This is a genomic window from Pseudomonas sp. BN415, assembly GCF_029871195.1.
In the GTDB taxonomy this organism is placed as follows: Bacteria; Pseudomonadota; Gammaproteobacteria; order Pseudomonadales; family Pseudomonadaceae; genus Metapseudomonas; species Metapseudomonas resinovorans.
Genome location: NZ_SSOK01000020.1, coordinates 106,289 through 147,199, shown reverse-complemented (window position 1 = coordinate 147,199; position 40,911 = coordinate 106,289). Strand labels below are relative to the sequence as shown.

The 40,911-nt window shown below is 62.9% G+C and carries 29 protein-coding genes and 1 pseudogene (1 of these 30 running past the window's edge); 20 read left to right on the top strand and 10 right to left on the bottom strand.

Features of this window, described 5'->3' with window-relative positions:
* The 5 genes from vgrG to E8F20_RS06295 form a co-directional block, all read left to right on the top strand.
* Window positions 1–1,255 (top strand): type VI secretion system tip protein VgrG (vgrG, locus tag E8F20_RS06315; protein ID WP_280282979.1); only part of this gene is annotated, 1,255 nt, incomplete at its 5' end.
* 59 nt (window positions 1,256–1,314) lie between these two features.
* Complete coding sequence (locus E8F20_RS06310; protein WP_280282977.1) at window positions 1,315–4,023, top strand: glycoside hydrolase family 19 protein; 2,709 nt, start codon at window positions 1,315–1,317, stop codon at window positions 4,021–4,023.
* A complete protein-coding gene (locus E8F20_RS06305; RefSeq protein ID WP_280282975.1) occupies window positions 4,020–4,793 on the top strand; it encodes a hypothetical protein in 774 nt (257 codons plus the stop codon). Before E8F20_RS06310 ends, E8F20_RS06305 begins: the two co-directional genes overlap by 4 nt.
* 49 nt (window positions 4,794–4,842) lie before the next feature.
* A complete protein-coding gene (locus E8F20_RS06300) occupies window positions 4,843–5,106 on the top strand; it encodes a PAAR domain-containing protein (RefSeq protein WP_280282974.1) in 264 nt (87 codons plus the stop codon).
* Window positions 5,107–5,198: 92 nt separating this feature from the next.
* Window positions 5,199–5,744 carry a hypothetical protein gene (locus E8F20_RS06295; RefSeq protein WP_280282986.1) on the top strand — a complete coding sequence of 182 codons (546 nt, stop codon included), beginning with the start codon at window positions 5,199–5,201 and terminating at the stop codon, window positions 5,742–5,744.
* On the opposite strand, the pseudogene E8F20_RS06290 reads toward E8F20_RS06295, so the two are convergent.
* Window positions 5,636–6,272: pseudogene (locus E8F20_RS06290) on the bottom strand (transposase); the annotation flags it as partial. The gene E8F20_RS06295 and the pseudogene E8F20_RS06290 sit on opposite strands and share 109 nt — an antisense overlap.
* A 601-nt stretch (window positions 6,273–6,873) precedes the next feature.
* Here E8F20_RS06290 and E8F20_RS06285 point away from each other — a divergent pair.
* Both E8F20_RS06285 and E8F20_RS06280 read left to right on the top strand, forming a co-directional pair.
* On the top strand, window positions 6,874–8,172 hold the full coding sequence (locus tag E8F20_RS06285) for a hypothetical protein (protein ID WP_280282972.1): 1,299 nt from the start codon (window positions 6,874–6,876) through the stop codon (window positions 8,170–8,172).
* 31 nt (window positions 8,173–8,203) lie between these two features.
* On the top strand, window positions 8,204–10,471 hold the full coding sequence (locus E8F20_RS06280) for an Ig-like domain-containing protein (RefSeq protein ID WP_280282971.1): 2,268 nt from the start codon (window positions 8,204–8,206) through the stop codon (window positions 10,469–10,471).
* Between the two features lie 123 nt (window positions 10,472–10,594).
* Here the strand turns inward: E8F20_RS06280 and E8F20_RS06275 are convergent, their stop codons facing one another.
* Window positions 10,595–11,539 carry a DUF1853 family protein gene (locus E8F20_RS06275; protein ID WP_280282969.1) on the bottom strand — a complete coding sequence of 315 codons (945 nt, stop codon included), beginning with the start codon at window positions 11,537–11,539 and terminating at the stop codon, window positions 10,595–10,597.
* A gap of 93 nt (window positions 11,540–11,632) precedes the next feature.
* Between E8F20_RS06275 and E8F20_RS06270 the strand changes: the two genes are divergently transcribed.
* The 10 genes from E8F20_RS06270 to E8F20_RS06225 all read left to right on the top strand — a co-directional run bounded on the left by E8F20_RS06270 (window position 11,633) and on the right by E8F20_RS06225 (window position 25,847).
* A complete protein-coding gene (locus E8F20_RS06270) occupies window positions 11,633–12,520 on the top strand; it encodes an NAD(+) kinase (protein ID WP_028631352.1) in 888 nt (295 codons plus the stop codon).
* Window positions 12,520–13,494, top strand: coding sequence for a metallophosphoesterase (locus tag E8F20_RS06265; RefSeq protein ID WP_280282967.1), 975 nt, complete (start codon window positions 12,520–12,522; stop codon window positions 13,492–13,494). The genes E8F20_RS06270 and E8F20_RS06265 overlap by 1 nt, the downstream gene beginning before the upstream one ends.
* Window positions 13,491–14,357, top strand: coding sequence for a rhomboid family intramembrane serine protease (locus E8F20_RS06260; protein WP_280282965.1), 867 nt, complete (start codon window positions 13,491–13,493; stop codon window positions 14,355–14,357). The genes E8F20_RS06265 and E8F20_RS06260 overlap by 4 nt, the downstream gene beginning before the upstream one ends.
* 36 nt (window positions 14,358–14,393) lie before the next feature.
* On the top strand, window positions 14,394–14,654 hold the full coding sequence (locus E8F20_RS06255; protein WP_120651726.1) for a DUF1315 family protein: 261 nt from the start codon (window positions 14,394–14,396) through the stop codon (window positions 14,652–14,654).
* The gene (locus E8F20_RS06250) at window positions 14,654–15,484 is read left to right on the top strand and encodes a DUF2797 domain-containing protein (RefSeq protein ID WP_280282962.1); all 831 of its coding nucleotides are present in this window, start codon (window positions 14,654–14,656) and stop codon (window positions 15,482–15,484) included. Before E8F20_RS06255 ends, E8F20_RS06250 begins: the two co-directional genes overlap by 1 nt.
* Window positions 15,485–15,589: 105 nt before the next feature.
* Complete coding sequence (gene pepN, locus E8F20_RS06245; RefSeq protein ID WP_280282960.1) at window positions 15,590–18,247, top strand: aminopeptidase N; 2,658 nt, start codon at window positions 15,590–15,592, stop codon at window positions 18,245–18,247.
* Between the two features lie 519 nt (window positions 18,248–18,766).
* Window positions 18,767–20,734, top strand: coding sequence for a DUF1302 domain-containing protein (locus tag E8F20_RS06240; protein ID WP_280282959.1), 1,968 nt, complete (start codon window positions 18,767–18,769; stop codon window positions 20,732–20,734).
* A gap of 62 nt (window positions 20,735–20,796) precedes the next feature.
* The gene (locus E8F20_RS06235; RefSeq protein ID WP_280282957.1) at window positions 20,797–22,164 is read left to right on the top strand and encodes a DUF1329 domain-containing protein; all 1,368 of its coding nucleotides are present in this window, start codon (window positions 20,797–20,799) and stop codon (window positions 22,162–22,164) included.
* Between the two features lie 199 nt (window positions 22,165–22,363).
* The gene (locus E8F20_RS06230; protein ID WP_280282955.1) at window positions 22,364–23,452 is read left to right on the top strand and encodes a YCF48-related protein; all 1,089 of its coding nucleotides are present in this window, start codon (window positions 22,364–22,366) and stop codon (window positions 23,450–23,452) included.
* A gap of 19 nt (window positions 23,453–23,471) precedes the next feature.
* The gene (locus E8F20_RS06225; protein WP_280282953.1) at window positions 23,472–25,847 is read left to right on the top strand and encodes an RND family transporter; all 2,376 of its coding nucleotides are present in this window, start codon (window positions 23,472–23,474) and stop codon (window positions 25,845–25,847) included.
* 275 nt (window positions 25,848–26,122) lie between these two features.
* Here the strand turns inward: E8F20_RS06225 and E8F20_RS06220 are convergent, their stop codons facing one another.
* The 6 genes from E8F20_RS06220 to E8F20_RS06195 form a co-directional block, all read right to left on the bottom strand.
* Window positions 26,123–27,772, bottom strand: coding sequence for a BatD family protein (locus E8F20_RS06220; RefSeq protein WP_280282951.1), 1,650 nt, complete (start codon window positions 27,770–27,772; stop codon window positions 26,123–26,125).
* Entirely contained in the window at window positions 27,772–29,493 is a 1,722-nt protein-coding gene (locus tag E8F20_RS06215) for a VWA domain-containing protein (RefSeq protein ID WP_280282949.1), read from the bottom strand. The genes E8F20_RS06220 and E8F20_RS06215 overlap by 1 nt, the downstream gene beginning before the upstream one ends.
* Complete coding sequence (locus E8F20_RS06210) at window positions 29,490–30,509, bottom strand: VWA domain-containing protein (protein WP_280282947.1); 1,020 nt, start codon at window positions 30,507–30,509, stop codon at window positions 29,490–29,492. Before E8F20_RS06210 ends, E8F20_RS06215 begins: the two co-directional genes overlap by 4 nt.
* Window positions 30,502–30,993, bottom strand: coding sequence for a DUF4381 domain-containing protein (locus E8F20_RS06205; RefSeq protein WP_028631365.1), 492 nt, complete (start codon window positions 30,991–30,993; stop codon window positions 30,502–30,504). Before E8F20_RS06205 ends, E8F20_RS06210 begins: the two co-directional genes overlap by 8 nt.
* Entirely contained in the window at window positions 30,990–31,868 is an 879-nt protein-coding gene (locus tag E8F20_RS06200) for a DUF58 domain-containing protein (protein ID WP_051246950.1), read from the bottom strand. Before E8F20_RS06200 ends, E8F20_RS06205 begins: the two co-directional genes overlap by 4 nt.
* A 122-nt stretch (window positions 31,869–31,990) precedes the next feature.
* Window positions 31,991–32,950 carry a MoxR family ATPase gene (locus E8F20_RS06195; protein WP_348529610.1) on the bottom strand — a complete coding sequence of 320 codons (960 nt, stop codon included), beginning with the start codon at window positions 32,948–32,950 and terminating at the stop codon, window positions 31,991–31,993.
* Window positions 32,951–33,350: 400 nt separating this feature from the next.
* Between E8F20_RS06195 and E8F20_RS06190 the strand changes: the two genes are divergently transcribed.
* Window positions 33,351–38,213 carry an NAD-glutamate dehydrogenase gene (locus E8F20_RS06190; protein ID WP_280282945.1) on the top strand — a complete coding sequence of 1,621 codons (4,863 nt, stop codon included), beginning with the start codon at window positions 33,351–33,353 and terminating at the stop codon, window positions 38,211–38,213.
* Between the two features lie 157 nt (window positions 38,214–38,370).
* On the opposite strand, the gene E8F20_RS06185 is transcribed toward E8F20_RS06190, so the two are convergent.
* A complete protein-coding gene (locus tag E8F20_RS06185; RefSeq protein WP_280282944.1) occupies window positions 38,371–39,243 on the bottom strand; it encodes a DUF6685 family protein in 873 nt (290 codons plus the stop codon).
* A 147-nt stretch (window positions 39,244–39,390) separates the two neighbouring features.
* Between E8F20_RS06185 and E8F20_RS06180 the strand changes: the two genes are divergently transcribed.
* Window positions 39,391–39,612 carry a DUF2835 domain-containing protein gene (locus tag E8F20_RS06180; RefSeq protein ID WP_280282942.1) on the top strand — a complete coding sequence of 74 codons (222 nt, stop codon included), beginning with the start codon at window positions 39,391–39,393 and terminating at the stop codon, window positions 39,610–39,612.
* Between the two features lie 58 nt (window positions 39,613–39,670).
* Window positions 39,671–40,696: a quinone-dependent dihydroorotate dehydrogenase gene (locus E8F20_RS06175; RefSeq protein ID WP_280282941.1), complete on the top strand. Its 1,026-nt coding sequence runs from the start codon at window positions 39,671–39,673 to the stop codon at window positions 40,694–40,696.
* Window positions 40,697–40,789: 93 nt separating this feature from the next.
* Here the strand turns inward: E8F20_RS06175 and E8F20_RS06170 are convergent, their stop codons facing one another.
* Window positions 40,790–40,911, bottom strand: partial view of a ribosome modulation factor gene (locus E8F20_RS06170; RefSeq protein WP_028631373.1) — the 3' portion only. It continues 94 nt past the right edge of the window; the window shows 122 of its 216 coding nt (coding positions 95–216); its start codon lies off the right edge, out of view; its stop codon occupies window positions 40,790–40,792.

Below are 40,911 nucleotides of genomic sequence, written 5' to 3'. Positions count from 1 at the left end.
CGCCGAGCACATCTGCTTCCGCCCGGCGCGACTGGCCAAACCGGTGATCGCCGGCACCATACCGGCGCGGGTCACCAGCCCGCAGGCGGGCGACCTCTACAGCCACATCGACCTGGAAGGCCGCTACAAGGTCAACTTCCTCTTCGACCAGGACACCTGGCCCGCGGGGCAAGAAAGCATGTGGCTGCGCCTGGCGCGGCCCTATGCCGGCGACACCTACGGGCTTCACCTGCCGCTGATCCAGGGCACCGAGGTCGGCATCGCCTTCGAGCACGGCGACCCCGACCGGGGCTTCATCGCCTTCGCCCTGCACGACAGCCAGCACCCGGACCTGGTGACCCTGAAGAACTACAAGCGCAACGTGCTGCGCACCCCGGCCAACAACAAACTGCGGCTGGACGACACCCGCGGCCAGGAACACATCAAGCTCAGCACCGAACACAGCGGCAAGAGCCAGCTCAACCTCGGTCACCTGGTGGACGGGCAGCGGCAGAAACGCGGTGAGGGCTTCGAGCTACGGACCGATGGCTGGGGCGCCATCCGCGCCGGCAAGGGGGTGTTCATCAGTGCCGACGAGCAGGCCCGTGCCCAGGGTCAGGTGCTGGCGATGAACGAAACCCTGGCGCGGTTGCGGGAAGCGGGGGAGCAACTGCGGGTGCTTTCCGACGATGCCCAGACCGCCACCGCCGACCCGGCGGACGTGCAGGCTCAACTGACCTTCATGCGCGAGCAACTCGAACAGCTGCGCGAAGCCGTGGTGCTGCTCAGCGCCCCCCAGGGCATCGCCCTCACCAGCGGCCGGCACCTGCAGCTAGCCGCCGAACGCAACCTCATCGCCAACGCCGGCAAGGATGCGGCCCTCAGCGTGGTCCGGCGCCTATTCATCGGGGTGGGCGAGGGCGTCAGCCTGTTCGTGCGCAAGCTGGGGCTGAAGCTCATCGCCAACCAGGGCGCGGTCAAGATCCAGGCGCAGAACGACCGCCTGGAGCTGATGGCCCGCCATGGCCTGGACATCGTCAGCACCGAGGACGAAATCCATATCACCGCCAAGCAGAAGATCGTCCTCAACGCCGGCGGCAGCTACATCAGCCTCGACGCTTGCGGCATCGAGTCCGGCACCCAGGGTGAGCACCTCATCAAGTCGGTGCACTTCGACTACCAGGGGCCGGCCACGCAATCCCCAACCTTGCCTGAACTGCCCCATCTCTCTGAATACCTGCGTCGCCACCAGCGCCTCACAGATTTCTCGGGCTAGGGCGAGGGTGCCAAGCAGTGGAAAGCGATGTCCCCAAAACACGGACAGGAGAGTGACCTTTGTTTTTACTCGACCTCTATGACGCGATGAAGGACGAATACCGGCGTTGGCGCGATGGGCCTCCCGTACCAACGTCGTCCCGACCTGAGATAACGCCGTCGACTGCCTCAGCGTCCCCATCGCTTCACGTATCAACTCCGGTGCAGGAGCCACAGCCGTCGAGCGACTTGCCGGCGGTGAAGAACTGGAGCCACCCGTTTGGCGATACGTCGTCCGTCTTCCAGCAACTGACCACACTGGCCAAAGCCCGGGGGGGCTACTTTCCGCTAGGCCGCAATGGCCTGTGGCATGGCGGAGTGCATTTCGACTCCGGCACGGCGGGTACGGCGGGCCCCCAGGGCCAGAGCTACGTACGTTGCCTGGCCGATGGGGAGGTGATTGCCTACCGCATTCCCGAGCAAACGCCCAAGACAAGGTTCTTCCCGGCTCCGGGCATCACGGTGGAAGCGCCCTTCGCCTCCGGTTTCGTGCTGGTCCGCCATCGCCTGGAGGCCCCGAAGATCGAAGGCGTCACCGACACGCCACCCAGCCTGATCTTCTACAGCCTGTACATGCACCTCGCTGATTGGGAGAGCTACCTGACTGATAGTGGCAAAGCGCGCCCTGAGTTCTGGCCTGAATCGAACCAGCGTCGGGTGATGATGACAAACACAGACCCCAGCCCTGTCCATCCTGGCGAGGTGGGCCTCAACCTTCGGCACGCGCCGGCACAGGGAAAGATCATTGGCTTTCTACCGAAAGGTGTCGCTGTCACCGTCAGTGGCGAAGGTGCTTACCGAAAGGTTGAAGGCATCAAGGGACCGGTGAAGTTGAAAAACCCGGATGGCACGTTACAGGGCTACGTCAGCTTTAGTGCATTGCTGGATCTGGGAGGCGGGCTCTATCGCGTCAATACGAACAGTGGCGGCCTGCGGGTACGTCCTACCCCGGATACGTCGCTCGAAAAGATCTTCGAATTGCCCAGAGGTACGCAGATCACCATCAGTGGTGAGGGCGAATTCCGCAAACTGGAAAGCGTTGTCCAGTACGTGCATCTCGCCTCGCTAGAAAGCGAGCGTGTACCCGAGTGTGGAAAGGTTGTGGTTCTGGACAGGCCATTCGCGATCAAGGCTGGCAGTTTGATCGGCCACCTCGGCCCCTACCAGGAGAGCAAAGAGGACGTACCCCAAGAGAAATTGCACCTGGAAGTGTTCGCCTGCGACAACGTGGAACGCTTCTTCAACGAATGTCGTGCCTGGGCGGATCGAATGCCCGAGAAGGACAAGACATGGCTGAAGTTGGAAAAGGGAACGCAGGTTGTCACTCACCAGCCAGGCTACAGCAGCACAACCCCACCGAGCCCTGCCCATCCCCATGTATCGAGCGGCGCGCGACTGTTGATCCCTCGCTCCCTGCTCAATGGCCTTTCAGCGGACAAGAAAATTGCAGTACCCGCAACGGACGCCACCAAGGCCAGGAACTGGTATCGGCTGGATGATCTATTGATCGATGCCGACGGCAACAATATCCCCGTGGGGTGGGTGTGCGACGAAGTTGGCGTGACGCCTTGGGTTAATCCATGGTCGTGGGATGGCTATAGCGTCATCTACAACAATGATCCCCCACAGAATGCACTTGCCCACTTTTTACGTGGCATGGGCAGTTACTTCGAAGACAAGGAACTGGAGCAGTGGAAGCCCTTCGCAGACGCATCGGATAAAGGGCCTGTGAGGCAGCGGCTCCTCGAGATCATCGATGCCAATGGCGACGGAACGATCACTGCACGCGAAGTTCGAGAAGCACTGAAAGTGCCCGCGTACGCCCAATCTATTTCTCAGTTAGTCATTCACTACGAAAGCGAATGGTTTTACCAGCAAAGAAAGTGGGATGCCCTGGATCAGGTTCTGGGGCATTCAGGCTCGACGCCTATATTGAATTGGGTGGCTGAGAAGGAGCGGATAAAGGAGTTGAGTTGGTGGGGGGATGTTGCAGGTGCTGGAGTGCTTCCAGCCTCGGGGAGTGTTTCGTGCATACAGCCGCTGACGTTTGGTATTTCTCTGGCTACTGCAAGCCGAATTACAGTTGAGTTTTTGGAGAGAGTCACAGGGAAAACCGGGGATTGGTTCACCGGGAAGGGCGGAAGTGCAAGTTTTGCTAAGGAGTTTCCTGGAAAATATCCGAATATTTATAAGTTCGATAAATATGGGTTTGTGGATATCCTAAACGAAACGCTTCACCGATACGGCATCGAAACTCCGTATCAGCAAGCGCACTTTATTTCTCAGTGCTTTCATGAGTGTGCGAATTTTGAGACAACTGTTGAGTTTGCATCTGGAGAAAGGTACAACCCTGGTGCTCATCCTGATGCAATTAAAAATGAAAATACAGATCCAGGCGATGGTCCTAAGTATAAAGGTAAAGGACTTATTCAATTGACGTGGAAGAAAAATTATAGATTGTATTCGTGTTTCAAGGGGGATGATTTTGTATCTAATCCAAATCTGATTGCAGAAGATATGCACCTTGCTATAGATGTTTCGTGCTGGTTTTGGAGAAAAAATGGTGCTGTTCATAAAAGATACGACGCCAAGGGGGATATAAATATATTGATAGAAAACGAACCGCGGAATGTCGGATTAATAACTTTGGCGGTTAATGGTGGGGATAATGGTCTTGCGGAGAGAAGAAAGATATTCGAAAAAATAGCAATGGTGTGGGGGTTTAGATGATGCGTTCTGGTCTTATTTTTTTTGCTCTGGTGTGTGCTTCAGAAGTAGCGGTTGCTAGTGATCAATTAAGTTTGAACGTAAAGTCTGAAAATCCATTGGTGCTGTCTGTCATAAAAGAGGGGAGTGAAAAGTCTGTGATTATTCCCTCTGATGTAGTTGTAGATTCAGGGGGGATATATTCTTCGGTTGCTCTTGATGATATAGATGGTAATGGCGTGGATGAGGTGATAATGACGATGCCGGCAGAGGGCGGAGTGAACTCCTGCTCCAAGGTTCTCAGGTACGACTCAGAGAAAAATACTGTAGTTGAAGTGAAGTTCTCTGGAGGGGGATTATGCAACTATCGGAAGGATGGAAAGTATTTGGTCAGTTCGTACAGGGATGCGGCAGTATGGGTGGAAGATGTTTATGTGTTTGAGGGTGGTTCATTTGATATTGTTTATAAGGATGAGTGTATTGGTTGTGGTTATATATTTAGGCGTGAGTTTAAGTCTCGTGAGGTGGTTGTAGAGTACCTTGTTTCTGATGGTGAGGTTTTAAATAAAAGGGAGCCTATTGTTTTTTCTGTTTTGTCGGGGCGTGCATACATTTTTTCTGAGCCATCCATTAGGGGTCGTTCCAAGAAATACCTGGTGCGGGGCGATAAGGTATTGGCTCTAGGTTTTTCAAATAACAACGGAGAGTCATGGGTAAAGATTCGTTTTAGCGGGAAGGTTGTAACCGAGGGCTGGTTGCTCTGCGCCGATATTGGACAGTGTGCGGCACTGTAGTTTTGTGTGCCTAGATATCTATTTACACATTTCAAGGTGTTGGTGAGCGATGAAAGGAATCATTCGAATTGGTGACAAAACCACTGGCGGCGGCACGGTTATCTCGGGCTCTGCTGTCATGAAGTTTCGCGGAATTGGCGCGGCGGGCGTTGGCGATGCTGTCAGTTGCCCGATTCCCAGCCATGGTCCGATGGTCGTCGCCGAGGGGCACTCGGTATTCAAGGATCACGGCGTGCACGTTGCCTTTCATGGCCACCGTTGCGCCTGCGGCTGCGTGCTTCTGACCTCGCTGCCCGAAGCGACTGCGAGCTGAGTATGCCGGTCCGGTTGGATAGGGTTCCTGCGGCCCTGGATGAGCCATCAGCACCTCGTGTTTGGTTGTGGGGTGTGTCCTTGGTGGGGCTTATGGCACTGGGAGTGGTGCTGGCGCTTTGGTTGGGGTCGGACGCGCTGATGCAGAGCTCGCAGCGCTTCTGGTGGTGGGCGCTAGGAGTACCCGCGCTCGTCTGGTTTGGTGCGCTTTTCTTGCGTGGGCTGCTTTATCTCGGCCAATTGAGTGTCGTGGAAGGCTGGAACGAAATGCGTGAAGCGGGCCTGACACAGATGATGCGGCGAGGGCGGCGCTCGCAGCAGGTATTGGCCGTCAGCTTGCAGACGGCCCTGCGCGCTCTGGAAGCCGATGGTCAGGCACAACGGGCATCTCTACTGGCCAAGGATGGCGGGGCTTTGCGCATGCAGGTGGGCTTTCGCGCTTGCCTGGGTGCCTTGCCGGCGCTGCAATGGGATACGTTGATCAGCGAAACCGGTGCTGGGTACCGTAACCGCTCCACGAACCCCGCCGTTCAATGTTCGGAGCTGATGCTTACTGTCGAGGTTGGTGTGCAGCTCCACGGCAGCAGGGCTTCGAAGTCTTCGATGCCAGTGGCCTGCGGCAGGCGTTCGAGGATGTAGCGCAGCCAGACATAGGGCACCTGCCCGTTGGCCTTAGCGGTTTCGATCAGGCTGTAAATCTACGCGCTGGCCGTGGCGTCCTCGGGTGTGTCGCTGAATAGCCAATTCTTGCGCCGATCACGAAGGGACGGATGGCGTTCTCGGCACGGTTGTTGTCGATGGGCAGATGCCCGCCTTCGACGTAGCGCACGAGGCGGCTCCAGTTGCTGGCCAGGTAGTTCACCGCCTTGCCCAGGGCATTTTGCGCGGTGACTTGCGGTTGGGTCTTGTCCAGCCAAGCCTTGATCTGTTCCAGGATCGGCAGGCTCGTTGCTGTCGTACGGCATGGCGTTCCAGGTCGCCGCTGTCCTGATGATCGCTCTCGATGCCGTCGAGTTTGTTGATCAGGTTCAGAGCCATGTCGGCACGTCCGATCTTGCCCTTGGGCTGCACCTCCTGCGCGTCGATGAATTTGCGCTGGACGCGGGCCCAGGAGGCTAGGCGCTCAATGCCATCCTGCGCGGCGACGGTGTTGGAGCCGGCATAGTCCACCGGGAAAACGGGCGCCCAGCATCTGCAAGTCGTCAGATCAAATGAAGGTGGGGTTTGTGGAGCGCTTACTGGCTACCTGGCCCGGTCCGGCGGCCGAATAGAGCGCAGCCGCTGATCCCTTCGTCGGCCTGGAAGGGGCGGTCATGACCCCAAGTCCGGGGGTATCGAAGTTCCCCGGCTCATGTATCCAGCGGCGACCCGAAGTTCACGAAAGTTGTTCTCGGCCTCTATATCCTTACTTCCCCGAAGTTCGAGCGGAAGTTCGCAGCGAGTATTCGCCACCCACTTCCGGGTCACCAAAGTCGGTTTAACTTTCCGACTATCGACTTGATACTGTTGCGCGCTCCTGGCCCCTCAACAACGCTGAGGACGCGGATGCATCGTTCCCCCCGAACGGGCCGCCTCCGTTGGTGCGGCGCTATCGTCCCAGGCGTTGTAGCGCACTCCGGCTCAGGGTCGGGTGCTGCAATTCAAGCTGTTGTCGCCGCGTTTCCCAGCTACTTCGTCCGCACTTGGGCAATTTCCCGAGGGGCTTCCTCGCGACGGCTGCCCAAGCATTTCTACCGCTGAAAACTCACCAGCATAGAAGGGCAATGTCATGCGCAAAACAGCCACAACAGTCGCAGTTTCACTGATCCTGGGCGTGGGTTTGCAGCCGGTCCGGGCAGCGCTCTACGCGGTGGACCAGGACGCCCCCACCCACGCCAACGGCTTCTTTGCCGCGTGGTACCAGGACACCCACGGTCGAGCACTGGACCTTTGCCTGTCCAAGGCGCAAAGCTCCCGGGCACCCGGCAACTACATGTGTACGCTGCTGCCCAGCCCCGGCGTATTCGATGACACACGGCCCATCAGTTTCCCCGGCAACTTCCCCGACGAAGCTTTCTGGTTCACCGGTGAAGCCAGCGTCACGGACGCCGCCAGCGGCATCGACCTGCTCTTCGTATCGGCGCTGGAAGCCGCGTTCAATGGTGAGTTGCCCGCCGAGAACGACCAGGTCAGCTTCGCTCGTATTCGCATCCGCGTGACGGTGCCCACCGCCGGGACCTACACCGTGACCCATCCGTATGGTGTGGATGTGTTCCAGGTCGATACGCCCGGTACCCGTGCCATCAACATGACCCGAGATATGGGTATCGGTGCGCCGGCGGACTTCCGGGGTGCCCTCGCGGGCGATGTCGGCCCCTTCCTGCGCAGCGTCAACGGGCCCTATCAGGAGTCCAACCCGGAGAGCGGCCTGGTGGAGAGCTTCGTCGGCGACCCCAACCTGACCGAGGAAGTTACCGGCAGCCCCTTCGGCACGAACTTCGTGCGCATCGAGGGGCCGAACGGACTGCGGGTTGAAACGCGACTGTTCTCGGTCTCCGGCAAACTTTCCAGCGTCCAGTTGCCCACGCCCCTCCAGGTGGCCCGCAGCACCTATTCCCGTGGCGAGAATGGCGCGGGACAGGCGCAGCAGGATGTCTTCGTCCTGGCGCCGCCGCCCGGGGCCAGCGCCAGCTTCACCGATGCCGGCGGCGCGCCTGCCGCTATGCAGGGTACCGTCCTGGGCGCCTGGTACGGCCAGTCCGGGCGGGACCCCGGCGGCGCCGGCAGTGTGAGCATCACCGCCGATAACTCCGCCGTGGTGCCGGGCAGCCTGCCCACCAGCAAGAGCAGCGCCCTGGTCGACGTGGTGCGCATCAGCCGCGCCGAGTACAGCCTGGCCAGCAACATGTTGACTGTGGAGGCCGAGTCCAGCGACCGCACTGGCCAACCCGGCCTTGAAGTGGACGGTGTAGGGGCACTGGTTGGAGGCCGTTTGCAGCAAGCGGTCACGCCCATTCCCCCGGCACGGGTCACGGTGGTCTCCGACAGCGGCGGCCGCGACGCCGAAGACGTGCGAATCCTTCCCTGAGCCCCAATCCCTGATTGCTTTGGAGACTGTCATGCACAAGTGGCCAGTAGTTCTTGCGATGGTTCTGGGGTTTGGCGCAATCAGCGCCCAGGCCCAGCTCGCTGCTGTCGACCCGGGACCCTACACCGCGGCAACCGGCGGCTTTCCCCTGTGGTACCAGGACCGGACGGAGTCGGATGCGGCGAAGCTGAAGCTGGAGCTGTGCCTGTCCAAGGCGCTGAGCTCCAGGGCGCCGGGCAGCTACATGTGTACCCTGCTGCCCAGCCCCGGCATCTTCGATGACACCAAGCCCATCGCCTTCCCCGGCAACTTCCCGGATGAAAGCTTCTGGATGCTCGCCGAAGCGGAAATCGAAGATCCGGGTAACGGCATCGAGCTGGAGGCCTATGTCGCCGGCATCGAGGCGGCCTTCGCCAGCGAGGTGCCGCGCCAGGGCGACCAGCAGAGCTTCGCGCGCATCCGCATCCGGGTGAATGCACCGGTGGCCGGTACTTACCGGGTCATACACCCCTATGGCGTGGACAGTTTCAATGTCACCGCGCCGGGTCGCCGGGCCATCAACATGACCCGCGACATCGGCATCGGCGCGCCGGGAGATTTCCGTGGCGCCATGGCCGGCAACGTCGGTCCCTTCCTGGTGAGCCGCAACGGCCCCTATCGGGAAACCGACCCGCAGACCGGCCTGGTGGAAACCTTCATCGGCGACCCCAACCTGACCGAGCAGGTCATCGGCAGTCCCTTCGGGACCAACTTCGTGCGGGTCGAAGGCCCCGGTGGCCGGGTTGCGCAGACCAACTTGTTCAGCTTGTCCGGCAAGGTCCTGAGCAGCCGCGCGGGTACTTCGCTGGAGGTTTCCCGGGCCAGCTACAGCCGCAGCGCCGGGCGTACCTGGATCTCCGTGTTCGGCAATTCCACTGCCGGCGCCAGCCTGTGCTTCCGCGAGTCCATCGATCTGGTGGGCGATCCCCCGTCGCCTTGCCAGTTCCAGATGACCGGAAGCGGCAGCGGCACGTTCTTCGGCCTTGACAGCAACCCGGCAAGCCTGCCGACACTGGTGGTGGTGACCGCCAGCGACAGTTCCGGCGTCACGGCTCCCACTACGCTCAGCCAACCGCTGACCGATCAGGTGGAAATCAGCTCGGTGCGCTACGTCGCCGCTGATCGCACCCTGACCATCGAGGCGCGCTCAAGCGATGAGGTGCAGGTGCCTGTGCTGGCCGCCGAAGGATTCGGGGCCTTGATCCGGGTTACCGGGAGCCAGCAGCGGCTGGTGGCCGGTGAAGTGGCGCAGCCGCCGGCCTATGTGACGGTGAAATCCGCGGCGGGTGGCGTCGATACCGAGCCTGTGCTGGTGGTCGGTACCCCCAGTGGGTCGGCTAACCAGTCGCCCGTGGCCGCGGCGGATACCGCCGGTACCGCATTCGGCGCGCCGGTGACCATCAATGTGCTGGCCAACGACAGCGATCCGGATGGCAACGTGCCGTTGTCCGTTGCCAACCTGACTCAGCCGGTATCCGGGAGCGGCAGCGTGGCCGCCAACGGCGCTTCGGTGACCTACACGCCGCCGGTGGGTCTCAGTGGCCCGCTGACCGCCACCTTCAGCTACCAGGCGCGGGACAGCCTGGGTGCGCTCTCGGCCCCGGCATCGGTGACCGTGACAGTATCCGGCAACCAGCCACCGACGGCGGGCAACGACTCGGCGAGCACCGCGGCGCCGAATCCGGTGACCGTCAATGTGCTGGCCAATGACAGCGACCCGGAAGGTGGTGCGCTGACCGTCGCCAGCCTGACCCAGCCACCGGCCGGACAAGGCAGCGTCGCCAGCAATGGCACCAGCGTCACCTACACGCCGCCGGGTACCCTGGCCAGCCCGCTGAACACCAGCTTCAGCTATCGCGCCCAGGACGCCCAGGGCAACTTGTCCGCGGTGGCGACGGTCAGCGTGGCGGTGGCGCCTGCGCAGGTACCGGCGGAAACCCTCGGCATCAGCTCGGCCACGGTGCGTGCCACCGGAGGTCTGGGCGGCCTGGTCTCGGGCATCCTGGGCATCCTGTCGCCGTCGGCGCGGCGTTATGACTGGGATATCAGCGGAACCAGTTCGCGGCCGGCCGGCAACAGCATCCGGGTGGAGGTGACCAGCAGCTCCGGTGTCACCCTGTTGGGTACTGTGACTCCGGCAGCCAACGGCACCTGGCGGGTGGTGGTGACCAACTCCAGCATTGCGCCAAGCAACAACCCCAGTGCCACGGCGCGCTCGGCCTTCGGGACCGTGCGGACCAGTCCGGTGGTCGTGCAGTAGGGGTATTGGACGAACGCCCGCAGGCTGGCAGGGCTGCGGGTGTTTTGTTTGTCGGGTTCTGCGGGATCGCCTGGTCATGGGCCGTGGGGGCCGACGCTTCGGCGTGGATGGCCTCCCAGCGGTCTACAGCGGCTCAAGTGGCCAGCGGTCGCTGACCACGAATGCGCGTTCCGCTTCCTTCCAGCGTCCATCCGCGTCCGGCGCCAGGCGTACCAGAAGGCGCGCCGGGCTGTCCGGCTGCAACTGCTGGCGCCATTGCCGGAAGTTTTCTTCTGTCCAAAGGTCACTGGGATCACAGGCGGCCGGGGCCAGCCAGGATTGCCTCGCTAGCGGCTGCCAGCTGCCGTCCCTGGTTTGTCCCAGGAAGTCCTCCAACTCGTTGTGGCGCAACCAGCGACCACGCAGGTGGGCAGGGTTGGCGCCGAGCGGTGCGGTGCAGTTGCCCGGCCAGGGATAGAACAAGTAGCCGCCGAGCCAGAGTTCGGCGCTGGCCGGCTGGGCATCCAGCTGGGCCAGGGCATGACGGCTTTCGGGGCTGGACGAGAGGGGGAGCTGGTGCAGGCTGAGGTGTTCCAGCTTGCGGTCGAGGCGGTCGTGGCTGCCCGGGCCGATCCACTCGGAGGATTTTCCGCCATCGCCATGGCGCGGGCCCAGATAGAGCTTGATTGCCAGCTCAAGGTGGTGAACGCCTTCCGCATCGCGCAATAGCAAGTCGAGCTCGCCCAGGGTCTGGCCGGCGATGCGGATTGGCAGGTTGGCCGCCAGCAGTTCCAAATCCGGCGCCTGGCCTAGAGCGAACTGCCAGAGGCGCTCGTAGTAGAGGCCGAGGCGACGGTTGGAGGCTTGCGCCAACCATTGATCCAGTGGCTCGGGGTGTTGATCCAGTCGACGCAGCCAGTCGGCCAGGTGCTCGGGCCGACTGGCCCATCTGCTGGCGCTGAGCGGATGGCGTTGGCGCCAGGGCGGCTGGCTGAGCAGCGGAGGCGAGAGCAGGACCCAGGCCAGATCGCGCACGCCGGGGTGGCGAAGCTGGCGGGGGAGCTCGGTCAGCGATTCGAAGGCTTGCATGCTGCGAGCATAGCCGACAGTGGTTTGCCGCTGTCCGTCTCTATCCCCCATACTTTCGCCATTCCTCACCCGCCAATGCCGCCCTGGAGCACCATGGAGCAATTCCGCAATATCGGCATAATCGGTCGCCTGGGCAGTTCCCATGTGCTCGACACCATTCGCCGGCTGAAAAAATTCCTGCTGGACCGTCACCTCCATGTGATTCTCGAAGACACCATCTCCGAAGTGCTGCCTGGCCATGGCCTGCAGACCTCGTCACGCAAGATCCTCGGTGAAGTTTGCGACCTGGTGATCGTGGTCGGCGGCGACGGCAGCATGCTCGGCGCCGCTCGCGCCCTGGCGCGGCACAACGTGCCGGTACTGGGGATCAACCGCGGCAGCCTGGGCTTCCTCACCGATATCCGTCCTGACGAGCTGGAAGTGAAGGTGGCCGAGGTGCTGGATGGTCGCTACAGCGTAGAGACGCGCTTCCTGCTGGAGGCCGAGGTGCGTCGCCATGGCGAGGCCATCGGTCAGGGGGACGCGCTGAATGACGTCGTGCTGCACCCTGGTAAATCGACGCGGATGATCGAGTTCGAACTGCATATCGATGGCCAGTTCGTCTGCAGCCAGAAGGCCGACGGACTGATCATCGCTACGCCCACTGGCTCCACGGCCTACGCACTGTCCGCCGGTGGTCCGATCATGCATCCCAAGCTCGACGCGATCGTGATCGTGCCCATGTATCCGCACACGTTGTCCAGCCGACCCATTGTGGTGGACAGCACCAGTGAGCTGAAGATCGTGGTCTCACCCAACCTGCAGATCTATCCGCTGGTGTCCTGCGATGGCCAGAACCACTTTACCTGCGCCCCTGGCGATACGATCACGGTGGCCAAGAAGCCGCAGAAACTGCGCCTGATCCACCCCCTGGACCACAACTACTACGAGGTCTGCCGGACCAAGCTGGGCTGGGGCAGCCGACTCGGCGGAGGCGACTGATGAGCCTCGATCCCGGCCGTGGCTACGACCTGATCGGCGACGTCCACGGCTGCGCCCATACCCTGGAGCGTCTGCTCGATCGCCTCGGCTATCGCAAGCACAATGGCACGTGGCAGCACCCGCAGCGCATGGCGCTGTTCCTCGGCGATATCATCGACCGTGGTCCGCGCATCCGCGAAGCGCTGCACCTGGTTCACACCATGGTGGAAGCCGGACAGGCCCTGTGCATCATGGGTAACCATGAGTACAACGCCCTTGGATGGAGCACTCCGGCGCCGCCTGGTAGCGGGCACCATTTCGTCCGTGAGCACACCCCGCGCCATGCGAGGTTGATCAAGGAAACCCTGGAGCAGTTCGAAGGCCATCCGGCCGACTGGAGGGACTTCCTCGGCTGGTTCTACGAGCTGCCGCTTTTCCTCGATGGCGGTCATTTCCGCATGGTCCACGCTTGCTGGGATGGTCACATGATCGCTGCACTGCGCGACATGCACCCGAACGGGCGGATCAACGAGGCTTTCATCAAGGCTGCGGTCGATCCGTCCAGCTTCGCCACGCGAGTGTTCGACAGGCTGCTGCGTGGCACCGATCTGCCGCTGCCCGGAGGCATGACCCTGACCGGCAGCGACGGCTTCACCCGTTCGGTGTTCCGTACCAAGTTCTGGGCTGAAGACCCGCAGACATACGGTGATGTGGTCTTTCAGCCTGACGCCTTGCCTGAACAGGTGGCCAGCGCGCCGCTGTCCCAGGCACACAAGTCGCGCTTGCTCAGCTATGGACCGCAGGAACCTGTCCTGTTCGTCGGCCACTACTGGCGGCGTGGCCGTCCGGCGCCGATTCGCGGCAACCTGGCCTGCCTGGACTACAGCGCAGTGATGTACGGCAAGCTGGTGGCCTACCGGCTTGACCAGGAAACCCGGCTGGACCCGGACAAGTTCGTCTGGGTCGACGTGGAGCGCCCTGAGGAGCCCCGATGAGTGCGGTTGAAGTATTGCGTTTACCCCTGACCGTGGATCTCTCCGGTTTCGTTGCCCTGTTGCAGCGCCTGGAAGTGCCCTATCGGGTCAGCGAGGAATCCGGCGAGCAGGTGCTTTGGGTGCCGGGGCCGCAATTGGCGGAGAAGGTACGCGGGCTCTATCAGCGTTTTCCTGATGGCGACCCGCATTTCCAGTTGCCGCATGAGGCACCGACCGAAGCACCGCGCCCTGGCATCCTCGCGCAGCTCAAGGCCAGTCCCATCACCAGCCTGGTGTTGCTGTTGACCCTGACGGTGGCAGCGCTCACCGGTCTGGGAGAGAATTTTTCCACCATCCGCTGGCTGAGCTTCCAGGACTTCCAGGTCCAGGGTGACTACATCTACTTCTCGTCCCTGGAAGAGGGGCTGGCAGCCGGGCAGTGGTGGCGCTTGGTGACGCCCATGCTGATCCACTTCGGCATCCTCCACCTTGCGATGAACGGTATGTGGTTTTGGGAGCTCGGGCGGCGCATCGAGGCGCGTCAGGGAGGGGCGGTGCTGCTGGTGCTGACCCTCGGCTTCAGCCTGGTGTCGGATTACGCCCAGTACTTCAGCAGTGGCCCCACCTTGTTCGGCGGACTTTCCGGCGTGCTCTACGGGCTGCTCGGCCACTGCTGGGTGTTCCAGCGCCTCGCGCCGTGTCCGGCTTACCGTCTGCCGCCCGGGGTGATGGCGATGATGCTGATCTGGCTGCTGGTGTGCCTGTCCGGGCTGATCACCGCCCTGGGTTTCGGCGCCATCGCCAACGGTGCCCATGTGGGTGGATTGCTGGTCGGTTGCGCCACTGGCCTCCTTGGAGGTGCCTTGGCGCGCCTGGGTCGTTAGAATGCGCGGCCTGTCCCATTTTCCTGCGAGCGGCCCATGTCGTCTTTTGCCCATCTGATCAGCAACATCACCCAGGATGTCTACGAGAGCCTCAAGCTGGCCGTGGAAATCGGCAAGTGGCCGGATGGCCGCAAGCTGACCCAGGAGCAGAAGGAGCTATCGCTGCAGGCGGTAATCGCCTGGGAGCTGAAGCACCTCCCAGAAGAAGAGCGCACCGGCTACATGGGGCCGCAGGAGTGCAGCTCCAAGTCCGATCCCATCCCTAACATCCTGTTCAAGTCGAACTCGGTCCACTGATGCTGGAACTAGGACGCGGTGCACTCAGCAAGATGTCGGTGCGCCTTGAAACGCCCGTGCAATATGGCTTTCGCCTCGGCGAAGCGGATATCGCGGCGAACCCGCTGATCGGCAAGCAGCTCCGCCTGGAGTTCCTTGGCGCCATCCACTGCACTCATTGCGGGCGCAAGACGAAGAAGAGCTTCAGCCAGGGCTATTGCTACCCCTGCTTTACCAAGCTGGCCCAGTGCGACAGTTGCATCGTCAGCCCGGAGAAGTGCCACTTCGACCAGGGCACCTGCCGCGAGCCGGAGTGGGGGGAGCGCTTCTGCATGACCGACCACGTGGTCTACCTGGCCAACTCCTCGGGCATCAAAGTAGGCATCACCCGGGCCAGCCAGGTGCCGACCCGCTGGATCGACCAGGGCGCCAGCCAGGCGCTGCCGATCATGCGGGTGGCCACCCGCCAGCAGTCCGGCTTCGTCGAAGACCTGCTGCGCAGCCGGGTGGCCGATCGCACCAACTGGCGTGCCATGCTCAAGGGTGAGGCGCCGGCGCTGGATCTGCCCAGCGTTCGCGACGAGCTGTTCGAGGACTGCGCCGAGGGTATCCGCGCGCTCCAGGACCGTTTTGGCCTGCAAGCTATCCAGCCGGTCAGCGATATCCAGACCATCGAGATCAGCTACCCGGTGGATGCCTATCCGACCAAGGTCGTCAGCTTCGATCTGGACAAGACGCCGGTGGTGGAGGGTACGCTGCGGGGGATCAAGGGCCAGTACCTGATCCTCGATACCGGCGTCATCAACCTGCGCAAGTACACGGCCTACCAGTTGGCCATCAGCGCGGCATAGGTTCTGGCAGAAGGTCGGTAGGGGAATAGTCCATACTCCGACCTTGACCCATTCATCATGCGCGGCCCAGGGTTTCGGGGCCGCCCCGCAAGCGAAGAGACGACCATGCGCACCGAGCAACCGAAAGTCATCTACCTCAAGGACTATCAGGCCCCGGAATACCTGATTGACGAGACCAACCTGACCTTCGAGCTGTACGAGGACCACACCCTGGTCCACGCCCAGCTGGTGATGCGCCGCAATCCGGCGCGCGGCGAGGGCCTGCCGCCTCTGGTGCTGGACGGCCAGCAACTGGAGCTGCTTTCGTTGTCCATGGATGACCGCGAACTGGGCGCCTCCGATTACCAGTTGGATGACAGCCACCTGACTCTTCAGCCGGTGTCGAAGGCCTTCACCCTCGACAGTACGGTGCGCATCCACCCGGAAACCAACACCGCGCTGGAAGGGCTGTACAAGTCCGGCAAGATGTTCTGCACACAGTGCGAGGCCGAAGGCTTCCGCAAGATCACCTACTACCTCGACCGCCCGGATGTGATGAGCACCTTCACCACCACCGTCAGCGCCGAGCAGCATCGCTACCCGGTCCTGCTGTCCAACGGCAACCCGGTGGCCAGCGGGGCGGAGGAGGGCGGTCGCCACTGGGCGACCTGGGAAGACCCCTTCAAGAAGCCGGCCTATCTGTTCGCCCTGGTGGCCGGCGACCTCTGGTGCGTGGAAGACAGTTTCACCACCATGACTCAGCGTGACGTCGCATTGCGTATCTATGTCGAGCCCGAGAACATCGACAAGGTCCAGCACGCCATGGACAGCCTGAAGAAGTCCATGCGCTGGGACGAAGAGGTCTACGGTCGTGAGTACGACCTGGACATCTTCATGATCGTTGCGGTGAACGACTTCAATATGGGCGCCATGGAGAACAAGGGGCTCAACATCTTCAACTCCAGCTGTGTGCTGGCCAAGGCCGAGACCGCCACCGACGCCGCGCACCAGCGGGTCGAGGCGGTGGTGGCCCACGAGTACTTCCACAACTGGTCGGGCAACCGCGTGACCTGCCGCGACTGGTTCCAGCTGTCCTTGAAAGAAGGCTTCACCGTGTTCCGGGATGCCGAGTTCTCCGCTGACATGAACTCGCGTACCGTCAAGCGAATCGAGGACGTGGCCTTCCTGCGCACCAACCAGTTCGCCGAGGATGCCGGCCCCATGGCCCACCCCGTGCGCCCCGACTCCTTCATCGAGATCTCCAACTTCTACACCCTGACCGTCTACGAGAAAGGCTCGGAAGTGGTTCGCATGATCCACACCCTGCTGGGGGCCGAGGGCTTCCGCAAAGGCACCGATCTCTATTTTGAGCGCCATGACGGCCAGGCGGTGACCTGCGACGACTTCATCAAGGCCATGGAGGACGCCAACGGCGTCGACCTCGGCCAGTTCAAGCGCTGGTACAGCCAGTCCGGAACTCCGCGCCTGCAGGTGGAAGAGGCCTACGATGCGGCAGCGAAGACCTACAGCCTGACCTTCCGTCAGAGCTGCCCGGCGACCCCGGGGCAGAAGGACAAGCAACCCTTCGTCATTCCGGTGGAGCTGGGTCTGCTGGACGGCCAGGGCCGCGAGTTGCCGCTGCGTCTGCAAGGCGAAGACGCCGCGCAAGGCGGCAGTCGCGTATTGGCCTTGAGCGAGGCGGAGCAGTGCTTCACCTTTGTCGATGTCGCCGAACGTCCGCTCCCTTCGCTGCTGCGTGGTTTTTCGGCACCGGTGAAGCTGAGTTTCCCCTACAGCCGCGATCAATTGATGTTCCTCATGCAGCACGATTCCGACGGTTTCAACCGCTGGGAAGCGGGTCAGCAACTGTCGGTGCAGGTGCTGCAGGAGCTGATCGCACAGCATCAGCGTGGCGAGAAGCTGGTGCTGGACTCGCGCCTGATCACCGCCTTCCGCACCCTGCTGGAGGACGAGTCTCTCGATCAGGCCATGGTTGCCGAGATGCTCTCGTTGCCGAGCGAGGCCTACCTTACCGAAATCAGTGAAGTCGCGGATGTGGATGCCATCCATGCCGCCCGCGAGTTCGCCCGTCAGTCCATCGGCGAAGCCCTGTTCCAGCCGCTGCTGGCCCGTTTCCAGACGAACCGCGCGCTTTCCCGCGAAACCGGTTATGTGGCCGAAGCGGCGCATATCGCCCGCCGCACCCTGCAGAACATCGCCCTGTCGTACCTGATGCAAAGTGGCAAGGCCGAAGTGCTGGAGGCCTGCCTGGAGCAGTTCAACGATAGCGACAACATGACCGAGCGCCTGTCGTCCCTGGCTGTGCTGGTCAATTCCGGCTTCGAGCAGGAAAAGGCCGACGCCCTGTCGCGTTTTGCCGACTACTTCAAGGATGACCCGCTGGTGATGGACCAGTGGTTCAGTGTGCAGGCGGGCTGCGGCCTCCCGGGCGGCCTGGAGCGCGTCCAGGCACTGATGGAGCATCCGGCCTTCACCTTGAAGAACCCGAACAAGGTACGCGCGCTGATCGGCGCCTTCGCCAACCAGAACCTGGTGAACTTCCACCGTGCCGATGGTGCTGGCTACCGTTTCCTCGCCGATCACGTGATCACGCTGAACGCGTTCAACCCCCAGATCGCCTCCCGCCAGTTGGCACCGCTGACGCGGTGGCGCAAGTACGACGCCAGTCGCCAGCAACTGATGAAGGTCGAGCTGGAGCGCATCCTCGCCTCTGGCGAGCTGTCCAGCGACGTCTTCGAAGTGGTCAGCAAGAGCCTCGCCTGACGCCCTCCAACAGCCCGTGAAAGCGGGCTGTCATCTCCCCGAAGTCTCCCCTTCAAGAAGTGTTACCGGTTAGTGCCGGTAACACTTTTTTGTTACCCAAAGAAATACATCAGGCCGTTGTTATGCGCGAACAGTCTTAAAAGCCCAAAAACGGCTTGACCGGACAGCTTTTGGTATGAGCGTACATGCCCTGCAAGTGTGATCTTGAGTGACAAATCGAGCCAGATCGTCAGACAAGATCGGACAGAAAAATTGAAATTGATCAATGGATGATCAGTCACTTGTTTGACTGAAAATTGTCGCGTGGCTTGTGGAGTTTTTCTGACACTCATTTATGACTTGGCACCATGGTTGCAGCGGCGCAGACGATTTGGCCCTGTTTCGGTGCGTCGGGAACGGGGTGCGCTCTGCGCTGGGGATTTCCTGCCGAAGAACAAAGGCTGCCAAGAGCGGCCGGACAAATAAGCCTGCCCGACGGGCTGCCAATAACAAAGTGATCAGTCCACGGAGTAAGACTCGATGGAGCTCAAGTCTCGTAAGCCCATGTTGCATTTCGCTCCGGCCAAGGCAGGTTTCGCCTTTGCCGGCATCCTGCCCCTTCTGGTAGCCGCCCAGGCCCAGGCGGTGGAGTTCAGCTTCGCCAACGACGAAATTTCCGGGTCCCTGGATACCACGGTCTCCTACGGCCAACTTTGGCGCGTACAGGGCCAGGACAAGACCAACAACGACATCAACACCAACGACGGTAACCGCAACTTCGATACCGGCCTGGTCTCCGAGGTTTACAAGATTACTTCCGACCTGGAAGCGACCTACAAGAATTACGGCATGTTCGTTCGTGGCACTGCGTTCTATGACACGCAGATCATGGACAAGCGCAATGACTACTACGACAACAACAACCCGGCGCAGCCGAGCCAGAACTTCCCGAAGGATGACAGCTTCACCTACGAAACCCGCCACAAGGCCGGCCGTGACGCGCAGATCCTCGACGCATACTTGTACGGCAACTGGGACGTGGCCGACATGCCGGTCACCGGCCGTATCGGCAAGCAGGTGTTCAACTGGGGTGAGGGCATCTTCTACCGCGGTGGCGTGAACACCACCAACCCGGTAGACGCCGCCAAGTTCCGCCTGCCGGGCTCCGAGCTTAAAGAAGTGCTGGTGCCGGTAGAGGCCCTGAGCTTCAACCTCGGCCTGACCGAAAACTTGTCGATGGAAACCTTCTATCAGTGGAACTGGAAGGAATCGGCCATCGATCCGGTGGGGACCTACTATTCCGAGACCGACTTGTTTGCCGATGGCGGCAATACTGCCTACACCACGGTCGGCGCACTGGCCAACCCGCTGTTCCAGACCCTTTATCCGCAACTGGCCGGGGCTAATTTCGGCGGCCTGCAGGGCACCAGCTACCTGGACTCCAATGGTGTTTTCAAGGTCGCCAATGTCGGCCAGGACATCAACGCCAAGAACGACGGCCAGTTCGGCGTGGCGTTCCGCTACATCGCTGAAGAGCTCAACTCCACTGAGTTCGGCTTTTACTTCGTGAACTACCACGCGAAGGAGCCGACCATTTATGCAGACCTCAATTCCAGTTATGCCGGCCTGGACATCGATCAGTTGGCCGGTCTCGGAGGCTTCGCGTCGTACAACGATCTGGTCGCAGCGGCGGCTGGCGGCAACGCGGCGGCCGGTCAGGTGCTTGGCCTGGTCAATGGTGCGGCGGCCGTGGACGTGGCTAACCAGGTCAACGCCCGCCGCGAGTATGTCGAAGACATCCGGATGTATGGCCTGAGCTTCAACACCACCTTGGGTGAAGCCTCGGTCTTCGGTGAGTTGGCCTACCGTCCGAACCTGCCGATTGGCGTCGCCACCACTAACGACCTGCTCGGTGACCTGCTCGGCCAGGCCGCCCCGCTGGCCAGTGGACAGACCGTCAACATCGGTGGCCGGCCGGTCCAGATCACCGACCAGATCCACAACTACGAGCGCGTGGAGGCCTTCAATACCTCCCTGGGCACCATCTACAACTTCGGTCCGTCGCTGTCCTTCGACTCCCTGTTCGGCGTTGCCGAACTGGCGTCCGAGCACCTGCGCGGCAGCAGTCTGCAGTACACCGCGTACAACGGCGATACCCGCTACTACTCCGGCCGTGGCAACAACTCCTACGTTTCCGGCGGCGAACGTGACGACCAGGTCAACAAGAACGCCTATGGCTACACCCTGCTGATGTCCGGTACCTGGAACGATGTCTACGCTGGCGTCAACGTTTCGCCCTATGTCGTCTACAAGGACGACTTCGAAGGCAACTCCTACCAGACCGGCAACTTCATCGAAGGTCGCAAGGCCTACACCGTCGGCGTCAAGGCGACCTACCTGAACAGCCTGGAAGCTGAACTCCAGTACACCGAGTTCTACGGTGGCGGCCAGAACAACTCGGTTCGTGACCGCGACAACATCGGCGTCAACGTCAAGTACTCCTTCTAAGTCCAACAAGAACTACGCGGGCGTCCATGGGCGCCCGTACAGACTCATCACGGAGAAACCCCATGCTGAAAAAGCTTTCGCTGATTAGCGCCACGGTTGCCTTGGCGCTGTCCGCCAGCAGTGCGCTGGCGTCGGTTTCGGCCCAGGATGTCGCCAAACTCGGCGCCAGCCTGACCCCCTTCGGCGCCGAGAAAGCCGGCAACGCCGCCGGCACCATCCCGGCCTGGACCGGTGGCATCACCCAGGCGCCAGCCGGCTACAAGTCCGGTCAGCACCATCCGGACCCGTTCCCGGAAGACAAGCCGCTGTTCACCATCACCAAGGCCAACCTGGACCAGTACAAGGCCAACCTGACGCCGGGTCAGATCGCTCTGTTCAACGCCTACCCGAGCAGCTTCCAGATGCCGGTCTACCAGACCCGCCGCTCCGGCTCCGCGCCGCAGTGGGTGTATGACAACGCCATCAAGAACGCCTCTGCCGCCAAGCTGCTGGACGGCGGCAACGGCTTTGCCGATGCCTACGGCAGCATTCCGTTTCCGATCCCGCAGAACGGCGTAGAAGCCCTGTGGAACCACATCACCCGCTACCGCGGCAGCTACATCGTGCGTCGCGCCTCGGAAGTGGCCGTGCAGCGCAATGGCGACTACTCCCTGGTGACCTCGCAGCAGGAAGCCCTGTTCAAGTACTACAACCCGAAAGGTTCGTACGCCGACCTGAACAACACTCTGTTCTACTACCTGTCCTTCACCAAGAGCCCGGCTCGTCTGGCCGGTGGCGCCACCCTGGTCCACGAGACCCTCGATCAGGTGCAGGAGCCGCGTCAGGCCTGGGGTTACAACGCCGGCCAGCGTCGCGTGCGCCGTGCGCCGAACCTCGCCTACGACACGCCGATCGCTGCCGCTGACGGCCTGCGTACCGCCGATGACACCGACATGTTCAACGGTGCTCCGGACCGCTACAACTGGAAGCTGGTGGGCAAGAAGGAAATCTACATTCCGTACAACAACTACAAGGTTTCCAGCCCTGAGGTTAAGTACAAGGACCTGCTGCAGCCGGGCCACCTGAACCCGGCCGTCACCCGTAACGAACTGCACCGCGTGTGGGTCGTGGAAGGCACCCTGAAGCAGGGCGCCCGCCACATCTACTCCAAGCGCACCCTGTACCTCGACGAGGACAGCTGGCAAGCCGCCGTCGTCGACCAGTACGACGGCCGTGGCGAACTCTGGCGCGTATCGGTGGCCTACCTGAAGAACTACTACGACCTGCCGACTACCTGGTCCGCGCTGGATGTGTTCCACGACCTTCAGGCCCGCCGCTACCACGTGCAGAACCTGGACAACGAAGAGCCGACCACCATCGACTTCACCCAGGCTGTGCCGGACGATGGCTACTTCAAGCCGTCCGCCCTGCGTCGCCGCGGTACTCGTTGATTCCGCGACACCCCCTGAAAAAGGCCGCTCTCCCGAGCGGCCTTTTTCGTTGGGACAGAATGATCATCGTGTTACAGAGCGCCACCGACGCTTAACAAAACATAACGTCCCGCCGATTGTGCAGGCTTTCCAAAGCTGGCTAGGATTAGGGCGCTGCCTCCCTGGGTAGTGCCACCTATAACAATAAGGGGAAAGGTGTATGAGTGAGCCCGTCATGCGGCGCACCCCGTCTGGCCTTGCCGTGGATAGTCTCGACAAGCCGACGTTCCGCTTCCACTCGCCGCTGGCCAAAGCGCTCTCGCTGTTCAGTGTGCTATCCGTTCTTGCTGTAGCCGCTGCGCCCATTACCGCATCCGCGCTGGCCGCTGATGCTCCCGTCCTCTCCATCGAATCGCCCAAGGCCGTGAGCAGCCTGCTGCTCGATGTCGCCCATGCCGGCAAGCGCCTGGTGGCTGTTGGCGACCGTGGACACATTCTCTATTCCGATGACAACGGCAAGTCCTGGGCCCAGGCCAAGGTGCCTACCCGCCAGATGCTCACCGCTGTCTATTTCGTCGATGACAAGAAAGGCTGGGCCGTTGGCCACGACTCGCAGATCCTCGTCAGCGAGGACGGCGGCGCGTCCTGGAGTCTGCAGTTCGAAGACCTGCAGCGCGAAGCACCGCTGCTGGACATCTGGTTCAAGGATGCCAATACCGGCTTTGCCGTGGGCGCCTACGGTGCCCTGCTGATCACCCAGGACGGCGGCAAGAACTGGGAAGATGTCAGCGACCGCCTCGACAACGAAGACCAGTACCACCTCAACGCCATTGCCGCCGTGAAAGACACCGGTCTGTTCGTGGTGGGCGAGGCGGGCAGCATGTTCCGTTCCGCCGACTGGGGTGAGACCTGGGAGCGCCTCGAAGGCCCGTACGAGGGTTCGCTGTTCGGCGTCCTCGGTACTGCCGAGCCGGGCGTGGTAATCGCCTATGGCCTGCGTGGCCATCTGTTCCGTTCCGCGGATTTCGGCAGCACCTGGGAAACCGTGCCACTGAAGACCAGCAACGGTGAACTGGAGTTCGGCCTGTCCGGCGGCGCGTTGCTGCCCGATGGCAGCCTGGTGGTGGTCGGACATGGCGGCAGCGTGCTGAAGAGCACCGACAATGGCCGTAGCTTCGCAGTGGTGAACCGCAGCGATCGCATGTCGCTGGCCAGTGTCATCGCCGACGAGAAAGGCAACCTGATCCTGGTGGGACAGGGCGGTGTGCGCGTAGCGTCCCCGACCGGCGCCGAGCTGGGCCAACTATAAGAAAAGGCGGAGAGTTTCGATGAGTACCCATCACCAGGACAAGGCGACCTTCCTGGAGCGCCTGATCTTCAACAACCGGCCGGCAGTGATCGTCATCTGCCTGCTGGTCAGCGTTTTCCTCTTCTGGCAGGCCATGCAGGTGCGGCCGTCCACCAGTTTCGAGAAGATGATTCCGCTGCATCATCCCTACATCCAGAAGATGCTTGAGCACCGCAATGACCTGGCCAACCTTGGCAACACCGTTCGTATCTCGGTGGAAGCGGTCAACGGCGACATCTTCTCCAAGGAGTACATGGAGACCCTGCGGCAGATCCACGACGAGGTGTTCTACATCTCTGGTGTGGATCGTTCCGGCCTGAAGTCCCTGTGGAGCCCGAGCGTTCGCTGGACCGAAGTGACCGAGGAAGGCTTTGCCGGCGGCGAGGTCATCCCGCAGACCTACGACGGTTCCCCGGAAAGTCTGGAAGAGCTACGCAACAACGTACTCAAGTCCGGCCAGATCGGCCGCCTGGTCGCCAACAACTTCAAGTCGAGCATCATCGATGTGCCGCTGCTGGAGTCCTATCCGGACCCGAACGACCAGGGCAAGCTGCTGAAGCTGGACTACCGCCAGTTCTCCCACGAACTGGAAGAGAAGATCCGCGACAAATATCAGGCCCAGAACCCCAATGTGAAGGTCCATGTCGTGGGCTTCGCGAAGAAGGTGGGTGACCTGATCGACGGCCTGATCATGGTGGTGATGTTCTTCGGCATCGCCTTCCTGATTACCCTGGTGCTGCTCTACTGGTTCACCTGGTGTATCCGCAGCACCATCGCCGTGCTCATCACCACGCTGGTGGCGGTGGTCTGGCAGTTGGGGCTGATGCACAGCGTGGGCTTCGGTCTCGACCCGTACTCGATGCTGGTGCCGTTCCTGATCTTCGCCATCGGTATTTCCCACGGCGTGCAGAAGATCAACGGTATCGCTCTGCAATCCAGCGACGCCGACAACGCCCTGACTGCTGCGCGGCGTACGTTCCGCCAGTTGTTCCTGCCGGGCATGATCGCCATCCTCGCTGACGCCGTGGGCTTCATCACCCTGCTGATCATCGATATCGGTGTGATTCGCGAGCTGGCCATCGGCGCCTCCATCGGTGTGGCGGTGATCGTGTTCACCAACCTGATCCTGCTGCCGGTCGCCATTTCCTATGTCGGCATCAGCAAGAAGGCCATCGAGCGCAGCAAGAAGGACGCGGTGCGTGATCATCCGTTCTGGCGCCTGCTGTCCAACTTCGCTCATCCGGTTGTTGCGCCGATCTCCGTGGTCATTGCCCTGATCGCCTTCGGTGGCGGCCTGTGGTACGGCCAGAACCTGAAGATCGGCGACCTCGACCAGGGCGCTCCGGAACTGCGTCCGGACTCGCGTTACAACCAGGACAACAACTTCATCATCAACAACTACTCCACCAGCTCCGATGTGCTGGTCGTCATGGTCAAGACCGGCCCCGAGGGCTGCTCCACCCATGAGGCCCTGGCGCCGGTGGACGAACTGATGTGGAAGATGGAGAACACGCCGGGCGTGCAATCGGCTATCTCCATGGTCACCGTCTCCAAGCAGGTGATCAAAGGGATGAACGAAGGCAACCTGAAGTGGGAGACCCTGTCGCGCAACCAGGACGTGCTGAACAACTCCATCAGCCGTGCCGAGGGCCTGTACAACTCCGACTGCTCCCTGGCGCCGGTGCTGGTGTTCCTCAACGACCACAAGGCCGAGACCCTGACTCGTGCAGTCACGGCGGTGGAAGAGTTCGCCAAGGAGCACAACAAGGATGGCCTGCAGTTCCTGCTGGCAGCCGGTAACGCCGGTATCGAAGCGGCCACCAACGAGGTGATCGCCGAGGCCGAACTGACCATCCTGATCCTGGTGTACATCTGCGTTGCCGTGATGTGCCTGATCACCTTCCGCTCCATCGCTGCCACCCTGTGCATCGTGCTGCCGCTGATCCTCACTTCGGTGCTGGGCAACGCGCTGATGGCCTGGCTGGGTATCGGCGTGAAGGTGGCCACCCTGCCGGTGATCGCCCTGGGCGTGGGTATCGGTGTCGACTACGGCATCTACATCTACAGTCGCCTGGAAAGCTTCCTGCGTGCTGGCCTGCCGCTCCAGGAGGCCTACTACGAGACCCTGAAGTCCACCGGCAAGGCTGTACTCTTCACCGGTCTCTGCCTGGCCATCGGTGTCGCCACCTGGATCTTCTCGGCCATCAAGTTCCAGGCCGACATGGGTCTGATGCTGACCTTCATGCTGCTCTGGAACATGTTCGGTGCCCTGTGGCTGCTGCCGGCCCTGGCGCGCTTCCTGATCAAGCCCGAGAAGCTGGCGGGCAAGGTCGGTGGATCGCTCCTCGCGCACTAAGCCTGATCAACTGAGTGAGAAACCGCGGCCCAGGCCGCGGTTTTTTTATGCGCGTGGATTGTTGTGGTTACCTGTAGATTGCGGCAGAACGCAGCTAAGCCCAGCGATCTTGGTCGAGCCCCTGCGTTGGGCCTCGCAGAGCTCGGACCAACCTACGGCAGGCCTGCGGGCTGGAGCACTCGTAGGCAGGAGCGAGCGTGCTCGCGAACGGCCTGGGCACGATCCTTCGCGAGCAAGCTCGCTCCTATAGAAAGAGAACGCGCCCTAATTGAAACTCAGCGTGGATACAACGGAGGCAACTGGCTCGGTTCGCCCGTGGCTTGCTGTTCCACCTGGGGGGCGGGGAGGGCGCGGATGGCCTTCCACAGGTCTTCGCCTTGCCAGTGCTGGCCGGCTTCGCTGTAGAGGGCACCATTGAGGCCGTCCATGGCGTCGGACAGCGGCACGAAGCGGGCAGCCATGTCGGCGAGCGTCTCAGGGTGCTGTCGAGCCCAGTTGTCCAAGGCCTGACGGGTAGCGTGGGGGTCGTTGGATTGGCAGGCGCGGCGCAGCTCATCCAGCAGGGTACGTGGACTCGGGCCGGCCTGAACCGTAGGCAGGATCGCAGGTTGGCGACGTGCCCGCCACCACAGGCCAAATCCCAGCAAGGTGGTACAGGCGAGCAGAGCGCACGCCGCTTGCCAGGGCCAGAGACGCGCGCGGTCGATTCGGCTGTCGTTCTGGGCGCCCGCGGTCGGCGCGGGAGCAGGCTCCAGCTCGGGATTGATGGCGACTTCCAGGGTGCGCGCAGCAATCTCGCTGCGCTCCACACGGTTGTCCCGGGTGTTCCACCAGGTCACGACAACCGCTGGCAGCTCAAGGCGACCACTGGCGGTGGGCACCAGGGCCTCGCGCTCCTCGCGGCTGCCGATGAGTCCGCGGTCATCGATCTTGTTGCTTCGCTGCGGCTGGTCCGGGTAGCGGCGCAAGCCTTCGGCCTGGGTCGCCGGGAGCGGCGGGATTTGGGCGCTGGAAAGACCTTCCACGTTCAACAGCAGGCTGCGGGTCAGTGAGTCGCCAGCCTGTACGCCTTTGGGGTCGGGGCTCCAGGATTCGGCCAGGGTCAGGTTGCGCGCCGGCAGCCAAGGGGCATCGGTCGGGTACTCGGAGGGCTTCGGCATTACGGTGAGCGGGATGCGCGGTGAGTTCACCCGGGTCAGCTTGCCGGGCCGCGGGCCAAAGGGCTGGTAGCCGGTCTCGCTGCCCGGGTCGACCAAGGTGGCGCTGAACACCTGCGGGGGAATGTTCAGCACGCCGCTTTTCTGCGGGAACACGGCATAGCGCACCTCGATCACGCCGTGGCGCACACCATTGATCTCTTTCTCGTAGGTGCGCGGGTCACCCAGTTGCTCGACGCGGGCGTCGTCCATCTGTAGCGGGCTGAGGCTGCTGTCGTCGTAGAGGGAAACCGAGTGGTAGATGCGCAGGGTGAGGATGGCCTGGGCCTGCACGTAGACTTCTTCCTGGTCGAGGCTGGCGTCGATGAAGACCGGGGCCAGGTTGCTGCCGGTGGGTTTCTCGCTTTTCTCGGCTTTTTGCACGTGCAGGGTGATGGGGGCGCTATGGACGTCACCGAGCTTCAGTGCCGGGATCGTGACAAAGCCGGTTTGTTTCGGCTGCAGGGTAATGATCCAGCGGGTGGCGTGGTCGTTCTTGCCGTTGAAGGTGCCGAGCTGGTTGATCTGCCGGGTACCGAGCACCTCGAATTCCGCGTTCAGCGGTGCCAGGTCAGGCTTGCCGAACAGGGTCGGATCCGAGGATTCGAGCGTCAGCTCTACGGTCTCGCCCTCACTGAGCCGCGTGCGGTCGACATTGGCGGTGAAGCCGGCGGCCAGTGCGGTCAGGGCCAGCAAACTGAGGAGGAGGGTGCATAGCAGGCGCGTCATCACTGTTCTTCCTGGCGCTGTTGCTGTTCATACCAGAACTTGCGGCGTAGCAGCTCGGCGGGGTCGTCCGGTATCTGTCGCAACCATTGTTCAAGTGCCTGGCGACTCTCGTCGCCCAGCGGTTCTGTGCTGGCCGTCTGGTCCTCTGCGGCCCTCTGGGAGCTGGCCTCTTCGGCCGTGCCTCCGGAGGTCGACCGCGTCTGGTCGCCCGGCTGGGCTTCGCCATTGCCTTGCTGCGCGGTGCGCTCGTCGGCGTTCTGTTCGCTGTTCTGTTGCTGCGTCGTGCGTTGATCGCCGTTCTGCCCGCCCTGCTGCTGTTCGTCGCTTTGCTGGCTCTGTTTGCCGGCGCTAGCCTCTGCTTCGCGTTGGCGCAGCAGTTCTTCGATCCGTGTCTTGTTCTTCAGTGCTGCGGCCAGGTCGGGCTGGCGTTGCAGGGCGGAGTCGTAGGCGTCAATCGCGGCGTCCAGTTCGCCAGCCTGGGCCAGCGCGTTGCCGCGGTTGTAGTGGTCCGTTGCGCTGTCGCCCTGGGCGAAGCGGGCCGCAGCCTCGGTGTAGTCACCGGCCTGGTAGAACGCCATGCCCTGCCAGCGCGGATCGGTGAAACGCTGCGCCGCATCCCTGGGCTGCCCGGCTTGCAATAGGCGTTGGCCTTGTTGGTCCGGGCGCAGCCACAGATCCTCGAACTCCATGGCCAGGCTGGGGCGCGGCAGCACCAGCAATAGCGGCAGGCAGAACAGCCAGCCACGGCGCCCGGCGCAGGCGGTGATCAGCAGCAAAGGCAGCAGCAGCCAGTGACCCTGGTCAGCCCAGGTGGCCAGGCGAGCGATTTCGCCGCTCTCGCGCAGGCTCGATGGACCGTCCAGCAGTCCCAGGCTGCGCAGGTCGCCTACATCCAGCCGGACGCTGGCATAGCGGCCACCCAGACTCGTGGCGAAGCGGCGAAGCTGGGTGCTGTCGAGCTTGGGCAGGAGGATGGCGCCCTGGTCATCCTTGAGGAAGCCGCCTTCCTCTTGGGCAATAGGCGCGCCTGCCGCCGTGCCGATACCGAGGATGGAGAGGCGCTCGGCATGTGAGCCGAGCGTCTTGCGGATGCCTGTCTGCTCCTGGTCGTCAAGGCCGCTGGTGAGCAGCAGCAGGCGCCCCTGGCCCTGGGCTCCCTGTTCCAGGAGCTTCAGGGACTTGGCGACTGCCAGGTCGGCGCGGTGCCCTTGTTGCGGCATGATCGAGGGCTTCAGCGAGTCAATCAGATTGAGGCTGGTCATCAGGTCGTCGGACAGCGGCACCAGGCTGTGGGCGCTGCCGGCGTAGACGACGATTGCCGTTTGCGCATCGCGTCGGGCCTCCAGCAGGTCGCGCAATTTGCGTTTGGCCTGCTCCAGGCGACTCGGAGAGATGTCGGTGGCGAGCATCGACGGCGTCAGTTCCAGCATCACGACCAGTGGGTCGGCGCGCTTCTGCGTGCTCTGTTCCATCTGCTGCCAACTCGGGCCGAGCAGGGCCAGCAGGCAGAGCAGCCAGGCCAGGCCAAGGGCCAGCCACGGTAGCCGGTTGTTGCGCTGGCTGCCGCCGCTGAGCAACCAGGGCTGGAAGGCGCGCGGCAGCAGTTGCTCCCATCGACCGCTGCGGCGCTCGCGGTGCCAGAGCTGCCAGAGCAGCCAGCCCAGCAGGGGAAGCAGCAGCAGCCAGGTGGGTCGCAGCCAGTGGGGCCAGAGCTCGATCATGTGCGCCTCCGCAGCCACTGCGGGCGTTGCTGCAGCGCGCGGGGCCAGAGGACACGACAGACCAGGACGATGCTCAGCAGCAGGGCGACGGCCAGGGGCCAACTGTAGAGGGCATACGCCAGGCGAGTCTGACTGGCGCGCTGGCTCACCGGCTCCAGGCGGTCGAGGTTTTCCTCGATGCCCTCCAGCTCCTTGCTGCTGCGTGCCCTGAAGTACTGGCCGCCGGTCTGCTCGGCGATGGCGGTCAGGGTAGGTTCGTCCAGGTCCATGCTGGGGTTGAGGCCGAGGATGCCAAGCACGTCGCTCTGTTGCGGGTCAGCGCCGATACCGATGGTGTAGATTTTCACCTGTTCCTGGGCGGCGAGGCGAGCAGCGGTCAGGGGGTCGATCTCGCCACCGGTATTCGCGCCATCGGTGATCAGCACCAGCACGCGGCTGTTGGCCGGACGCTGGCGAAGGCGTTTCACCGCCAGGCCGATGGCGTCGCCGATGGCCGTGTTCTTGCCGGCAATGCCGATCAGGGCCTCCTCCAGCCAGGTGCGCACGGTGTTGCGGTCAAAGGTGAGCGGGGCCTGGAGGTAGGCCTGGCTGCCGAACAGGATGAGGCCGATACGGTCGCCGCGGCGGCCGTCGATGAATTCGCCCATCAGATGCTTCACCAGGGTCAGGCGGCTGACGTCTTCCTCTTCCCAGCGCATGTCGGCGTAGTCCATGGAACCGGACACATCCACTGCCAGCAGCAGGTCGCGGCCGCTGGTGGGCATGGGTTGTGGCTCGCCGACCCATTCCGGGCGCGCGGCGGCGCAGAGCAGCAAGAGCCAGAGCAAGGCGAAGGGCGCCTGCTGGCGCCAGGCCGGCAGGTTGGCGCGGGCGCGTCGGCCTGCCAGGCCCTCGAGGTCGGCAAGGAAGCTCACCTTCAGCGCCGCGTCACCGCTGTCGGCGGGTGGCAACAGCAGGCGCAAGACCCAAGGCAGCGGGGCGAGGAGAAAGATCCATGGCCAGGTGAACTCAAACATGCTTGCGGATCCACGTCTCGACAGACTGGTAGAGGCCGGCGATGGCCTTGTCGTCCAGTTTGCACTGCGGACGGTAAGCGCCTTCTACCAGGATCATCCAGCGTGTCAGGCCCGCGGCCGGGCAGCGGTTGTCGAGATAGGCGAGCCAGGCTCGGCCGCTCAGGGTATGACTGTTGTCTCCGGCGTAGTGCATGCGGCATAGACGTTTGAGCAGGCCGTTGAGCTCTTGTAGCCAGGGACCGGCCGGCGCACCGTCGTAGGGCTTGGGCAGGCGCGCCAGCTCTTCCAGGGCGGTCTGGCGCATCGGGTCCAGTGGTTGTTCGCCTTCGACTGCATCCTGCTGCGCACGTCGACGCCACCCGCGCCAAAGCGCCCAGGCCAGCAACCCGAGCAAGGGCGGCAGGCACCACCAGCCAGGCGCGGGCGGCCACCAGGAAATGGCAGCCGGTGCGATCAGGGGCTCCAGCCCCTCCAGCGGAGTCATCGGCCGCCGCCCTTGCGCTGCAGGTGGTCACGCAATTGCTCAATCATGCCTTCCTGGGTCGTCATTGGCAGCAACAGGACGCCGAGTCGCTGGGCCAGGCGTTCCCAACGCGCAACCCGCGCCTCGCCCTGTTCGCGATAGGCCTGGCGCAGGTCGCTGGCGTGGGTATCCAGTTCCAGTTGCGCGCCCTGTTCGGCGAAGCGCAATAAGCCAGCGGCGGGCAGCGCATGGTCCAGGGGGTCGGAAACCGGCATGAGGATCAGGTCGGTGTGACGCGCGAGCAGGGCGATCTGTTGCTCGGCGGTATCGGACAGGGTTCGCTCGTCGCAGAGGATTACCACGAGGCTGCCAGGGCGAAGTACTTCTCGGGCGCGGCGCAGGGCCAGGCTGAAGCCCTCGCGTTGGGCGCTGCCGGGGCTGCCGAGGGCCTGGTTGGCGCGGGCCAGGCGGCTCAGTAGTTGCAGAAGGCTCTGCTTGCTGCGCCGTGGCTTGATTTCGTGATGTTCCTGGTCACTGAACACCAGTCCGCCGACCCTGTCGTTGTGGGCCAGGGCCGCCCAGCCGATGAGGCTCGCGGCTTGTGCGGCAAGCACCGACTTGAACACCTGCCCGGTGCCGAAGAACAGGCGCTGGCTCTGCTCGACCATGATGAACACCGGCCGCTCGCGCTCTTCGTGGAACAGCTTGGTGTGGGGTTCCTGGGTGCGTGCGGTGACGCGCCAGTCGATGGTGCGCACATCGTCGCCCGCCTGGTAGATACGCACCTGATCGAAGTCCACGCCGCGTCCACGCAACTTGGAATGGTGCAGTCCAATCAGCGGGCTGCGCCGGGCGGGGCTGGAGAACAGCTGCACTTCCCGGACCCGGTGGCGCATGTCGATCAGTTCGGCGAGCCCGACATGCACGCCTTCCGCGCTGGCCGCTGGCGGAGCGAAACCAGGCGTCGCCGGTCGGCGTTTCCGGATGCGGAACTTCCAGGCTGCAGCTTTCAGGCGCATCAGGCTACCGCTACCACATCCAGAATGCGCTGGATCACCCGGTCCTGGTCGATGCCGGCGGCTTCCGCCTCGAAGGAAAGGATCAGGCGATGGCGCAGCACATCGAAGAGCACCGCCTGGATATCTTCCGGGCTGACGAAGTCACGGCCGGCCATCCAGGCGTGGGCACGGGCGCAGCGGTCGAGGGCGATGGAACCACGTGGACTGGCGCCCCAGGCGAGCCATTCGGCCATCTCGCTGTCGAACTTGGCCGGGGTGCGGGTGGCCATGACCAGGTGCACCAGATACTCCTCTACCGCGTCGGCCATGTAGAGGCCGAGGATTTCCTTTCGCGCGGCGAAGATCGCCTGCTGGCTGACCTGATGTTCGGCACGGGTTTCGCCGTGCAGGGCCTCGCCACGGGCCTGCTGGAGAATCTTGCGTTCCACCGACGCATCCGGGAAACCGATGCGAACGTGCATCAGGAAACGGTCGAGCTGGGCCTCGGGCAGGGGATAGGTGCCCTCCTGCTCAATGGGGTTCTGGGTTGCCATCACCAGGAACAACGGCGGCAGGGCGTAGGTGGAGCGGCCGATGGATACCTGGCGCTCGGCCATGGCTTCCAGCAGTGCCGATTGCACCTTGGCCGGTGCGCGGTTGATTTCGTCCGCCAGGACGAGGTTGTGGAAGATGGGGCCCTGCTGGAAGACGAAACTGCCGTTCTCCGGGCGGTAGATCTCGGTGCCGGTGATATCTGCTGGCAGCAGGTCGGGAGTGAACTGGATGCGATGGAACTCCGCTTCCACGCCGTCCGCCAGGTCCTTGATGGCCTTGGTCTTGGCCAAGCCGGGCGCGCCTTCGACCAGCAAGTGGCCGTCTGCGAGCAGGGCAATCAACAGGCGGTCGATGAGCTTTTCCTGGCCGAGGATCTGGGTGGAAAGGTAGTTCCGAAGGGCGACTAGCGCATCACGGTGTTCCATTGATGGACTCGTTGAGCTGGAGAGAAGAGAGCTGTAAGCCCTCCGGGGATGATGCATAACTTTAATCCAGACCAGGGGAGACGGCCTAGAAGAGCCTGAACTCGAGCGTTGGTTCCGTGACCGGGGTGGGGTTTACAGGGTCCTTACACAGCGGCGTCGTGCGAGTGCCCGGGAAAGTGCGTTGGGAGACACTGCATGAACGAATATGTCGCAGCGCCGTAAGCGCGTGGCATTGCTCCCTCGTTAAGCTTTCGCGGCAATGGTGACCGCCGGGTCGCAGTTGTCACCCGGCGCTTGCCCGGAGCAGGGCCGCACTGCCCGGATCGACCTGTGGCCCTTCCTCCGCTTATTAAGCGTTCTACGCTTAACCCCAACAAAACGAGCCTAGCGGAGCACAACCATGGCGTTCTTCACGGCGGCCAGCAAAGCCGACTTCCAGCACCAACTGCAAGCGGCCCTGGCGCAGCACGTCAGCGAACAGGCATTGCCACAAGTTTCCCTGTTCGCCGAACAATTCTTCGGCATCATCGCGCTCGAGGAACTGACCCAGCGCCGCCTGTCCGACCTCGTCGGCTGCACCCTGTCGTCGTGGCGCCTGGTTGAGCGCTTCGATCCGGCCAACCCCGAAGTCCGCGTGTTCAACCCCGACTACGAGAAGCACGGCTGGCAGTCGACTCATACCGCCGTCGAAGTGCTGCACCCGGACATTCCCTTCCTGGTGGACTCGGTGCGCATGGAGCTGAACCGTCGCGGCTACAGCATCCATACCCTGCAGAACAACGTGATCAGCGTGCGCCGCAACGCCAAGGGCGAGCTCCTGGAAATCCTGCCCAAGGGCACCCAGGGCAAGGACGTGCACCAGGAATCGCTGATGTTCCTGGAGATCGACCGTTGCGCCAACAACGGCGCCATGAAGACTCTGGAGAAGGCCCTGCTGGAAGTGCTGGGCGAGGTCCGCGTGGCCGTGGCCGACTTCAAGCCGATGAAGGCCAAGGCCCAGGAACTGCTGGCCTGGCTGGACAAGGCCAAGCTCAAGGTGGACGGCGACGAACTCAAGGAAGTGAAGGTCTTCATGGAGTGGCTGCTGGACGACCACTTCACCTTCCTCGGCTATGAGGAATTCACCGTCGCCGACGACAAGAACGGCGGCCACCTGGTGTACGACGAGAAGTCCTTGCTGGGAGTTTCCCGCCTGCGCCGCGCCGGCCTTAAGAAGGACGACCTGCACGTCGAGGCCGAAGTGGTGGCCTACCTGCGCGAGGCCAACCTGCTGTCCTTCGCCAAGGCCGCCGAGCCGAGCCGTGTGCACCGCCCGGCCTACCCGGACTTCGTCTCCATTCGCGAGCTGGACGCCAAGGGCAAGGTGATCCGGGAGTGCCGCTTCATGGGCCTCTACACTTCCTCGGTCTACGCCGAAAGCGTGTGGCAGATCCCCTACATCCGTCGCAAGGTCGCGGAAATCCAGCGCCGTTCCGGCTTCGACGCCAAGGCCCACCTGGGCAAGGAACTGGCCCAGGTGCTGGAAGTGCTGCCGCGCGACGACCTGTTCCAGACCCCGGTGGACGACCTCTTCACGACCGCCATGTCCATCGTGCAAATGCAGGAACGCAACAAGATCCGCCTGTTCCTGCGCCGCGACCCCTACGGCCGCTTCGCCTACGCCCTGGCCTATGTGCCGCGTGACGTCTACTCCACCGAAACCCGCCTGAAGATCCAGCAGATCCTGATGGACCGCCTGCAGGCCAGCGACTGCGAGTTCTGGACCTTCTTCTCCGAGTCGGTGCTGGCGCGCGTGCAGTTCATCCTGCGCCTGGACCCGAAGAACAAGCTCAACGTCGATACCGCGCTGCTGGAGAAGGAAGTCATCCAGGCCTGCCGTTCCTGGAAGGACGACTACGCCAGCCTGATCAACGAAAGTTTCGGCGAAGGGCAGGGCACCCGCGTGCTCTCCGACTTCCCGAAAGGCTTCCCGGCCGGCTACCGCGAGCGCTTCGCCCCGCACTCGGCGGTGGTGGACATGCAGCACCTGTACAGCCTCTCCGACGAGCGCCCGCTGGTGATGAGCTTCTACCAGCCGCTAGCCCAGGGCGAGCAGCAGCTGCATTGCAAGCTGTACCACGCCGATAACCCGCTGGCGCTGTCCGACGTGCTGCCGATACTGGAGAACCTCGGCCTGCGCGTGCTCGGCGAGTTCCCCTACCGCCTGGTGCGTCAGGACGGCCGCCAGTACTGGATCCACGACTTCGCCTTCACCAGCGCCCTGGGCGACGAGGTCGACCTGCAACAGCTCAACGACACCCTGCAGGACGCCTTCGTGCATATCGTCGGCGGACATGCCGAGAACGACGCGTTCAACCGCCTGGTGCTGACCGCCGCGATGCCTTGGCGCGACGTCGCCCTGCTGCGTGCCTATGCCCGTTACCTGAAGCAGATCCGCCTGGGCTTTGACCTCTCGTATATCGCCAGCACCCTGCTGAACCACGTCAACATCGCCAAGGAGCTGGTGCGCCTGTTCAAGACCCGCTTCTATCTGGCGCGCAAGCTGGCAGCCGATGACCTGGAAGACAAACAGCAGAAACTGGAACACGCCATCCTCGGCGAGCTGGACAACGTCGCCGTGCTCAACGAAGACCGCATCCTGCGTCGCTACCTGGACCTGATCAAGGCGACCTTGCGCACCAACTTCTACCAGCCCGATTCGAGCGGCCAGAACAAGTCCTACTTCAGCTTCAAGCTGAGCCCGCGACTGATCCCCGATATCCCGCGCCCGGTGCCCAAGTTCGAAATCTTCGTCTACTGCCCACGCGTCGAGGGCGTGCACCTGCGCTTCGGCGACGTGGCCCGTGGCGGGCTGCGCTGGTCCGACCGCGAGGAAGACTTCCGTACCGAAGTGCTGGGCCTGGTGAAGGCGCAGCAGGTGAAGAACGCGGTGATCGTGCCCATGGGCGCCAAGGGTGGCTTCATCCCCCGTCGCCTGCCCGTGGGCGGCACCCGTGACGACATCCAGGCTGAAGCCATCGCCTGCTACCGCATCTTTATCTCGGGCCTGCTGGACGTCACCGACAACCTCAAGGAAGGCAAGGTGGTGCCGCCGGCCAACGTGGTACGCCACGACGCCGACGATCCCTACCTGGTGGTGGCGGCCGACAAGGGCACCGCAACCTTTTCCGACATTGCCAACGGCATCGCCCAGGACTACGGCTTCTGGCTGGGAGACGCCTTCGCCTCCGGTGGTTCGGCCGGCTACGACCACAAGGGCATGGGCATTACCGCCAAGGGGGGCTGGGTGTCGGTACAGCGTCACTTCCGCGAGCGTGGCATTGATGTGCAGAAGGATCACATCACTGTGATCGGCATCGGCGACATGGCTGGCGACGTGTTCGGTAACGGCATGCTGCTGTCGGATAAGTTGCAAGTGGTGGCCGCCTTCAACCACATGCATATCTTCATCGACCCGAATCCGGATGCGGCGTCCAGCTTCACCGAACGCAAGCGCATGTTCGATCTGCCGCGCTCCTCCTGGGCCGATTACGACACCAAGCTGATCTCCGAAGGCGGCGGCATCTTCCTGCGCGCCGCCAAAAGCATCGCCATCAGCCCGCAGATGCAGCAGCGCTTCGAGATCGAGGCCGACAAGCTGACCCCCACCGAGTTGCTCAATGCCCTGCTGAAAGCGCCGGTGGACCTGCTCTGGAACGGCGGTATCGGTACCTACGTCAAGGCCAGCAGCGAAAGCCACGCCGACGTGGGCGACAAGGCCAACGACGCCCTGCGCGTCGACGGTCGTGAACTGCGGGCCAAGGTAGTGGGCGAGGGTGGCAACCTCGGCATGACCCAACTGGGCCGCGTCGAGTACGGCCTCAACGGCGGCGCCAGCAACACCGACTTCATCGACAACGCCGGCGGCGTGGACTGCTCGGACCACGAGGTCAACATCAAGATCCTGCTCAACGAGATCGTTGCGGCCGGTGACATGACCGGCAAGCAGCGCAACAAGCTGCTGGCCGAGATGACCGACGACGTGGGCAACCTGGTACTGGGCAACAATTACAAGCAGACTCAGGCGCTGTCCCTGGCTCAGCGCCGTGCCCGCGAGAAGATCGGCGAGTACAAGCGCCTCGTCGCCGCCCTGGAAGCGGCCGGCAAGCTGGACCGCGGCCTGGAGTTCCTGCCCTCCGACGAAGAGTTGAACGAACGTATCGCCAATGGCCAGGGCCTGACCCGTCCGGAACTGTCGGTGCTGATCTCTTACAGCAAGATCGACCTCAAGGAGTCCCTGCTCAAATCCCTGGTGCCGGACGATGACTACCTGGCCCAAGAGATGGAGACTGCCTTCCCGGCGCGCCTGGCGGAAACCTTTGGCGAGTCCATGCGTCGCCACCGTCTGAAGCGCGAGATCATCAGCACCCAGATCGCCAACGACCTGGTCAACCACATGGGCATCACCTTCGTGCAGCGCCTGAAGGAGTCCACCGGCATGAGCGCGGCCAACGTGGCTGGCGCCTATGTCGTGGTGCGCGATGTGTTCCGCCTGCCGCACTGGTGGCAGCAGATCGAAGCACTGGACTACAAGGTTCCGGCCGAGCTGCAGCTGACCCTGATGGACGAACTGATGCGCCTGGGTCGCCGTGCCACCCGCTGGTTCCTGCGCAGCCGTCGCGAAGACCAGAATGCCGCGCGCGACGTGAATCACTTCGCTCCGCGCGTGGAGGCCCTGGCCGGTCGTCTGGATGAACTGCTGGAAGGCCCGTCTCGCGAACTTTGGTTGGCGCGCTTCCAGTCCTATGTTCAAGCCGGCGCTCCGGAAGACCTGGCCCGCGTCGTGGCGGGCACCAGCCACCTCTACACCCTGCTGCCGATCATCGAAGCGTCGGACGTTACCGGCAAGGACGCTGCGGAAGTGGCCGCCGCCTATTTCGCCGTGGGGGGCGCGCTGGACCTGTCGTGGTACCTGCAGCAGATCACCAGTCTGCCCGTGGAGAACAACTGGCAAGCGCTGGCGCGGGAAGCGTTCCGCGACGATCTGGACTGGCAGCAGCGGGCGATCACCATCTCGGTGCTGCAGATGAACGATGGTCCGACGGATATCGAAGAGCGCGTGGCGCTGTGGCTGGATCAGCACCGTGCCCTGGTGGAGCGCTGGAAGGTCATGCTGGTCGAACTGCGCGCCGCCACTGCCACCGACTACGCCATGTATGCGGTGGCCAACCGTGAGCTGATGGACCTGGCCCAGAGCGGCCAGCACGGCGTATGCATTCCCTGATGCCCGTGACGCTGTAGGTTTTTAGTGCTCTCAACCCCGCTTCGGCGGGGTTTTTTTTGCGCGATGGTGGGTGTCGCTGAGACGGTGCGACCCCATGCGCCGGAGTGCTTCGCGAAAGGGCAGTTCCACCAGGAATCGAAATCGCCCAAGGCAGCGATCAGCACAGCGCCTGCAGATAGGTCACCACATCTGCTGCGCCGGCCAGGCGCAGGCCTTCGCCCAGGGCCGTGGCCTCGGCGTGCTTCTTTGGCAGCAGAATGAGCTCCGGCGCTCCAGAGTTGCGCAGGAACGTCAGGCGCGAGTAGGGGATGCCACCGTCCAGCAGCAGGCCCATGAAGGCCGGATCGCTCCAGGCCTGCACCGGCATGGCCAGTACGTGATAGCGGTCGTCCAGGAGCTCCAGGCCACCGGGGTCGAGGCGGTAGTCGGTGATTGCGGCGGGGAGGGTGGCTTCTAGCTCACGCAGGCGTGCGTACGCGATGGATGCAGCGAAGGCTTCGGAGTGCTGGTCGCCGCTCCAGAACACGCGATTGCCGTGCCAGTTGGCTCGGAACAGGCTGATGGGTGCGCCGGCTAGAAAGCGTGGCAGCGGCAGGCTGATGGCCTTGATGAAGTCCTTGTAGCTGATGATTCGGACCTTGCGACTGTGCAGGCCAGCCAAGTAGTCCTCGAAGCTCGGGGAGGGCGCCGGTTCGTTGTCGTGGCCGCACAGGCCGTCGACTTGGCGCAGGTCAAAACTGGAGAGGTGCTGTTCACTGCGCTTCACCACACCCACCAGTACGGCGTGGGCTTCGGCCTTGTCGTCCTGAACGGGGCCGGACAGCGCGCCGCGTGGCAGTTCCACCAGCCGCTGCAAGGGCGGGCCAGCTTGCCACCAGATGGATTCCTGGGGCCGGGGCAGTTGCTGGAAGGGCAGTCGCAGCTTGCTGGCGCGTTCGAACACCCGACGCGGTGTCTTGCCAATGCCGAAACGCTGGGCGATTGCAGCCAGGCGGGCGCTCAATGGTGGGGGTGGCTGCATCTGACTCATGGCCTGAATACTCCCGGGTCACGGATGGCAGTGTGGCAGAGGGTTGCCGGCCGTGCGAACCGGGCGTCGGACATTTCCGCTTGGCGGGGAAGGAGAGCGAACGGACGGTGTGGCAGAATCCTGCTCTTCATTGTCGAGGATGCCTCCATGCCCAGCGTGGTGCTGGATATTTCCCTGACTGCGGACGAATTCCTCGCAGTCTATCAAGGACGAGCGAACCGTGTGATGTTGCGCAGTCGCGACGGCCGCAAGGTCAGCCTGCCGGCTCATCATCTACGCCCGCACCTGGGACATTCCGGCGTGCGTGGTACCTTCCAGCTGGATTTCTCCGCCGACGGCAAGCTCCTTAGTCTGCGTCGCCTCGCCTGATTGGGCGCGGCGCGGCTATAATCGCCGCCCCATACCGCCTATCGATGCCCGACCGACCATGTACAAACTGGCCCGCGAGCTGCTTTTCTCCCTGTCCCCGGAAACCTCCCACGAACTGTCCATCGACCTGATCGGCGCCGGTGGCCGTCTCGGCCTCAACCGCCTGCTGACCAAGGCACCGGCAAGCCTGCCGGTAAAGGTGATGGGACTGGAGTTCCCCAACCCGGTGGGCCTGGCAGCTGGCCTGGACAAGAACGGTGACGCCATCGACGGTTTCGCCCAGTTGGGTTTCGGCTTTGTCGAGATCGGTACCGTGACGCCGCGTCCTCAACCGGGCAACCCCAAGCCCCGGCTGTTCCGCTTGCCCCAGGCCGAAGCCATCATCAATCGCATGGGTTTCAATAACCTGGGCGTCGACCATTTGCTGGCGCGAGTGCGTGCTGCCAGGTACGACGGGGTGCTGGGCATCAATATCGGCAAGAACTTCGACACGCCGGTCGAGCGTGCGGTGGATGACTACCTGGCCTGCCTGGATAAGGTCTACGCCCATGCCTGCTACGTGACGGTGAACGTCAGCTCGCCGAATACGCCCGGACTGCGCAGCCTGCAGTTCGGTGATTCGCTCAAGCAACTGCTGGAAGCCCTGCGTAGCCGCCAGGAAAGCCTGGCCGCCCAGCATGGCAAGCATGTACCGCTGGCCATCAAGATCGCGCCGGACATGTCCGACGAAGAAACGGCCATGGTGGCCCAGGCGCTGCTGGAGTCCGGCATGGATGCGGTCATCGCCACCAATACCACCTTGGGCCGAGAGGGCGTTGACGGGCTGCCTCACTGCAATGAGGCGGGTGGGCTCTCCGGCGCTCCGGTGCGCGAAAAGAGCACCCATACGGTGAAGGTGCTGGCGGGTGAACTGGGTGGTCGCCTACCGATCATCGCGGTGGGTGGTATCACCGAAGGCCGTCACGCCGCGGAGAAGATCGCCGCTGGCGCCAGCCTGGTGCAGGTTTACTCGGGCTTCATCTACAAGGGGCCGGCACTGATTCGCGAAGCGGTGGACGCCATCGCGGGGTTGCCGAGGAACTGAGGAGAAATAAAAAGGGCTCCCGCTAAGGGAGCCCCTGGGCTTGCGCCCGCCGCCCGGATGGGGCGTGCTTGGTGAAGTCGGTGTGATCCTGTGTCAGCCGACGGCGTGGAGTTCGTTCAATCGGTGAATACCGGCGGTGCCGGTGTAACCATCCCAGTTGTCGCCACGGCCCTCGCGCCAACCGTTGATCCAGGCTTGCCGTGTGGTGGGATGGG

Bases quoted from the DNA above. Each gene is read 5' to 3' on its own strand.
- E8F20_RS06305 (WP_280282975.1), top strand. From the start codon at position 4,020: ATGATGCGTTCTGGTCTTATTTTTTTTGCTCTGGTGTGTGCTTCAGAA.
- E8F20_RS06300 (WP_280282974.1), top strand. From the start codon at position 4,843: ATGAAAGGAATCATTCGAATTGGTGACAAAACCACTGGCGGCGGCACG.
- E8F20_RS06295 (WP_280282986.1), top strand. From the start codon at position 5,199: ATGGCACTGGGAGTGGTGCTGGCGCTTTGGTTGGGGTCGGACGCGCTG.
- E8F20_RS06285 (WP_280282972.1), top strand. From the start codon at position 6,874: ATGCGCAAAACAGCCACAACAGTCGCAGTTTCACTGATCCTGGGCGTG.
- E8F20_RS06280 (WP_280282971.1), top strand. From the start codon at position 8,204: ATGCACAAGTGGCCAGTAGTTCTTGCGATGGTTCTGGGGTTTGGCGCA.
- E8F20_RS06275 (WP_280282969.1), bottom strand. From the start codon at position 11,539: ATGCAAGCCTTCGAATCGCTGACCGAGCTCCCCCGCCAGCTTCGCCAC.
- E8F20_RS06270 (WP_028631352.1), top strand. From the start codon at position 11,633: ATGGAGCAATTCCGCAATATCGGCATAATCGGTCGCCTGGGCAGTTCC.
- E8F20_RS06265 (WP_280282967.1), top strand. From the start codon at position 12,520: ATGAGCCTCGATCCCGGCCGTGGCTACGACCTGATCGGCGACGTCCAC.
- E8F20_RS06260 (WP_280282965.1), top strand. From the start codon at position 13,491: ATGAGTGCGGTTGAAGTATTGCGTTTACCCCTGACCGTGGATCTCTCC.
- E8F20_RS06255 (WP_120651726.1), top strand. From the start codon at position 14,394: ATGTCGTCTTTTGCCCATCTGATCAGCAACATCACCCAGGATGTCTAC.
- E8F20_RS06250 (WP_280282962.1), top strand. From the start codon at position 14,654: ATGCTGGAACTAGGACGCGGTGCACTCAGCAAGATGTCGGTGCGCCTT.
- pepN (WP_280282960.1), top strand. From the start codon at position 15,590: ATGCGCACCGAGCAACCGAAAGTCATCTACCTCAAGGACTATCAGGCC.
- E8F20_RS06240 (WP_280282959.1), top strand. From the start codon at position 18,767: ATGGAGCTCAAGTCTCGTAAGCCCATGTTGCATTTCGCTCCGGCCAAG.
- E8F20_RS06235 (WP_280282957.1), top strand. From the start codon at position 20,797: ATGCTGAAAAAGCTTTCGCTGATTAGCGCCACGGTTGCCTTGGCGCTG.
- E8F20_RS06230 (WP_280282955.1), top strand. From the start codon at position 22,364: ATGAGTGAGCCCGTCATGCGGCGCACCCCGTCTGGCCTTGCCGTGGAT.
- E8F20_RS06225 (WP_280282953.1), top strand. From the start codon at position 23,472: ATGAGTACCCATCACCAGGACAAGGCGACCTTCCTGGAGCGCCTGATC.
- E8F20_RS06220 (WP_280282951.1), bottom strand. From the start codon at position 27,772: ATGACGCGCCTGCTATGCACCCTCCTCCTCAGTTTGCTGGCCCTGACC.
- E8F20_RS06215 (WP_280282949.1), bottom strand. From the start codon at position 29,493: ATGATCGAGCTCTGGCCCCACTGGCTGCGACCCACCTGGCTGCTGCTG.
- E8F20_RS06210 (WP_280282947.1), bottom strand. From the start codon at position 30,509: ATGTTTGAGTTCACCTGGCCATGGATCTTTCTCCTCGCCCCGCTGCCT.
- E8F20_RS06205 (WP_028631365.1), bottom strand. From the start codon at position 30,993: ATGACTCCGCTGGAGGGGCTGGAGCCCCTGATCGCACCGGCTGCCATT.
- E8F20_RS06200 (WP_051246950.1), bottom strand. From the start codon at position 31,868: ATGCGCCACCGGGTCCGGGAAGTGCAGCTGTTCTCCAGCCCCGCCCGG.
- E8F20_RS06195 (WP_348529610.1), bottom strand. From the start codon at position 32,950: ATGGAACACCGTGATGCGCTAGTCGCCCTTCGGAACTACCTTTCCACC.
- E8F20_RS06190 (WP_280282945.1), top strand. From the start codon at position 33,351: ATGGCGTTCTTCACGGCGGCCAGCAAAGCCGACTTCCAGCACCAACTG.
- E8F20_RS06185 (WP_280282944.1), bottom strand. From the start codon at position 39,243: ATGAGTCAGATGCAGCCACCCCCACCATTGAGCGCCCGCCTGGCTGCA.
- E8F20_RS06180 (WP_280282942.1), top strand. From the start codon at position 39,391: ATGCCCAGCGTGGTGCTGGATATTTCCCTGACTGCGGACGAATTCCTC.
- E8F20_RS06175 (WP_280282941.1), top strand. From the start codon at position 39,671: ATGTACAAACTGGCCCGCGAGCTGCTTTTCTCCCTGTCCCCGGAAACC.